The sequence below is a fragment of the Enterobacter sichuanensis genome (genome assembly GCF_002939185.1).
GTDB classification, from domain to species: Bacteria; Pseudomonadota; Gammaproteobacteria; order Enterobacterales; family Enterobacteriaceae; genus Enterobacter; species Enterobacter sichuanensis.
Window position 1 is genome coordinate 1 of sequence record NZ_POVL01000027.1, and the last position, 57,489, is coordinate 57,489.

Annotated in this window: 55 protein-coding genes (1 of these 55 only partly in view); 21 read left to right on the forward strand and 34 right to left on the reverse strand. The window is 56.3% G+C overall.

Annotated features, from left to right (window positions below; all coding sequences use genetic code 11):
* Positions 1-115 (forward strand): YobH family protein (locus tag C5687_RS24605; RefSeq protein WP_238380477.1); only part of this gene is annotated, 115 nt, incomplete at its 5' end.
* Between the two features lie 65 nt (positions 116-180).
* On the opposite strand, the gene kdgR is transcribed toward C5687_RS24605, so the two are convergent.
* Positions 181-972 carry a DNA-binding transcriptional regulator KdgR gene (gene kdgR / locus C5687_RS13245; RefSeq protein WP_025756898.1) on the reverse strand — a complete coding sequence of 264 codons (792 nt, stop codon included), beginning with the start codon at positions 970-972 and terminating at the stop codon, positions 181-183.
* 178 nt (positions 973-1,150) lie between these two features.
* Between kdgR and C5687_RS13250 the strand changes: the two genes are divergently transcribed.
* Entirely contained in the window at positions 1,151-2,524 is a 1,374-nt protein-coding gene (locus tag C5687_RS13250) for an MFS transporter (protein ID WP_104557089.1), read from the forward strand.
* Between the two features lie 49 nt (positions 2,525-2,573).
* Here C5687_RS13250 and htpX read toward each other — a convergent pair whose 3' ends face one another.
* The 4 genes from htpX to C5687_RS13270 all read right to left on the reverse strand — a co-directional run bounded on the left by htpX (position 2,574) and on the right by C5687_RS13270 (position 6,997).
* Complete coding sequence (htpX, locus tag C5687_RS13255; protein ID WP_014884290.1) at positions 2,574-3,455, reverse strand: protease HtpX; 882 nt, start codon at positions 3,453-3,455, stop codon at positions 2,574-2,576.
* 193 nt (positions 3,456-3,648) lie between these two features.
* Entirely contained in the window at positions 3,649-5,697 is a 2,049-nt protein-coding gene (gene prc / locus C5687_RS13260) for a carboxy terminal-processing peptidase (RefSeq protein WP_025756900.1), read from the reverse strand.
* A gap of 19 nt (positions 5,698-5,716) precedes the next feature.
* The gene (proQ, locus tag C5687_RS13265) at positions 5,717-6,403 is read right to left on the reverse strand and encodes an RNA chaperone ProQ (protein ID WP_104557090.1); all 687 of its coding nucleotides are present in this window, start codon (positions 6,401-6,403) and stop codon (positions 5,717-5,719) included.
* Positions 6,404-6,499: 96 nt separating this feature from the next.
* On the reverse strand, positions 6,500-6,997 hold the full coding sequence (locus tag C5687_RS13270; RefSeq protein WP_008500476.1) for a GAF domain-containing protein: 498 nt from the start codon (positions 6,995-6,997) through the stop codon (positions 6,500-6,502).
* A gap of 132 nt (positions 6,998-7,129) precedes the next feature.
* Here C5687_RS13270 and yebS point away from each other — a divergent pair, with 132 nt between their 5' ends.
* The 4 genes from yebS to C5687_RS13290 all read left to right on the forward strand — a co-directional run bounded on the left by yebS (position 7,130) and on the right by C5687_RS13290 (position 12,880).
* Positions 7,130-8,413 (forward strand): membrane integrity lipid transport subunit YebS, encoded by a 1,284-nt coding sequence (gene yebS / locus C5687_RS13275; protein WP_104557091.1) that lies wholly within the window; start codon positions 7,130-7,132, stop codon positions 8,411-8,413.
* Positions 8,382-11,015: a PqiB family protein gene (locus C5687_RS13280; RefSeq protein ID WP_059386800.1), complete on the forward strand. Its 2,634-nt coding sequence runs from the start codon at positions 8,382-8,384 to the stop codon at positions 11,013-11,015. Before yebS ends, C5687_RS13280 begins: the two co-directional genes overlap by 32 nt.
* A 77-nt stretch (positions 11,016-11,092) precedes the next feature.
* A complete protein-coding gene (rsmF, locus tag C5687_RS13285) occupies positions 11,093-12,535 on the forward strand; it encodes a 16S rRNA (cytosine(1407)-C(5))-methyltransferase RsmF (protein WP_104557092.1) in 1,443 nt (480 codons plus the stop codon).
* A 105-nt stretch (positions 12,536-12,640) separates the two neighbouring features.
* On the forward strand, positions 12,641-12,880 hold the full coding sequence (locus C5687_RS13290) for a YebV family protein (RefSeq protein WP_008500472.1): 240 nt from the start codon (positions 12,641-12,643) through the stop codon (positions 12,878-12,880).
* A 34-nt stretch (positions 12,881-12,914) separates the two neighbouring features.
* Here C5687_RS13290 and pphA read toward each other — a convergent pair whose 3' ends face one another.
* Positions 12,915-13,559: a protein-serine/threonine phosphatase gene (gene pphA / locus C5687_RS13295; protein WP_104557093.1), complete on the reverse strand. Its 645-nt coding sequence runs from the start codon at positions 13,557-13,559 to the stop codon at positions 12,915-12,917.
* Between the two features lie 167 nt (positions 13,560-13,726).
* Between pphA and C5687_RS13300 the strand changes: the two genes are divergently transcribed.
* Positions 13,727-14,668 carry a VirK/YbjX family protein gene (locus C5687_RS13300; protein ID WP_104557094.1) on the forward strand — a complete coding sequence of 314 codons (942 nt, stop codon included), beginning with the start codon at positions 13,727-13,729 and terminating at the stop codon, positions 14,666-14,668.
* A gap of 407 nt (positions 14,669-15,075) precedes the next feature.
* On the opposite strand, the gene C5687_RS13305 is transcribed toward C5687_RS13300, so the two are convergent.
* From C5687_RS13305 to yobA, 3 genes are read right to left on the reverse strand one after another with little or no spacing between them, the layout of a single operon-like run.
* Positions 15,076-15,414 (reverse strand): YebY family protein, encoded by a 339-nt coding sequence (locus C5687_RS13305; RefSeq protein ID WP_104557095.1) that lies wholly within the window; start codon positions 15,412-15,414, stop codon positions 15,076-15,078.
* 16 nt (positions 15,415-15,430) lie between these two features.
* Positions 15,431-16,300 (reverse strand): copper homeostasis membrane protein CopD, encoded by an 870-nt coding sequence (copD, locus tag C5687_RS13310; RefSeq protein ID WP_104557096.1) that lies wholly within the window; start codon positions 16,298-16,300, stop codon positions 15,431-15,433.
* A gap of 1 nt (position 16,301) precedes the next feature.
* Positions 16,302-16,673, reverse strand: a complete 372-nt coding sequence (yobA, locus tag C5687_RS13315) for a CopC domain-containing protein YobA (protein ID WP_025756909.1) — start codon at positions 16,671-16,673, stop codon at positions 16,302-16,304.
* Positions 16,674-16,810: 137 nt separating this feature from the next.
* On the opposite strand from yobA, the gene C5687_RS13320 reads away from it, so the two are divergent.
* The 3 genes from C5687_RS13320 (at position 16,811) to exoX (ending at position 18,489) form a co-directional block, all read left to right on the forward strand.
* Positions 16,811-17,041 carry a DNA polymerase III subunit theta gene (locus C5687_RS13320; protein WP_104557097.1) on the forward strand — a complete coding sequence of 77 codons (231 nt, stop codon included), beginning with the start codon at positions 16,811-16,813 and terminating at the stop codon, positions 17,039-17,041.
* A gap of 110 nt (positions 17,042-17,151) precedes the next feature.
* Positions 17,152-17,802, forward strand: a complete 651-nt coding sequence (locus tag C5687_RS13325) for a nitrilase-related carbon-nitrogen hydrolase (protein ID WP_059386794.1) — start codon at positions 17,152-17,154, stop codon at positions 17,800-17,802.
* Between the two features lie 24 nt (positions 17,803-17,826).
* The gene (gene exoX, locus C5687_RS13330) at positions 17,827-18,489 is read left to right on the forward strand and encodes an exodeoxyribonuclease X (RefSeq protein ID WP_025756911.1); all 663 of its coding nucleotides are present in this window, start codon (positions 17,827-17,829) and stop codon (positions 18,487-18,489) included.
* Here exoX and ptrB read toward each other — a convergent pair.
* Together ptrB and C5687_RS13340 are read right to left on the reverse strand one after the other, a co-directional pair.
* The gene (gene ptrB / locus C5687_RS13335; RefSeq protein WP_104557098.1) at positions 18,486-20,546 is read right to left on the reverse strand and encodes an oligopeptidase B; all 2,061 of its coding nucleotides are present in this window, start codon (positions 20,544-20,546) and stop codon (positions 18,486-18,488) included. The two genes, exoX and ptrB, sit on opposite strands and share 4 nt — an antisense overlap.
* A gap of 84 nt (positions 20,547-20,630) precedes the next feature.
* Entirely contained in the window at positions 20,631-21,281 is a 651-nt protein-coding gene (locus C5687_RS13340) for a tellurite resistance TerB family protein (protein WP_059386792.1), read from the reverse strand.
* 171 nt (positions 21,282-21,452) lie between these two features.
* Between C5687_RS13340 and purT the strand changes: the two genes are divergently transcribed.
* Entirely contained in the window at positions 21,453-22,631 is a 1,179-nt protein-coding gene (gene purT / locus C5687_RS13345; protein ID WP_104557099.1) for a formate-dependent phosphoribosylglycinamide formyltransferase, read from the forward strand.
* Between the two features lie 41 nt (positions 22,632-22,672).
* Here purT and C5687_RS13350 read toward each other — a convergent pair whose 3' ends face one another.
* The 3 genes from C5687_RS13350 to zwf form a co-directional block, all read right to left on the reverse strand.
* Complete coding sequence (locus C5687_RS13350; RefSeq protein ID WP_025756915.1) at positions 22,673-23,314, reverse strand: bifunctional 4-hydroxy-2-oxoglutarate aldolase/2-dehydro-3-deoxy-phosphogluconate aldolase; 642 nt, start codon at positions 23,312-23,314, stop codon at positions 22,673-22,675.
* Between the two features lie 39 nt (positions 23,315-23,353).
* Complete coding sequence (gene edd, locus C5687_RS13355) at positions 23,354-25,165, reverse strand: phosphogluconate dehydratase (RefSeq protein ID WP_045286373.1); 1,812 nt, start codon at positions 25,163-25,165, stop codon at positions 23,354-23,356.
* Positions 25,166-25,399: 234 nt separating this feature from the next.
* Positions 25,400-26,875: a glucose-6-phosphate dehydrogenase gene (gene zwf, locus C5687_RS13360; RefSeq protein ID WP_028013613.1), complete on the reverse strand. Its 1,476-nt coding sequence runs from the start codon at positions 26,873-26,875 to the stop codon at positions 25,400-25,402.
* 356 nt (positions 26,876-27,231) lie between these two features.
* On the opposite strand from zwf, the gene C5687_RS13365 reads away from it, so the two are divergent.
* Entirely contained in the window at positions 27,232-28,101 is an 870-nt protein-coding gene (locus tag C5687_RS13365) for a MurR/RpiR family transcriptional regulator (protein ID WP_025756918.1), read from the forward strand.
* 137 nt (positions 28,102-28,238) lie between these two features.
* Entirely contained in the window at positions 28,239-29,681 is a 1,443-nt protein-coding gene (gene pyk / locus C5687_RS13370; protein WP_020883399.1) for a pyruvate kinase, read from the forward strand.
* Between the two features lie 60 nt (positions 29,682-29,741).
* Here the strand turns inward: pyk and lpxM are convergent, their stop codons facing one another.
* The 3 genes from lpxM to znuA form a co-directional block, all read right to left on the reverse strand.
* Positions 29,742-30,713, reverse strand: a complete 972-nt coding sequence (gene lpxM / locus C5687_RS13375; protein ID WP_095441570.1) for a lauroyl-Kdo(2)-lipid IV(A) myristoyltransferase — start codon at positions 30,711-30,713, stop codon at positions 29,742-29,744.
* Positions 30,714-30,834: 121 nt separating this feature from the next.
* Positions 30,835-32,154, reverse strand: coding sequence for a murein DD-endopeptidase MepM (gene mepM, locus C5687_RS13380; RefSeq protein ID WP_025756921.1), 1,320 nt, complete (start codon positions 32,152-32,154; stop codon positions 30,835-30,837).
* A gap of 15 nt (positions 32,155-32,169) precedes the next feature.
* Complete coding sequence (gene znuA, locus C5687_RS13385) at positions 32,170-33,114, reverse strand: zinc ABC transporter substrate-binding protein ZnuA (RefSeq protein ID WP_047959829.1); 945 nt, start codon at positions 33,112-33,114, stop codon at positions 32,170-32,172.
* A 77-nt stretch (positions 33,115-33,191) separates the two neighbouring features.
* On the opposite strand from znuA, the gene znuC reads away from it, so the two are divergent.
* Complete coding sequence (gene znuC, locus C5687_RS13390; protein ID WP_047958960.1) at positions 33,192-33,947, forward strand: zinc ABC transporter ATP-binding protein ZnuC; 756 nt, start codon at positions 33,192-33,194, stop codon at positions 33,945-33,947.
* Positions 33,944-34,729 carry a zinc ABC transporter permease subunit ZnuB gene (znuB, locus tag C5687_RS13395; RefSeq protein WP_025756923.1) on the forward strand — a complete coding sequence of 262 codons (786 nt, stop codon included), beginning with the start codon at positions 33,944-33,946 and terminating at the stop codon, positions 34,727-34,729. Before znuC ends, znuB begins: the two co-directional genes overlap by 4 nt.
* Before the next feature lie 54 nt (positions 34,730-34,783).
* Here znuB and ruvB read toward each other — a convergent pair whose 3' ends face one another.
* From ruvB to aspS, 6 genes are all read right to left on the reverse strand, one after another.
* Positions 34,784-35,794: a Holliday junction branch migration DNA helicase RuvB gene (gene ruvB, locus C5687_RS13400; RefSeq protein ID WP_025756924.1), complete on the reverse strand. Its 1,011-nt coding sequence runs from the start codon at positions 35,792-35,794 to the stop codon at positions 34,784-34,786.
* An 8-nt stretch (positions 35,795-35,802) separates the two neighbouring features.
* On the reverse strand, positions 35,803-36,417 hold the full coding sequence (gene ruvA / locus C5687_RS13405) for a Holliday junction branch migration protein RuvA (RefSeq protein ID WP_025756925.1): 615 nt from the start codon (positions 36,415-36,417) through the stop codon (positions 35,803-35,805).
* A gap of 80 nt (positions 36,418-36,497) precedes the next feature.
* The gene (gene ruvC, locus C5687_RS13410; RefSeq protein ID WP_014832404.1) at positions 36,498-37,019 is read right to left on the reverse strand and encodes a crossover junction endodeoxyribonuclease RuvC; all 522 of its coding nucleotides are present in this window, start codon (positions 37,017-37,019) and stop codon (positions 36,498-36,500) included.
* A gap of 34 nt (positions 37,020-37,053) precedes the next feature.
* Complete coding sequence (locus tag C5687_RS13415) at positions 37,054-37,794, reverse strand: YebC/PmpR family DNA-binding transcriptional regulator (RefSeq protein WP_045286369.1); 741 nt, start codon at positions 37,792-37,794, stop codon at positions 37,054-37,056.
* 27 nt (positions 37,795-37,821) lie between these two features.
* A complete protein-coding gene (gene nudB / locus C5687_RS13420) occupies positions 37,822-38,265 on the reverse strand; it encodes a dihydroneopterin triphosphate diphosphatase (RefSeq protein ID WP_025756926.1) in 444 nt (147 codons plus the stop codon).
* 1 nt (position 38,266) lies between these two features.
* The gene (gene aspS, locus C5687_RS13425) at positions 38,267-40,039 is read right to left on the reverse strand and encodes an aspartate--tRNA ligase (protein WP_059386787.1); all 1,773 of its coding nucleotides are present in this window, start codon (positions 40,037-40,039) and stop codon (positions 38,267-38,269) included.
* Positions 40,040-40,302: 263 nt separating this feature from the next.
* On the opposite strand from aspS, the gene C5687_RS13435 reads away from it, so the two are divergent.
* The 5 genes from C5687_RS13435 to cmoB are packed head-to-tail and all read left to right on the forward strand — an operon-like array spanning position 40,303 to position 43,883.
* On the forward strand, positions 40,303-40,869 hold the full coding sequence (locus C5687_RS13435) for a hydrolase (protein WP_104557100.1): 567 nt from the start codon (positions 40,303-40,305) through the stop codon (positions 40,867-40,869).
* On the forward strand, positions 40,866-41,684 hold the full coding sequence (locus tag C5687_RS13440; protein WP_104557101.1) for a DUF72 domain-containing protein: 819 nt from the start codon (positions 40,866-40,868) through the stop codon (positions 41,682-41,684). The genes C5687_RS13435 and C5687_RS13440 overlap by 4 nt, the downstream gene beginning before the upstream one ends.
* A 51-nt stretch (positions 41,685-41,735) precedes the next feature.
* Positions 41,736-42,131 carry an MAPEG family protein gene (locus C5687_RS13445; protein ID WP_025756930.1) on the forward strand — a complete coding sequence of 132 codons (396 nt, stop codon included), beginning with the start codon at positions 41,736-41,738 and terminating at the stop codon, positions 42,129-42,131.
* 40 nt (positions 42,132-42,171) lie between these two features.
* Positions 42,172-42,915: a carboxy-S-adenosyl-L-methionine synthase CmoA gene (gene cmoA / locus C5687_RS13450; protein WP_025756931.1), complete on the forward strand. Its 744-nt coding sequence runs from the start codon at positions 42,172-42,174 to the stop codon at positions 42,913-42,915.
* On the forward strand, positions 42,912-43,883 hold the full coding sequence (cmoB, locus tag C5687_RS13455; RefSeq protein ID WP_104557102.1) for a tRNA 5-methoxyuridine(34)/uridine 5-oxyacetic acid(34) synthase CmoB: 972 nt from the start codon (positions 42,912-42,914) through the stop codon (positions 43,881-43,883). Before cmoA ends, cmoB begins: the two co-directional genes overlap by 4 nt.
* Before the next feature lie 189 nt (positions 43,884-44,072).
* Here cmoB and cutC read toward each other — a convergent pair whose 3' ends face one another.
* A complete protein-coding gene (gene cutC / locus C5687_RS13460; protein ID WP_094919669.1) occupies positions 44,073-44,816 on the reverse strand; it encodes a copper homeostasis protein CutC in 744 nt (247 codons plus the stop codon).
* Between the two features lie 78 nt (positions 44,817-44,894).
* Positions 44,895-45,455: a VOC family protein gene (locus C5687_RS13465; RefSeq protein ID WP_104557103.1), complete on the reverse strand. Its 561-nt coding sequence runs from the start codon at positions 45,453-45,455 to the stop codon at positions 44,895-44,897.
* A 239-nt stretch (positions 45,456-45,694) separates the two neighbouring features.
* Here C5687_RS13465 and argS point away from each other — a divergent pair, with 239 nt between their 5' ends.
* Positions 45,695-47,428 carry an arginine--tRNA ligase gene (argS, locus tag C5687_RS13475; protein WP_104557104.1) on the forward strand — a complete coding sequence of 578 codons (1,734 nt, stop codon included), beginning with the start codon at positions 45,695-45,697 and terminating at the stop codon, positions 47,426-47,428.
* A 54-nt stretch (positions 47,429-47,482) separates the two neighbouring features.
* Here argS and flhE read toward each other — a convergent pair whose 3' ends face one another.
* The 9 genes from flhE to tar form a co-directional block, all read right to left on the reverse strand.
* Complete coding sequence (gene flhE / locus C5687_RS13480; RefSeq protein ID WP_047958967.1) at positions 47,483-47,875, reverse strand: flagellar protein FlhE; 393 nt, start codon at positions 47,873-47,875, stop codon at positions 47,483-47,485.
* A complete protein-coding gene (gene flhA, locus C5687_RS13485) occupies positions 47,875-49,953 on the reverse strand; it encodes a flagellar biosynthesis protein FlhA (RefSeq protein ID WP_045285655.1) in 2,079 nt (692 codons plus the stop codon). The genes flhE and flhA overlap by 1 nt, the downstream gene beginning before the upstream one ends.
* Positions 49,946-51,094, reverse strand: coding sequence for a flagellar biosynthesis protein FlhB (flhB, locus tag C5687_RS13490; RefSeq protein WP_025756937.1), 1,149 nt, complete (start codon positions 51,092-51,094; stop codon positions 49,946-49,948). Before flhB ends, flhA begins: the two co-directional genes overlap by 8 nt.
* A gap of 147 nt (positions 51,095-51,241) precedes the next feature.
* On the reverse strand, positions 51,242-51,886 hold the full coding sequence (cheZ, locus tag C5687_RS13495) for a protein phosphatase CheZ (protein ID WP_008500432.1): 645 nt from the start codon (positions 51,884-51,886) through the stop codon (positions 51,242-51,244).
* Positions 51,887-51,896: 10 nt separating this feature from the next.
* Positions 51,897-52,286, reverse strand: coding sequence for a chemotaxis response regulator CheY (gene cheY / locus C5687_RS13500; RefSeq protein WP_008500431.1), 390 nt, complete (start codon positions 52,284-52,286; stop codon positions 51,897-51,899).
* A 17-nt stretch (positions 52,287-52,303) separates the two neighbouring features.
* The gene (locus tag C5687_RS13505; RefSeq protein ID WP_014884341.1) at positions 52,304-53,353 is read right to left on the reverse strand and encodes a protein-glutamate methylesterase/protein-glutamine glutaminase; all 1,050 of its coding nucleotides are present in this window, start codon (positions 53,351-53,353) and stop codon (positions 52,304-52,306) included.
* Entirely contained in the window at positions 53,350-54,216 is an 867-nt protein-coding gene (gene cheR, locus C5687_RS13510) for a protein-glutamate O-methyltransferase CheR (protein ID WP_008500429.1), read from the reverse strand. The genes C5687_RS13505 and cheR overlap by 4 nt, the downstream gene beginning before the upstream one ends.
* Before the next feature lie 19 nt (positions 54,217-54,235).
* Complete coding sequence (gene tap / locus C5687_RS13515; protein ID WP_104557105.1) at positions 54,236-55,837, reverse strand: methyl-accepting chemotaxis protein IV; 1,602 nt, start codon at positions 55,835-55,837, stop codon at positions 54,236-54,238.
* 44 nt (positions 55,838-55,881) lie between these two features.
* Positions 55,882-57,489: the 3' portion of a methyl-accepting chemotaxis protein II gene (tar, locus tag C5687_RS13520; RefSeq protein WP_104557106.1), read on the reverse strand. The gene runs 60 nt beyond the window's last position; the window shows 1,608 of its 1,668 coding nt (coding positions 61-1,668); its start codon lies off the right edge, out of view; the stop codon is at positions 55,882-55,884.

Consider the following 57,489-nt stretch of genomic DNA (forward strand, 5'->3'; position numbering starts at 1 on the left):
CTTAACCGCGCAAGGACTGAGCACGGCGCAATATCTGCATACTGACAGCGGGATTATTGGTTTAACCAACTGCCCTGTGCTGCGTAAAACGTCCGTTGTCATTGATAATGGCTAACCCCTCTCCTGGCCTCAGACACAAAAACGCCGCAACAGATGCGGCGTTTTTTATGCTAACAACGATTAAAACGGGTAGTCGTGATAACCCATCTGTTCAGAAATTTTACGCGCGGCCGTGTGCAGAATCGCTACGTACTCGTGCAGACGCTCTTCGGAGAAGCGCAGGGTCGGGAAAGAGATACTCAGGCCCGCAATCACCACACCAAAGCGGTCAAACACCGGCACGCCGATGCAGCGCAGCCCTTCTTCCTGTTCTTCGTTATCCTCGCCATACCCCTGCTCACGCACCTGATCGAGCACCGTTAACAGCGCATCCGTATTGGTTATGGTTCGTTCAGTGCTGCGTTTGTACTCCACGCCCTCGAGGATCTGCTTCACCTCATCGCGATCGCGCCACGCCAGCAGAACCTTACCGATAGCGGTACTGTAGAGCGGGTTGCGACGTCCAATGCGTGAATACATACGCAGGTTATACATGGAGTCGATTTTATGGATGTAAACAATGCTGTCTTCATCCAGCGCGCCGAGATGGATGGTCTCTTTGGTCAGACGCGAGATTTCACGCATCTGAATATCAGCGCTGCGGATCAGGTCAACATTTTGCAATGCACGGGCGCCCAGCTCGAACAGTTTCAGCGTCAGAGAGTATTTTTCAGACTCGCCTTCCTGGGCAACGTACCCCAGTGACTTCATGGTTTGCAAAAAGCGATAAACGGTGCTTTTCGACATCATCACACGCTGCGACAACTCTGTAATACCAATCTCACGCTCTTCCCCGAGCGCCTGTAAGATGCCAAACACCTTCAGCACGGAAGAAACAGAATCTGGCTGTTTATCCAAATCCGCAATAGCCATTTACCACCTCATAGAGAGTGTTTTATAAAAATCAGAACCGGTTTTTATTATAAGTTCCCGTCATGTCACCTGCAATCAGTCCCCGTTTACTTCGTTACAAATCTGCGACATATCGCGCCAGTAACAGTGCTAAAATAGTTACCCTGAGAATAATTTCACGCTGAGCTTTTTACTCCTGATGGAAAAGAATCTTTCCGATGGTCTGCCTTTACCCCAGCGCTATGGCGCGATAGCAACCATCATTATTGGTATCTCAATGGCCGTCCTTGACGGCGCCATTGCAAACGTTGCCCTGCCAACCATCGCCAGCGACCTGCATGCCTCCCCGGCCAGTTCGATATGGATTGTTAACGCCTACCAGATTGCGATTGTGGTTTCGCTGCTTTCGTTCTCATTCCTCGGCGATATGTTCGGTTACCGTCGGGTGTATCAGTGCGGTCTGGTGGTTTTCACTCTCACCTCATTGTTATGCGCCCTGTCGGATTCACTGCATACCCTGACGCTGGCGCGCATTGCGCAAGGTTTTGGCGGCGCGGCGCTCATGAGCGTCAACACAGCGCTGATCCGCTTAATTTATCCGCAGCGCCATCTGGGCCGCGGGATGGGGATAAACTCGTTTATTGTCGCCGTCTCTTCCGCTGCCGGGCCAACCATCGCGGCGGCGATCCTGTCCGTTGCGTCCTGGAAATGGCTGTTTGCCATAAACGTGCCTTTGGGAATGGTGGCCATCTTCTTTGCCCTGCGTTTTCTTCCCGCGAACGGCCCGAAAAGCACCATGCCGCGCTTCGACGTGGCGAGCGCGGTGATGAATGCCCTCACCTTTGGTCTGCTGATCACCGCCCTGAGCGGTTTTGCGCAGGGGCAATCGTTGATGCTTACCGGGGTGGAACTCCTCGCGCTGCTGGTGACAGGCTTCTTCTTTGTTCGCCGCCAGCTTGCTCTGCCGGTGCCTTTACTGCCGGTTGATCTGCTGCGGATCCCCCTCTTTTCACTCTCCATATGCACCTCTGTCTGTTCGTTCTGCGCGCAGATGCTGGCCCTGGTTTCGCTGCCGTTCTTCCTGCAAAGTGTGGTCGGACGTTCAGAAGTAGAGACCGGGCTGCTGTTAACCCCGTGGCCACTGGCAACAATGGTGATGGCCCCGCTGGCGGGCTATCTGATCGAACGCGTTCACGCCGGTTTGTTGGGTGCGCTGGGGCTGGCGGTGATGGCGACGGGGCTTTTCGCGCTAGCACTGCTGCCGTCGTCGCCTTCAGACCTTGATATCATCTGGCGCATGGTGCTGTGCGGAGCGGGGTTTGGCCTGTTCCAATCCCCTAACAACCACACCATAATTACTTCGGCACCGCGTCATCGCAGCGGTGGGGCCAGCGGCATGCTGGGGACCGCGCGTCTGTTGGGACAAAGCACCGGTGCGGCGCTGGTCGCCCTGATGTTTAACCTCGCTGGCCAGAACGGCAACCATGTTGCACTTCTCACCGCCGGTGTACTTGCCACCCTTGCGGCTATCGTCAGCGGCCTGCGGGTGACCCAGCCCAGGGTTCAGGCATAAAAAAAGCCGGGCGGAGTGGTCTCCTGCCCGGCTTAGTACGCTGCTTTACTTACTTCAGGTATTCCCCACTGCGCAGCGCTTCAATACGCTTATCCAGCGGCGGGTGAGACATAAACAGCTCGCTCAGCGATTTTGATTTACCGTTGATGCAGAAGGCCATCATGCTGTTCGCTTCCTGCGGCTCGTAGCTGGTTTTCAGACGCTGCAGGGCAGCAATCATCTTCTCACGACCGACCAGCTTCGCAGAGCCGGCATCCGCGTGGAATTCACGGTGACGTGAGAACCACATGGTGATGATACTGGCCAGAATACCGAATACCAGCTCCAGCACCATTGAGACGGCAAAGTAGATCAGCGGGTTACCGTTGCTCTCTTCGCCTTCGTCGCGGTTCCCCCCCATAAAACCTGCCGCAATCTGCGCCAGAATACGGGAGATGAAGATAACGAAGGTGTTCACCACGCCCTGAATCAGGGTCATGGTCACCATGTCGCCGTTGGCAATATGGCTGATCTCGTGGGCAATAACCGCTTCGGCTTCGTCACGGCTCATGTTCTGCAGCAGACCGGTGCTGACGGCAACCAGTGACGCATCACGACGGGCACCCGTGGCGAAAGCGTTAATATCCGGAGCATGGTAAATGGCGACCTGCGGCATGGCGATCCCGGCCTGACGGGATTGCTGCGCCACCGTATTCATCAGCCACTGTTCCATATCGTTACGCGGTTGCTCAATGACCTCACCGCCTACCGATTTCAGTGCCATCCACTTCGACATCAGCAGGGAAATGAAAGAGCCACCAAAACCAAACAGCAGCGCCATAATCAACAGACCCTGAACGCTGCTCGACTGAATTCCTGTCAGGCTTAGCACGAGCCCGAAAACCACCATCACCGCCAGGTTGGTGAGCAGGAAGAGCGCGATTCGCATCATAATTTTCTTTTTACCTCAGTTTAACAAAACGCACTATGCGATTACCCACATCGTATGGGTATTACGGCTATTTTCAAGCATCCGGCGGGCGTAAGTCACCAGAAAGACACAACTTTACACAATTGGAAAGCTGGCTGACGGAAGGATGCAGAACAAAAAGAAACAGGCACAATCTCTTGTGCCTGTTGGGAGATTATTTTGCCGGAGCGGGCTGCTCGGCTGGCTTCTCTTTTTCCAGATTCGCCAGGTCAAGTGCGATATGCACCGTCTCGTCCAGATACGGATCCGGCTCCTGGTAATCTTTAGGCAGATCGTCCAGTTTCTTGAGCAACGGCTTGCCTTCGCGTTTGAAGCGGTCGTTGATACGCGCCAGACGGGTTGCGTCATCCTCGTTGTTCTCTTTCTCACGCTGAGCGTAGTTCAGAGAAACAATATTCCGTTTATCCTTCATGGCATTGAAGCGAGCAATGTCCTTCATGATGTACTGGAACTCAGGATCTTTCGCGATGCGTTCGTTATGGTCTTTCAGCAATTCCGGACCAAACTGGGTCATATCACCGGCTTTGACATAGGTCGCGGCATTGATGCTGTCCCACGGCAAGGCGTTATCTTCAAACTTCTCGCCGGTTTCCGTCTCTTCCGTGCCTGTCGGCATGATGATGTCTGGCGTCACGCCTTTACGCTGCGTACTGCCGCCATTCACGCGGTAGAATTTCTGAATGGTGTACTGAACCGACCCCAGCGCTGGCCATTCCGGACGCAGCATCTGATCGTAAATACGGTTCAGGGAACGGTACTGCTGAACGGTCCCTTTACCGAACGTCGGTTCGCCCACAATCAGCGCGCGACCGTAATCCTGCATGGCAGCGGCAAAGATTTCAGACGCGGACGCACTGAAGCGGTCAACCAGGACCACCAGCGGGCCTTTGTAGTAAACCACGCCGTCGTTGTCGGCATCTTCACGGACTTTACCGTTATTATCGCGGACCTGAACCACCGGACCAGAAGGAATAAACAGTCCAGAGAGTGAAACCGCTTCCGTCAGCGCACCGCCGCCGTTACTGCGCAGGTCGATAATTACGCTGCTGACGTTCTGCTTTTCAAGCTTCTGCAGCTGCACTTTCACATCGTCGGTCAGCCCCACATAGAAGCCCGGAATATCCAGGACTCCCACCTTCTCTTTACCCACGGTTTTCACCGACATTTTCACCGCGCGGTCTTCCAGACGGATACGCTCACGGGTCAGGGTAACGATACGGGTTTTGGTACCTTTTCCGGCTGGCAGAATTTCCAGACGAACCTTGCTGCCTTTCGGGCCTTTGATCAGCGCAACCACGTCATCAAGACGCCAGCCGATCACATCAACCATGTTCTGGCCGGTTTGACCCACACCGACAATACGATCGCCGACGCTGATCGCTTTACTCTTGGATGCCGGACCACCTGCGACCATCGAATTGATCACCGTGTAATCATCATCCATCTGCAGCACCGCGCCGATACCTTCCAGAGACAGGCTCATTTCAGTATTGAACTGTTCGGTGTTGCGCGGAGAGAGATAGTTGGTGTGCGGATCGATTTCGTGCGCAAAGGCCGTCATGGCCAGCGAGAAGACGTCCTCACTGTTGGTCTGCGCCAGACGACGAATGGCAAATTTGTAACGGCGCGTCAGCGTGTCACGGATCTCTTTTTCATCTTTGCCCGTGAGCTTCAGGCTCAGTTCGTCGTATTTCACTTTGCCGTCCCACAGCGCATTCAACTCGGCTTCATCTTTCGGCCAGGGTGCTTTACTGCGGTCCAGATTAAAGGTGTCGTTGCCGGTAAAGTCCATCGGACGTTCCAGCACTTTCAGCGCGTACTGATAGCGTTCGAAGCGGCGCTTTTGCGACAGGTTGTAGAGATCGTAGAACAGATCCAGCTTGCCTGAACGCAACTCGTCACCCACCTCGGATTTACGCTTAGCGAACTGCTCGACATCACTGGCGAGCAAAACGTTATGGCTGTAATCCAGCAAGTTCAGATAGCGGTCAAAGATTTTGGCCGAGAAGGCCTGATCGAGATCGAACTGACGATAGTGCGAACGGGTAAAACGTGAGGTCACGCGCTCGCTCACCGTCGCGTGCTGCGTCTCTTCCTTGAGTACCGGAATTTGATCAACACGGGTGATATCGTCCACTGCAAAAGCATGACCTGTTATGGCAAACAGGCCCGCCAGCGCGGTGAGCTTAAAAAAAGTGTTCATGCCAGGCTTGGCCTCCGTTTCAGAACAACAAGTGTTCTGCGCGTACAATCATTGACATACCAGAAGTCAGCTGTACACGGACGCCATCTTTGGTGATTTCCAGTACGGTGGCGTCCATAGCATTGTTACCCGCTTTCACCTTCAGTGCCTGACCTACGCTCAGAGCGTTAATGTCAGAAACTGGAGTGTGGCGCGGCTCTTCACGAGGGGCGCGCGGGGCTTGAGCTGCTGGTTTGTCAGCACGCGGTTTGCGATCGTTGTTGTCGTTGCGACGTGGCGCAGGACGAGGTTTACGCTCGCGACGAGGCGCGTCTTCCTGACCATTAGCCGCTGCGGCTTCACGTTTTTTCGCTTGCTGTTCAGCACGTTGTGCCTGAACGCGTGCTTTGGCTTCTTCCAGCTGTTTACGCGCGTGCTCTACGTGCTGCTCGTCCAGCTCACCACAAGGATTGCCGTCGAGATCCACACGGGTCGCGCCCGGTTTGATACCGTACAGATAACGCCAGCTCGAAGTATAAAGACGTAAGGCGGAACGCAGCTGAGTTTTGCTGAGGTTCATTTCCCCCTCAACGCGCGCTACCAGATCCTGAAAAATACCGACTTTCAGGGGACGAGCTTCGCCTTCAGCGCTGAAGCACTGTGGGAAACGCTCGGCCAGAAATGCGATAACTTCTTTACTGCTATTCAACTTAGGTTGATTTTCCATGAAATTTCCTGATTACAACGGACGTTGCCAACAAGCGCAGGCATGAACAGGCGTCATTATAATGACGCTATCCGTAAATGCTACGTTATCCGTTGATTATCCTGCGACGCTCGCAAAGAATTTTTGATAATCGGTTGCTGCGAGTACGTTTTCCAGATTCGCCACCAGCTCGCGCAGCCCCTGTTCGTCCTCGGTTGTAAAGCGACTGAAGACCGTACTGTCGATGTCCAGAACGCCAATAATCTGATTTTTTACCACCAGCGGCAGAACGATTTCAGAATTACTGGCGGCATCACAGGCAATGTGACCGTCAAACGCATGCACATCTTCCACACGCTGTACCTGATTCTCAGCCACCGCGGTGCCGCAGACACCACGACCAACTGGAATGCGCACGCAGGCCAGTTTGCCCTGGAACGGGCCAAGCACCAGCGTTTCCCCTTCCAGGAGGTAAAAGCCAGCCCAGTTCACGTCAGAGAGACGTTCAAACAGCAATGCGCTAGTATTTGCCAGAGTGGCTAAGAAGCTGGTCTCACCCGCCATCAATGCCTTAAAATCGCGGTTCAGATCCGCGTAGAATTCTGTTTTGTTCATTATTCAATCACTTAGTTGTCTTACAAAATTACCGCATAGCCTATTAAAATAAGCATTAAATGCGCTCATGCTCAAGATGAATCCGTTCATGAGTTATTATAACTTTCAACAATACTTATTTGTGCGCAGCTGATGGCCTTAAAAACAACCAAAATTACGCCGAAAAAAAAGATAACTGTCCATACGGTAAGCCAGGCTTTGCCCCGTGCACATTATCAGCGTTGCCCTCAGTGCGATACGCTTTTTATGTTGCCGAAGATGAAATCGCACCAAAGTGCCTTTTGTCCCCGCTGCGACGCCAAAATCCGTGACGGCCGCGACTGGTCGTTAACCCGCCTCGCCGCCATGGCGGTCACCATGCTTCTGCTGATGCCGTTTGCCTGGAGCGAGCCGCTGCTCAAACTTTACCTGCTCGGCGTGCGTATCGACGCCAACGTGCTGCAGGGGATCTGGCAAATGACGCGTCAGGGCGATCCACTGACCGCGGCCATGGTGCTGTTCTGCACCGTTGGCGCACCGCTGGTGCTGGTCGCCGCCATTGCTTATCTCTGGTTTGGCAACATTCTGGGCATGAACCTGCGCCCGGTGCTGCTGATGCTGGAAAAGCTGAAAGAGTGGGTGATGCTGGATATCTACCTGGTGGGCGTGGGCGTGGCGTCAATAAAGGTACAGGATTATGCGTTTCTGCAGCCGGGCGTCGGGCTGTTTGCCTTCATTTGTCTGGTCTTGCTCAGTATCCTGACGCTGATCCATCTGAATGTGGAGCAGCTCTGGGAGCGCTTTTACCCTCAGCGCCCCGCGACCCGCCCCGATGAGAATCTTCGGGTTTGTCTGGGCTGCCACTATACCGGCTTTCCCGACGCGCGCGGCCGCTGCCCGCGGTGCCATATCCCGTTGCGGCTGCGGCGCAATAACAGTCTGCAGAAATGCTGGGCCGCGCTGATTGCCTCTCTGGTCTTCCTGATCCCGGCCAATATGCTGCCCATCTCCATCATCTATGTGAATGGCGGACGTCAGGAAGATACCATTCTCTCGGGGATCATCTCGCTTGCACACAGCAACATCGGCGTGGCGGCAATCGTCTTTATCGCCAGTATTCTGGTGCCGTTTACGAAAGTGATCGTGATGTTTACCCTGCTCATCAGTATTCATTTTAAATGTGAGCAAGGTTTGCGCACCCGTATTCTGCTTCTGCGATTCGTGACCTGGATTGGCCGCTGGTCAATGTTGGATCTGTTTGTGATTTCGCTGATGATGTCGCTCATCAATCGCGACCAGCTACTTGCTTTTACAATGGGACCCGCGGCTTTTTATTTCGGCTCTGCGGTGATATTGACTATTCTTGCTGTGGAATGGCTGGATAGCCGCTTACTTTGGGATGCACATGAGTCAGGAAACCCCCGCTTCGCCGACTGAAGCGAGAATTAAAACTAAACGCCGCATTTCGCCATTCTGGTTGCTGCCTGTCATCGCGCTGATGATTGCGGGCTGGCTTATCTGGACGAGCTATGAAGATCGCGGAAGCACTGTGACCATCGATTTCCAGACCGCTGACGGCATCGTTGCCGGGCGAACCCCTGTTCGCTTCCAGGGGGTCGAAGTCGGTACGGTTCAGGACATCTCCCTTGGAAAAGGGCTGAACAAGATCCAGGTGCGGGTCAGTATCAAATCTGACATGCAGGATGCCCTGCGCAGCGAAACGCAGTTCTGGCTGGTGACCCCGAAAGCCTCGCTGGCCGGTGTCTCCGGGCTGGATGCGCTGGTGGGCGGTAACTATATCGGCATGATGCCGGGCAAAGGTGAGCCCCAGGATCACTTTGTTGCGCTGGATACCCAGCCCAAATACCGTCTCAATAACGGCGATTTGATGATCCATCTGCAGGCGCCGGATCTCGGCTCGCTGAACAGTGGCTCCCTGGTCTATTTCCGTAAAATCCCGGTTGGCCGCGTGTACGACTACGCCATTAACCCGAACAAACAGGGCGTCACCATTGATGTGCTGATCGAACGTCGCTTCACCAACCTGGTGAAAAAAGGCAGCCGCTTCTGGAACGTCTCCGGAGTGGATGCCGATCTCAGCCTGAGCGGTGCGAAGGTGAAGCTGGAGAGTCTGGCGGCACTGGTGAATGGCGCCATTGCCTTTGATTCCCCGGAAAACTCAAGCCCGGCCACCGCCGACGACACGTTCGGGTTATACGCTGACCTGGCGCACAGCCAGCGCGGGGTGATTGTCAAACTGGCCCTGCCCGATGCGAAAGGGCTAAAAGCCGGCTCAACGCCGCTGATGTATCAGGGGCTGCAGGTGGGTCAGCTCACCAAAATGACCCTCAATCCGGGCGGCTCGGTCACCGGCGAGATGACGGTCGATCCGAGCGTGGTCGATCTCCTGCGCGAGAAGACACGTATCGAAATGCGCAGTCCGAAGCTCTCCCTGAACGACGCCAACATCAGCACCCTGCTCACCGGCAATACGTTTGAGCTGATCCCCGGTGAAGGTCAACCCAGCAACAGCTTCGTCGTTGCCCCGGCGGATAAAGCCCTGCTGCAAAAACCGGGGGTGGTGACGGTCACGCTCAATGCCCCGGAAAGTTACGGTATCGAAGCCGGACAGCCGTTGATTTTGCATGGCGTGCAGGTGGGTCAGGTGCTGGAGCGTACGCTCTCTGCGAGTGGCGTGAGCTTCTCGGTCGCCATCGATCCGCAATATAGCGACCTGGTGCACGGCGACAGTAAATTCGTGGTGAACAGTCGCGTCGACGTCAAGGTAGGTCTGGACGGCGTGGAGTTCCTCGGTGCCAGCGCCAGCGAATGGGTTAACGGCGGCATCCGCATTTTGCCGGGCGATAAAGGCCCCGTGCGCGACAGCTACCCGCTATACGCGAACCTCGAAAAAGCGATTGAGAACAGCCTGAGCGATCTTCCTACCACCACGCTGACATTAAGCGCCGAGACGCTGCCGGACGTACAGGCAGGTTCCGTTGTGCTCTACCGCAAGTTTGAAGTCGGGGAAGTGATCACCGTTCGCCCACGTGCGGACGCGTTTGATATCGAGCTGCATATCAAGCCCGAGTACCGCAAGCTGCTGACGCCAAACAGCGTCTTCTGGGCCGAAGGTGGCGCGAAAGTTCAGCTCAACGGTAATGGGCTGACCGTGCAGGCTTCCCCGCTCTCACGCGCGCTGCGCGGCGCGATTAGCTTCGATAATCTCAGCGGTGCGGGTGCCAATCTGCGTAAAGGCGATAAGCGTATTCTCTTCCCGTCGGAAACCGCCGCGCGTGCCGTGGGAGGGCAAATTACCCTGCACGCGTTTGATGCCGGTAAGCTGGCGGAAGGCATGCCAATCCGCTATCTGGGCATTGATATCGGGCAGATCCAGAAGCTGACGCTCATCACCTCGCGCAACGAGGTGCAGGCCACCGCCGTGCTGTATCCGGAATATGTGCAGACCTTTGCGCGCACGGGTTCACGCTTCTCCGTCGTCACACCGCAGATTTCGGCCGCGGGCGTGGAACATCTCGACACCATCCTGCAGCCGTATATCAACGTTGAGCCCGGCCAGGGCAATGCGCGTCGTGATTTTGAACTGCAGGAAGCCACAATCACTGACTCGCGCTACCTGGGGGGTCTGAGCATTGTGGTGGAAGTGCCGGAAGCCGGATCGCTGAGCATCGGTACGCCGGTCCTGTTCCGCGGCATTGAGGTGGGGACGGTTACGGGCCTGACGCTCGGTACACTCTCCGACCGCGTGATGGTGGCGTTACGCATCAGCGAACGTTACCAGCACCTTGTCCGCAACAACTCGGTATTCTGGCTGGCATCCGGCTATTCACTGGACTTCGGCCTGACAGGAGGGGTGGTGAAAACCGGCACCTTCAATCAGTTCATTCGCGGTGGCATTGCCTTTGCCACGCCGCCGGGAACGCCGCTGGCGCCGAAAGCGCAGCCGGGTAAACACTTCCTGCTGCTTGAAAGTGAACCAAAAGAGTGGCGTGAGTGGGGAACGGCCCTGCCGCGTTAATCTGAAAGGCTCCGGTGTCAACGCGCCGGAGCCTTTATGTTACACTGCGCACCTGAACTTTTCCCTGTGGTGTGCCCGTGGCTCAAAACTCCGTATTTCTTCCTGAACAATTCCTGGCGCAGATGCGCGAGGCGCTTCCCTCTCATCTCTCATTAGACGACTTTATTGCCGCCTGCCAGCGTCCGCTGCGCCGCAGTATCCGCGTCAACACGCTGAAAATCAGCGTCGATGATTTTCTGACGCTGGTCGCGCCCTACCGCTGGCAGCTTACGCCAGTCCCGTGGTGTGCTGAGGGGTTCTGGATCGAGCGCGATGATGAAGATGACGTGCCGCTGGGCAGTACCGCTGAACATCTGAGCGGTCTGTTCTATATTCAGGAAGCCAGTTCGATGCTGCCGGTTGCCGCCCTGTTCGCGGATGGCAAAGCACCTGAACGCGTAATGGATGTTGCCGCGGCTCCTGGCTCGAAAACCACGCAAATTGCCGCCCGTATGGGCAATCAGGGGGCGATCCTCGCCAACGAGTTTTCCGCCAGCCGGGTGAAAGTGTTGCATGCCAACATCAGCCGCTGCGGTATTCATAATGTTGCCCTCACCCACTTCGACGGACGCGTCTTTGGCGCCGCCTTACCGGAAGCTTTCGATGCCATTCTGCTGGACGCCCCCTGCTCCGGCGAAGGGGTGGTGCGTAAAGATCCTGATGCGTTAAAGAACTGGTCGGTGGAAAGCAACCTTGAGATCGCCGCCACACAGCGCGAGCTGATCGACAGCGCCTTTCACGCCCTGCGCCCGGGTGGCACACTGGTTTACTCCACCTGCACCCTCAACCGCGATGAAAACGAAGACGTCTGTCTGTGGCTGAAAGCGCAATACCCGGATGCGGTCGACTTTCTGCCGCTGAACGATCTGTTTGCCTCAGCCGGTGAAGCGGTCACCCCCGAAGGTTTTCTTCACGTCTTCCCGCAGATTTACGACTGTGAAGGGTTCTTTGTGGCGCGTCTGCGTAAAACGCAGGCGGTGGCTCCCCTCCCTGCACCTAAATTCAAGGTTGGTACTTTCCCGTTTGCGCCTCTTAAAGGTCGCGATGCCGCACTGCTTATCGCGGCCGCCAGCCAGGTTGGGCTGGTATGGGATGAAAGTCTGCACCTCTGGCAGCGCGATAAAGAAGTTTGGCTTTTCCCGGCGAATATCGAACCGCTGATTGGTAAAGTGCGTTTTTCGCGCATCGGGATCCGCCTGGCGGAAGTGCATAACAAAGGCTACCGCTGGCAGCACGAGGCCGTCATCGCACTTGCCGGGTGCGAGAATACTTTTGCCCTCACGCATCAGGAAGCCGAGGAGTGGTACCGCGGTCGCGATGTCTACCCGGCGAGCACCCCGGCAGGCGATGAAGCAATCGTGACGTATCAGGGGTACCCGCTGGGACTGGCAAAAAAGGTCGGCTCCAGACTAAAAAACAGTTATCCGCGCGAACTGGTCCGCGATGGTCGTCTGTTTACCGGTAACGATCGCACCGACTAAAAAAAGCGCACTTTTTTACTGGCGATTTTGCTCTCCTTGTCTACGATAAAAAATGGGTGACCGTACTGGTCATACCAGATTTTGACAACCGACCCGGAGAGCACTATGACGAAAACCAGCGTGCGTATTGGCGCTTTCGAAATCGACGACGCAGAACTGCGCGGCGAAGCACAAGGCGATCGAACGTTAAGTATTCCCTGCAAATCAGACCCGGATTTGTGCATGCAACTCGATGCGTGGGATGCCGACACCAGCGTCCCGGCAATACTTGATGGCGAACATTCTGTCCTTTACCGTGAGCATTACGATAGCAAAACCGATGCCTGGGTCATGCGCCTTGCCTGACCTAAAGAGAACCCGCCCGAAGGCGGGTTATTTATTACTGCAGTTGCGCCAGCGTAAAGTAACCGTCAAAAACGGCCCCCGTATCAATGTAATGAAGATTATTAAAATCATACCGTCTGTCGACGGGCGTATGGCCGAACCAGAAATGATCCGCGCCGCTGATACCCTGCCCTTTACCCACCATAAAGCCCATCAGCCGATCGCGGTCCCATAAAACGCGCTGGGCGCTGACCGGTTTTTGCCAGCGGTATTCTGCTGCCGGATAATCGGCATGGGCAATCACATTCAGGCCGTTAGCGCAGGTTATCTCAATAATATGCGGTAAATCGCGGCAGGCTTCGAGTAACGACAGCGCGAGCTGTTGCTGGTCGCGTTCAAGTTGCGCAAACCACATTCCGCCATTCATCGTCCAGAGAGAAAAATCGTTATTATCCAGACTGTCGAGAGCCATTTGCTCGTGGTTGCCACGTACGGCACGAAACCATTTTTCATTGATAAGCTGTAATGATTTAACACTGTCTGGACCACGATCAATCAAATCGCCCACAGAAATCAGTAAATCCTCAAACGGGTTAAAATGACGGCATTTGAGCTCGTCTAAAAGCCGCTGATAACAACCGTGAATATCGCTAACAACCCAGATGTGACGCCACATCCGCCCCTCTATTCGCTGGTACATAAGGCCCTCCTGTTAACAGTATAGCCGCAGCAGAAATGACCGAAGATCGCCAGGGCTCTCGCAAAATCAAACAAACGCTAAACCAAACGGAAATAAAGGTCCGCGCACTATTAATCACTTTTTACTGGCTCTTTAGAATAAGGGGAGATAAAAACGAGGGCCTTCACGTGTCTAATACAGAACTGCATAACGATGTTTTCTATCCACATCGCACACATATTATTTCTGAGCTGGTGAAAGGCAAACGGACTCCTGGGCCAATCTGGCAGAAACGCGAATATCGCCTCAAGTTCCTTCTGCGTTCGCTTCTGTTCTGGTCCTCCACCCATCGCATGCTGGAAAGCCTTGTAGGTCGCGACGATTTCGACAGACTGCTGGCCTCTCAGGTGACCTTACCGAGCAAGACCCATCGGCAGTACCTGATGCGCGGCCTGACGGCGAACGATCGCGCTGACGCTATCATTCACCACTATCACTGGATTGATAGCCTGAAAGAGAAGGGCCTGGTCCAGGCGCTGACCAGCCCGCATGAGCAAGTGATTGTCCAGTTCAGGGCCAAAAACGACGCGATCTATACCGTCAATGCCTCTTGTGCCGGAAAAGCCGAGCGCGAAGGCGAAAGCACGCTGTGGCTGCGCGATAGCGAGAATACGCTACTTGCCAGCCTCACCTTCAGCGTTGCGCGCAGCAATGGCCAGCGGGTCATCGTGATAGGTGGACTTCAGGGCCCCCGCCGCAACGTCTCGCGGGATGTCATTAAGCAGGCCACCCGCGCCTGCCACGGTCTGTTCCCAAAACGGCTGCTGATGGAGGTGATTTTCCAGCTGGCGGCACAGTCATCAGTGCGGGCAATTTTTGCCGTCAGCGATGAAGGACACGTTTTCCGCGCCTTGCGCTATCGCCTCAGTAAAGGTCGCCACTTCCACGCCAGCTATGATGAGTTCTGGGGATCGCTGGACGGTAAAAAACTTTCCTCCTTCTGCTGGCAACTCCCCCTGCAGATGGAGCGCAAATCCCTTGAGGACATTGCCAGTAAAAAGCGGGCCGAATACCGCCGTCGCTTTGAACTGCTTGATGAAATTGAGGCGTCCGTTAAATCGCGCTTTTAAGCCCGGCATTGCCATTTACTGACGCGACACGAAAATTTAACAAAACAGGCAAAAAGGGCTGGACTTCCGCATGCTGTGTTGTGTTATGTTTTAGCTGGACGTACAGGAAGTGCGCGCTGTATGAGAAAGACATTACCAGGAATATTCTTTCACTTTCATACAGATAAAAAGAGACCGAATACGATTCCTGTATTCGGTCCAGGGAAATGGCTCTTGGGAGAGAGCCGTGCGCTAAAAGTTGGCATTAATGCAGGCTAAGTCGCCTTGCCTTTTAAGAATAGATGACGACGCCAGGTTTTCCAGTCAACAGTTAAAGCGGCTGGAAAAAAAGCGTCAGAGCATCATTAAACGAAAAAAACCGCAGTGCTTTCGCAAGCATCTGCGGTTTTTTATTGGAAACCTGAACGTTAGCAGAGCTTATCCGCGCGCTCAATAAACGGTGCCAGACTCATCTTCTGCCCCGGGTGGGAAGGATCGTCAATCTGGATCACGCTGACAGGCTGCCCGCTACTCTTCCCGCTGGCCACCTGCTGCTCGGCGGTATCATTCAGCGGGTATTGCACCAGCGTACTCGGGTTGATGGCATACAGCGCATGGCCCGGACGGCAGGTCAGCATCACCTCTTCGCGATTAAACGCCCATTTGTCCTTACCCACTTCGAAACGGCTGACGGTGATAACCTGTGGTGCAGCAAGCGCGCTCCCCGCGCAGGCCAGCAATACAAGAGAAAGTACTGTCTTTTTCATATGATATTTAACCTTGTCAGAAGGGTTCCCAGGTGGCGAACAGGCTTACCGTTGCCAGTACCAGCGCCCCCAGCACCACTTCTGCCTGTGTCATCCTGATAAAAATCTGTTGTGCCCGTCCGGTTTCCGGACGGAACCGTGGCACCAGAAAATACCGATTTGCCAGCGCAATTACCACCATCAACGCCACCAGCGCACATTTGAACAACAATAACTGTACATAACCAGCCTCCCAGGGAATCTGGAGGCCGAGTATCATTAGCGCGTTAACCACCCCGGTGAGCAGCACGCCGGCGACGGCGTAATGGCCCACGCGTGAGAAGCGCATCATGGTGTAGATGGCGGCAGTCTGCCAGCGCCCTTTGGCCAGACGCATGCAGAACAGCAGCGGCAGTAATCCCCCCAGCCAGGTGGCGGCACAGATCAGGTGAACAGCATGATTAAGACGCTGCAAAGCCCCCATCGCCCCCTCCAGCATCGCCGCGTGTCCTACCCCGGCCAGCAGGATAAGCTGCCCCATTGCCAGCAGCAGCAGTCGCGACCCTTTCAGTGGCGCGAGCCATGCGGCGCCGACCGCGATCGCCGCGAGAATAATCTGCCACAGCCAGACGCTACCAAACTGCGTACCCAACACGCTTTGCCAGACCTGCGGGGCAAACACATCTCCCCAGCCGCTTCCCATCAATCCGCCCTGAAGCATAAACATGAGAAGTGCGGCCGCCAGGCTGATTAGGGAGGCCACTTTCTGCTGCGCCTGAAAACGCCGTGACATTAAACGCTGGAGAGAGGAAGGTGCAAACCAGACGCTGTAAAGCGCATTGCCAAAAACCAGCATCAGCGCCCCAAAGTGGATAAAGCGCAACCCGATGTAAATCAGCGACAGCATGCTATTTCACGCTAAAGTGATAGCTGCCTTTGGTTTTATGGCCATCAACCGAGACCACATGCCAGTCGACCTGGTAAGTCCCTGGCGTCAGCGGTTGTTCCAGCGGTACGGTAAGCTGAGTTTTATTCTTTTCGTCTCGCGTAGCGGTACCGGCCCTGATGACCTGTTTTTGCGCATCCGTTACCACTACACCGCTAAAACCGGGTTCGATACCTTCCGAAAAATTCAGCGTCAGGCTCTGCGGTGCGCTCACCTGGCTGTCTGCCGCCGGGATAGTCTGTTGAAGATGCGCATGCGCAAGCACCGAGGGAGAAATCACTGTAGAGGCGAGAAAAACCAGTGCGCATGCCGCGCGGGAAGCGGAGAAACCCATCGCAATCATTCCTTTTTGTTATGTCTGTATGCTAAAGAATAACGCTGTATAATAAACGAGTCGAGGATCATCCCGCCTCCGCTTGTCATCGTCGCGCAATCGCGGTAACGTTGCCGCCGCATAATAAGGAGAAGGTAATGAAGATCAATCTGGCCGCCCTTCCTCAGGACGAGATGGATAAAGTGAATGTCGATCTCGCTGCCGCTGGCGTCGTTTTCAAAGAGCGTTACAACATGCCCATCGTGGCGGAAGTTGTTGAACGTGAACAACCTGCCCATCTGCGGGACTGGTTCCGTGAAAGATTAATCGCCCACCGTCTCGCCTCGGTCAATCTTTCCCGTTTGCCGTACGAGCCTAAAGTTAAATAAGCTTAACGACTCGTTACACTTCCTTACGCTGAATCTGGCAGGATAAGAAAACCCTGATTAAATTAGGTGTATTCTTAAATCCCTGCGACTCAGTGTATAAGGAAGTCACGATGTCACATTGGAATATAGCGGCAGCCCAGTATGGCGGGCAGCACCAGAGTATCGATGACCATGTTACGCACCACCTTCGCTTCATTGCGGAAGCCGCGCGGCAACGGTGTGATTTGCTGGTCTTCCCTGAACTCTCATTAACGGGATCCGGGACGTCGACGCTACCTCCCCCACCCGGCGACGCGCAGCTGGATCCCCTGCTTGACGCGGCTCATTTTTACCGGATTACGGTGATTGCCGGCCTCCCCGTTGAGCGCAATGGTCTGCGCCAGAAAGGCCTCGCGCTGTTTACCCCCTCTCGCCAGCGCGTTTTGCGCTATCCGCAAGGTAGCGGTGCCAGCCTGATGCCGGGGGATAAACACCTGAGCATCATGGATGCACAAGCCGATTCGCCGAATCTCGACCCGAGGGCAACACTCTTCACCAGCTGTCAGTCGGTGCGGGATTACCGCTGGCGACAGTCCATCAGCACCCTTCAACGCTTCGCGCATAAATATGCCATAGCTGTGCTCATGGCGAATGCCGGTAGCGGCAGCGCGCTGTGGGATGATAAAGGCCAGCTGATTGTCCGCGCGGATAACGGTGAGTTACTGTTGACGGGCTCGCTCGGCAGACAGGGTTGGCAAGGCGATATCATTCCTTTAGGCTAGGCGTTTTAAGCTCAGGAGTGTTCAATGCTGCGCGTCATCGATACCGAAACTTGCGATCTTCAGGGCGGAATAGTGGAAGTGGCCTCTGTCGACGTGGTTGACGGAAAAATCGTCAACCCAATGAGCCATCTGGTGCGTCCCGATCGCCCCATCAGCCCTCAGGCGATGGCTATCCATCGTATTACCGAATCGATGGTGGCGGATAAACCGTGGATCGAAGACGTGATTCCCCACTATTACGGTAGCCCGTGGTACGTAGCGCATAACGCCAGCTTTGACCGTCGCGTGCTGCCGGAGATGCCCGGGGAATGGATTTGTACCATGAAGCTGGCGCGTCGCCTCTGGCCGGGGATCAAGTACAGTAACATGGCGCTGTACAAGTCCCGTAAGCTCAGCGTCCGCACGCCTGAGGGGCTGCATCATCACCGCGCCCTGTATGACTGCTATATCACCGCCGCGTTACTCATCGATATTATGAACACCTCCGGCTGGACGCCGGATGATATGGCGACCATTACCGGACGCCCCGCGCTGCTGACCACGTTTACCTTTGGTAAGTACCGGGGCAGAGCGGTGTCGGATATTGCCGATAAAGACCCGGGCTATTTGCGCTGGCTGTATAACAACCTCGACAAAATGAGCCCGGAACTGCGTCTGACGCTGAAACATTATCTGGGCGAAGCTTAACGCTCTGCACGGCCTGGCAGCGTCTCCTGCGCCAGGCCAATCAAAAAGGCGTACTCCAGCGCCACCCCTTCATACGATTTAAACCGTCCCGACTTCCCGCCGTGTCCGGAATCCATATCGGTACAGAGCAGCAACAGATTATCGTCGGTTTTCAGCTCCCGCAGTTTTGCCACCCATTTTGCCGGCTCCCAGTATTGCACCTGAGAGTCATGCAAACCGGTGGTCACCAGCATATGAGGGTAGGCTTTCGCCTCGACGTTATCGTACGGGCTGTACTCTTTCATATAGCGGTAGTAAATCTCATCCTGCGGATTGCCCCACTCCTCAAACTCCCCGGTGGTGAGAGGAATGGATTCATCGAGCATGGTGGTGACCACATCAACAAACGGCACCTGCGCGACGATGCCTTTGAAGCGGTCGGGACGCTGGTTGATAACCGCCCCCATCAGCATGCCGCCCGCGCTACCGCCCATGCCAAAGCAGAGCTGCGGATCGCCATAGCCCTGTTCAATCAGCGCATCGCAGACGTCAAGGTAGTCATTAAAGGTGTTTTTCTTTTTGAGGAATTTCCCGTCTTCATACCAGTGCTGCCCCAGTTCACCGCCGCCGCGAATATGGGCGATGGCGTAAACAAAGCCGCGATCGAGCAGGCTTAATCTGCTGCTGCTGAAATCGGCGTCCATGCTTGAGCCGTAGGAGCCGTAGCCGTAGACGAGGATCGGGTTTTTCCCTTTCTGAAAATGCGCTTTGTGATAGACGAGCGAGACGGGAACCTCCACGCCATCCCGGACGGTGACCCACACGTGTTCGCTTCGGTAGTTTTCAGATTCGAACCCTTTGACCTCGGTCTGTTTAATCACCTGACGCTGCCCGGTGTCCATATCCAGCTCAAACAGGGTGTCCGGTGTGGTCATGGACGAGTAGCCGTAGCGCAGCCGTGAGGATTCCGGTTCCGGGTTGAATCCAATCCACGTCACATAGGCCGGGTCATCAAACGCAATCCCCACCACTTCCCGGGTTTTACGGTTGATTTGCCGGATACTGGTCAGCCCCCGCTGGCGCTCTTCCACCACCAGCCAGTCGGTAAACAGGGTGAAGCCTTCCAGCATTACCTGATCCCGCGCGGGGATCAGCACTTCCCACTTGCGCTCATCGCGCACTTTGGTTTTATAAAGACCAAAGTTTTTGCCCTCGCGATTCGAACGCACATAAAAACTGTGCTGGAAGTGATCCAGGCTGTACTCGTGGTCCTTGCGGCGCGGCAGAAAGCAGAGCGGCTGGGCATCAGGCAGTTCGGCATCCAGCAGCAGAACTTCGGATGTCGTCGCACTGGCCAGGAAAATAATGACATAGTGGCGTGAGGAGGTTTTATGCAGGCTGACATAAAAAGTTTCGTCCTGCTCTTCATAGACCAGTTCGTCGTCAGCGGAGTCGGTTCCCACGGTGTGTCGCCAAACCTGGTAAGGCAGCAGCGTGGAGGCGTGTTTTTTGACGTAGTAAACCGTTTCGGAGTCATTTGCCCAGACAAAATCCGGGGAGACGTTTTCCAGCATTTCCGGATACCAGTTGCCGGTGTCGAGATTGCGAAAACGCAGGCCGTACTGGCGACGGGAGAGATAATCCTCCGCCAGTGCCATCACCGCGTTATCCGGTGAAATGGACATGCCGCCCAGGGTATAAAACTCGCTGTGGGCCGCGCGCTGGTTGGCGTCCAGCAGAATATCCCACTCGTCCCACTCGGCACTCAGCACCGACTGACGCTGGTAGATGGGGTACTCGTTGCCGGGCTCGTAGATATGGCGATAGCGGTAGCCGTTTTTGGTCCAGGGCGCGGAGACATCGCGCTGAGGAATACGCTGTACCATTTCATTCAGCAGCTGGTCCTGAAGCGTCTGCTGGCTGGACATGACCTTGCGGCCATAGTCGTTTTCCTCGTGCAGGTAGTCGAGTACCTCTGGCCGGGAACGCGAATCGTCCCGTAGCCAGTAATAGTTGTCTATGCGCGTATCGCCATGCGTGGTGATTGCATAAGGTATACGTCGGGCTTTCGGTGGCATGTCATCATTCTTTTTAGTTTTACACCCTATAAGGTTGGCAAAACCCACGCATGATGCAAGCGAAACCGTGACCCAGCCGAGACGTTATCCCTGTAACGCCTGTTTTTGCTCCCGGATATCCTGCTCAATGCCTTCGCGCACATCCTGAGGGATCTTCAGCGCGTCGCCAAGCGCGTTCAGGTAGCTGCGTTCCATAAAGTGATCGATATCGATAGCGGCACAGCTGAGGAAATAGAGTTCAAGCGCCTCTTCCTCATTTTTCACACTCTGCGCAAGACGCTGCGGGTCAAGCGGCTGTTCAATCGCCTGCGCTACCAGCGCTCTGCCCTTCTCTTCGACACCGGCTTCACGCAGCTGCTGCTCAATCGCCGATCGTTCTTTATCGTCGATGTGCCCGTCGCTTTTCGCGGCAAAGACCAGGGCAAGGATAAGCCGTTCGGTACGCAGATCCAGCGGCGAGGTGTGTTCACCATACTGCGGTTCATCCCTGTGCGCAGTGCGTACCCTGTCTTTGTATTTATTCCACAGAACGGTCCCCGCGATGGCCCCGCCACCGGCCAGCAGCGCGCCGGTGCCATACTTTGCCAACAGCTTGCGCGAGGACTTATTCGCCACCAGCAGGCCCGCCAGCCCGCCGAGCGCACCAGGTACCAGCAGGTTACTGAGCCCCTGCTCGCCGGACGATGCCGTTTTCTGCCCTAACAGTGATTGCAATTGATTCAGCCAGCCTGACATGGTTTCCCTCACTTAACGGTGAACATGTTCCACAGCGTAAGCGAGCAGGCGTCAGGAAATGTCTGGCCGGACTAAAGAAGCGCATATTTCTTCCTGCCGCACTGAGCCGTGCGCGAGACAGACGCAAACGTTTTCGTTTATACTGCCCGCAACTTTTTCAGGGGGATTGTTATGATTCGTTTAGGAACCGCGCTGCGGCCATCGGCGACGCGAGTGATGCTGTTGGGATCGGGCGAGCTGGGAAAAGAAGTCGCCATTGAGTGTCAACGTTTAGGCGTGGAAGTCATTGCCGTTGACCGCTACGCTGATGCACCCGCCATGCACGTCGCCCATCGTTCTTATGTGATTAACATGCTGGATGGCGATGCCCTTCGCGAACTGATTACGCGTGAAAAACCGGATTTTGTGGTGCCGGAAATTGAAGCCATCGCTACCGATACGCTGATCGCCCTTGAGCAGGAAGGCCAGCGCGTGGTGCCCTGTGCAAAAGCCGCAAAGCTGACCATGAACCGCGAAGGGATCCGTCGCCTGGCGGCGGAGGAGCTCGGGTTGCCTACGTCGGGCTACCGTTTTGCTGGCGATAAAGCCGCATTCCTGCGGGCCGTCGAGGAGATCGGCTACCCGTGCATCATTAAGCCGGTAATGAGCTCCTCCGGTAAAGGGCAGAGCTTTATCCGCGACAGCAGCACGCTGGACAAGGCGTGGGATTATGCCCAACAGGGTGGTCGCGCCGGAGCCGGTCGCGTGATCGTTGAAGGTGTGGTGAAGTTTGATTTCGAGATCACCCTGCTGACCGTCAGCGCCGTGGACGGCGTTCATTTCTGTGACCCGATTGGCCACCGTCAGGAAGATGGCGATTACCGCGAATCCTGGCAGCCGCAGCAGATGAGCCCCCTGGCGCTGGAACGCGCGCAGGCAATAGCTCGTAAGACCGTCCTGGCGTTGGGCGGCTATGGCCTGTTCGGCGTGGAGCTGTTTGTTTGCGGTGACGAGGTGATTTTCAGCGAAGTCTCCCCTCGCCCGCATGACACCGGTATGGTCACGCTCATCTCGCAGGACCTCTCCGAATTCGCCCTGCACGTGCGCGCCTTCCTCGGCCTGCCCGTCGGCGGTATCCGTCAGTACGGTCCGGCCGCCTCGGCGGTGATCCTGCCGCAATTAACCAGCCAGAACGTTACCTTTGATAACGTCGACGCGGCGGTGGGCGCAGGTCTGCAGGTGCGTTTGTTCGGCAAGCCGGAGATCGACGGCTCCCGTCGTCTTGGGGTGGTATTAGCCACCGGGAAGAACGTGGACGACGCCGTGACGAGAGCGAAAGCGGCCGCCGTAGGCGTTAAGGTAGCAGGATAAAAAAACGGGCCCCGGGGCCCGTTTTTCATGCGGCGAATAACTTACTGCTTCGCGCCTTCAACCGCTTCACGAGCCAGTCGGGTAATGCGGTCCCAGTCGCCTGCTTCCAGCGCATCCGCCGGCACCAGCCATGAGCCACCGATGCACAGCACACTTTTCAGCGCCAGGTAGTCACGGTAGTTGGCCGGAGAGATACCGCCCGTCGGGCAGAAACGCACCTGGGAGAATGGACCCGCAATGGCCTGCAGCGCTTTGGTGCCGCCGTTGGCTTCTGCCGGGAAGAATTTGAACTCTTTCAGACCGTAGTCCATGCCCAGCATCAGTTCAGATACGGTGCTGATACCCGGGATCAGTGGAATCGTGCCTTCGGTGGCGGCTTTCAGCAGCGACTCGGTCAGACCCGGGCTGATGGCGAACTGTGCACCCGCTTCGGTCACTTCAGCCAGCTGTTTTGCGTTCGTCACGGTACCCGCACCAATGATAGCGTCCGGTACTTCTTTAGCGATAGCGCGAATGGCATCCATCGCGCAGGCGGTGCGCAGGGTCACTTCCAGAACGCGAACGCCGCCCGCAACCAGCGCTTTCGCCATCGGTACAGCGTGCTCCAGCTTGTTTACCACGATAACCGGCACGACAGGGCCAGTGGTCAGGATTGCTTCTGCACTTGTTTTCCAGTTTTTCATCAGAGTCTTCTCTCGCCAGATCGTTAAAATCAAGTCGTCTTAAAACGTAATACAGGTTGCGCCCTGCTCAGCACCGGAGAGTTTCTCACGCAGCGCACCAAACATTTCGCGCCCTGTCCCCACGCGCGAGGCGCTCAGGTCAGGAATATGGGGGTTACGTGCCGCCAGCTCTGCGTCATCGACCAGCAGGGTTAACTCGCCTGTCTGTCCGTTTACGCGGATCATGTCGCCGTCACGCACTTTCGCCAGCAACCCGCCGTCATAAGCTTCCGGCGTCACGTGGATGGCGGAAGGCACTTTACCGGATGCGCCTGATAGGCGTCCATCGGTCACCAGTGCAATTTTGAAACGGCGGTCCAATAATACACCAAGTGGTGGCATAAGTTTATGTAATTCTGGCATCCCGTTGGCTTTCGGCCCCTGATGACGCACCACCACCACGCAGTCTTTGTCGAGAAGCCCGGCGTCAAAGGCAGGTAATACGTCATGCTGGCTTTCGAACACCACCGCCGGTGCTTCGATAACCTGATTCTCTTCCGGTACGGCAGAGGTTTTCATCACCGCACGCCCCAGGTTACCGCTCAGCACTTTGGTGCCACCGTGAGGAGAGAACGGTTTGTCGATGGTGGCAATCACCTGCGGGTCAAGGGAGGCGCTCGCGCCATCACGCCAGTCCAGCTCGCCGTTGTTCAGCCACGGCTCCTGGGTGTAGCGTTTCAGGCCGAAGCCCGCCACGGTGTTCACATCTTCATGCAGCAGACCGCCCTTCAGCAGCTCGCGCATCAGCAGCGGTACGCCGCCTGCGGCCTGGAAGTGGTTAATGTCCGCCGGACCGTTCGGGTACAGGCGCGCCATCAGCGGCACCACGGATGAGATCTCGGAGAAGTCATCCCAGTTAATCAGAATACCCGCCGCACGCGCCATGGCCACCAGGTGCATGGTGTGGTTAGTTGACCCCCCGGTTGCCAGCAGCGCGACGATACCGTTGACGATGACTTTTTCATCAACCATTTTGCCCATCGGCATCCATTCGTTGCCGTTTCCGGTCAGACGCGTGACCTGACGTGCCGCTGCCTCGGTCAGCGCTTTGCGCAACGGGGCATCCGGCTGGATAAAGGACGAGCCCGGAAGCTGCATCCCCATAAACTCCACCACCATCTGGTTCGTGTTCGCGGTACCGTAAAACGTACAGGTGCCCGGCGCATGGTAAGACGCGGCTTCCGCCTCCAGCAGCGCCTGGCGATCGGCTTTCCCTTCAGCATACAGCTGGCGGATACGCACTTTTTCTTTGTTAGGCAGACCGCTTGCCATCGGGCCGGATGGCACAAAGATCGCAGGCAGATGACCAAACGACAGCGCAGCCATGACCAGACCCGGGACAATCTTGTCGCATACGCCGAGATACAGCGCGCCATCAAACATGTTGTGTGACAGCCCAACCGCCGCAGACATCGCAATCACCTCACGGCTCAGCAGCGACAGCTCCATACCGTCCTGCCCCTGCGTCACGCCGTCGCACATGGCAGGCACCCCGCCCGCTACCTGACCAACGGCATTCACGCTGTGCAGCGCTTTACGGATGATGTCAGGATAGACCTCATACGGCTGGTGCGCGGAAAGCATGTCGTTATAGGAGGTGATGATGGCGATATTGTTACGCAACATGCTTTTCAGCGACGCTTTATCTTCAGGCTGGCAGGCGGCGAAGCCGTGAGCCAGGTTACCGCAGGCCAGCTGCGAGCGGTGGACGGTGTTGCTCTTTGCCTGTTCAATCCGGGCGAGGTAGGCCGAACGGGTCTCTTTCGAGCGCTCGATAATGCGTTGTGTTACGCGTAACAATGTCGGATTCATAAAAGCTCCTCTCATTTTATCTGTCCGGGCTCGGGAGTTTACAAAGTCGCTGGCAGTTGTTAACAACGCTGAAACGCTTGCTGTCCGGAGCTCAGGGGCAAAATCACTTCCGGCAGTGTAATAAAAAAAGCTCCGCGGGTGAATCCACACGGAGCTTAAAAGTCAAAAATTATGCCGCGAGCTGTGTTAGATCATGTTACCGGTAAAATAACACTTTCGGGCTAGCGGATTATCTTACTCAAACTCGTTCCAGGAGCGACCATCGCGGGTGATCATCGCCACTGACGCAACAGGTCCCCAGGTGCCTGCCTGATACGGTTTTGGCGCATCCTGATCGGCAGCCCAGGCTTCGGTAATGGAGTCGACCCATTTCCATGCCTCTTCCACTTCATCGCGACGCACGAACAGCGCCTGGATACCGCGCATGGTTTCCAGCAGCAGACGCTCGTAAGCATCCGCCAGGTGCGTCTGGTTGAAGGTTTCGGAGTAGCTCAGGTCCAGCTTGGTGGTCTGCAGGTTGTGTTTATGATCCAGGCCCGGCACTTTGTTCAGGATCTGGATATCGACCCCTTCGTCCGGCTGCAGACGAATGGTCAGCTTGTTCTGCGGCAGCTCCTGCCAGGACTCTTTGAACAGGTTCAGTTCCGGGTTTTTAAAGTAGACCACCACTTCGGAGCACTTGGTCGGCAGACGTTTACCGGTGCGCAGGTAGAACGGTACCCCCGCCCAGCGCCAGTCGTCGATGTCCACGCGGATCGCCACAAACGTCTCGGTGTTGCTGGACTTATTCGCGCCCTCTTCTTCCAGGTAGCCTGGCACTTTTTTGCCTTGCGCAAACCCGGCGGTGTACTGCCCACGCACGGTCTTCTCACGCACGTTGGAGCGGTCGATGCGGCGCAGTGATTTCAGTACTTTCACTTTGGCGTCACGAATGCTGTCCGCCGTCAGATCGGACGGTGGCGACATGGCAATCATGCACAGGATTTGCAGCAGGTGGTTCTGGATCATGTCGCGCATCTGACCGGCCTGGTCAAAGTAACCCCAGCGACCTTCAATGCCCACCTCTTCCGCCACGGTGATTTCCACGTGGTCGATGGTGCGGTTGTCCCAGTTATTGACAAACAGGGAGTTAGCAAAACGCAGCGCCAGCAGGTTCAGAACCGTCTCTTTACCGAGGTAATGGTCAATACGGTAAACCTGGCACTCTTCAAAGAACTCGCCCACCTGGTCGTTGATTTCACGCGAGGTGGCCAGTGACGTCCCCAGCGGTTTTTCCATCACGACGCGAGCCGGCTTGGCGTTCAGTTTGGCTTCGCCCAGCCCTTTGCAAATGGCGCCGAAGGTGCTTGGCGGCATGGCGAAATAGTTAATGGTGACACGGTTTTTCTGATCCAGCATCGCGCCTAAACGGCTAAACGCGCTGACGTCATTCACGTCCAGATTGCAGAAATCGAGACGGCCACTCAGGGTATCCCACAAACTTTCATCAATTTTTTCTTTCATGAAAGTTTCGAGCGCCTCGCGGACGACTTTGGTGTAAGCGTCCTTGTCCCAGTCGGCGCGCCCAACACCCAGGATACGGGTATCCGGATGAATTTGGCCCGCTTTCTCCAGTTGATACAGGGAAGGCAGCAATTTTCGGCGTGCAAGATCGCCTTTCGCGCCGAAAATGACCAGGTCACATGCCTGGGCTGTTTGCGTTACCGCCATGTCATTCTCCTCAGTTGGATCACCTGGTACTTCCGCCAGGTATCGTTGTAATTTTATTACAATGCACTGTACTGCTTTTACGTCATTCCCGAAACCATTAGCGCTTATCGTCGCGTGCGATACCGCGATTTTTCACCCTTCAGACGATTACGATGGCGTAATGACGCAACAACCGTCGATTCTTTGCGCAACAGGGCCGCAGCAAAACCCGACACCGATCAAGTTATGAAAAAAAACAACAACATTATCTTGTCGATTGTTACCCTTTCTGGAAGTCACAGGGGTAATATCGGCTAAATCGAATTACGATTTCATCAATTTATGAAATCGTTTACACCCATGAGCGTCCTGTTAACATGAACATGCTGGAAAAAATCCAGTTTCAACTGGAACACCTTAGCAAATCCGAACGTAAAGTGGCCGAGGTCATTCTGGCTTCTCCCGCGCAGGCGATCCATTCAAGCATCGCCGCTCTGGCACAGGAAGCGGGTGTGAGCGAACCGACGGTCAACCGCTTTTGCCGCAGCCTGGAAACACGCGGCTTCCCTGATTTTAAACTGCATCTGGCACAAAGTCTGGCTAATGGCACCCCCTATGTTAATCGCAATGTGGATGAAGACGACAGTGTTGATGCCTATACCGCGAAAATATTTGAATCAGCCATGGCCTCGCTTGACCACGTCCGCCAGTCTCTGGATATGAGCGCCGTGAATCGCGCGGTGGATCTCCTTACCCAGGCCAAGCGGATTGCGTTCTTTGGTCTCGGCTCGTCGGCGGCCGTGGCGCATGACGCCATGAACAAATTTTTCCGCTTTAACGTCCCGGTGATTTATTCCGATGACATTGTGCTGCAACGCATGAGCTGTATGAATTGCAGTGAAGATGACGTCGTGGTACTGATTTCGCATACCGGCCGCACCAAGAGTCAGGTCGAGCTGGCGCAGCTGGCTCGTGAAAACGATGCCATGGTTATCGCGCTTACCACGGCGGGCACACCACTGGCCCGTGAGGCGACGCTGGCGATCACGCTCGACGTACCGGAAGACACCGATATTTATATGCCGATGGTCTCCCGCCTGGCGCAGCTCACGGTGATTGACGTGCTGGCGACCGGTTTTACCTTACGTCGGGGGGCAAAATTCCGGGATAACTTGAAGCGGGTCAAGGAAGCGCTTAAGGAATCGCGTTTTGATAAAGAATTGCTTATAAAGAGCGATGTTCGATAGTTGATAACGAAGACGTAACGAATAATTACGATGTAACGATTTACGGCATTCGGTCCACTCGCTGCTGCCTTGCGGCAGATGATGGCCGATTCAATGTTCACGCAACACCAAAGTTGTTTCAGTCAACGGAGTATTACATGTCCAGAAGGCTTCGCAGAACCAAGATCGTAACCACCTTAGGCCCGGCCACCGATCGTGATAATAATCTCGAGAAAATTATCGCCGCTGGCGCCAACGTGGTGCGTATGAACTTCTCTCACGGTACGCCAGAAGACCATAAATTACGTGCCGATAAAGTGCGTGAAATCGCAGCAAAACTGGGCCGCCACGTCGCTATCCTTGGCGATTTGCAGGGTCCTAAGATTCGTGTTTCAACCTTTAAAGAGGGGAAAGTTTTCCTCAATATTGGTGATAAGTTCCTGCTTGATGCCAACCTGGGCAAAGGCGAAGGCGATAAAGAGAAAGTCGGTATCGACTATAAAGGCCTGCCAGCGGACGTGGTACCGGGCGATATCCTGCTGCTCGACGACGGTCGCGTTCAGCTGAAGGTGCTGGAAGTTCAGGGCATGAAGGTGTTCACCGAAGTCACCGTCGGCGGTCCACTCTCCAACAATAAAGGCATCAACAAACTGGGCGGTGGTCTCTCTGCGGAAGCGCTGACCGACAAAGACAAAGCGGACATCGTGACCGCGGCGCTGATTGGCGTTGACTACCTGGCGGTCTCCTTCCCGCGCTGCGGCGAAGACCTGAACTATGCGCGTCGTCTGGCACGTGATGCTGGTTGTGATGCCAAAATCGTTGCGAAAGTTGAGCGTGCGGAAGCCGTTTGCGATCAGGATGCCATGGACGATGTGATCCTCGCGTCTGACGTAGTGATGGTTGCGCGTGGCGACCTGGGTGTGGAAATCGGTGACCCTGAGCTGGTCGGGATCCAGAAAGCGCTGATCCGTCGCGCACGTCAGCTGAACCGCGCGGTGATCACCGCCACTCAGATGATGGAATCCATGATCACCAACCCGATGCCAACCCGTGCGGAAGTTATGGACGTGGCCAACGCCGTGCTGGACGGTACCGATGCGGTGATGCTCTCGGCGGAAACCGCTGCGGGTCAGTACCCTGCAGAGACCGTGGCCGCCATGGCGCGCGTCTGCCTGGGCGCTGAAAAGATCCCGAGCATCAACGTCTCTAAACACCGTCTGGACGTGCAGTTCGACAACGTGGAAGAAGCGATTGCCATGTCCGCCATGTATGCCGCGAACCACCTTAAAGGCGTAACGGCGATCATCACCATGACCGAATCCGGCCGTACTGCGCTGATGACCTCGCGTATCAGCTCCGGCCTGCCGATCTTCGCCATGTCTCGTCACGAACGTACGCTGAACCTGACGGCGCTGTACCGCGGTGTGACGCCGGTACACTTCGACAGCACCAATGACGGCGTGGCCGCGGCGCACGATGCCGTAAACCTGCTGCGCGACAAAGGTTATCTGGTCTCTGGTGATATCGTTATCGTGACCCAGGGTGATGTGATGAGCACTATCGGCTCAACCAACACCACGCGCGTACTCACAGTCGAATAATAACGGAAATGTGCGATCCCCTCTCCCCTGTGGGGAGAGGGACAGGGTGAGGGGTGTTTTTTATTTCTTTGGATACAGCTCTTTGCGTTTATACGGCTCTTTTTCACCCGGCTTACGCGTTTTGAGCAACTTCAGGATCCACGTGTACTGCTCAGCATGCGGTCCCACCAGAATCTCCACCTCTTCATTCATGCGACGGGCGATGGTGCGATCGTCCGCGGTGAGCAGATCGTCCATCGGCGGACGCACCTCAATGCTCAGGCGATGGGTATTGCCATCGTAGGTCGGGAAAAGCGGTATCACGCGGGCGCGGCACACTTTCATCAGACGGCCAATCGCGGGGAGGGTCGCCTTATAGGTTCCGAAGAAATCCACAAACTCACTGTGCTCCGGGCCGTGGTCCTGATCCGGCAAATAGTAGCCCCAGTATCCCTGACGCACAGACTGAATAAACGGTTTAATACCGTCATTTCGCGCATGCAGGCGGCCACCAAAACGACGACGTACGGTATTCCAGACGTAATCGAAGATCTTGTTGCCCTGGTTGTGGAACATTGCCGCCATCTTCTGCCCCTGAGAGGCCATCAGCATGGCAGGAATATCCACGCCCCAGCCGTGCGGAACGAGAAAAATGACTTTCTCCTCGTTGCGTCGCATCTCGTCGATAATCTCCAGCCCTTTCCAGTCAACACGCTCCATGACTTTCTCCGGCCCTTTCAGCGCCAGCTCTGCCATCATCGCCATTGCCTGCGGGGCGGTGGTATACATTGCGTCAATAATGGCCTCGCGCTCGGCATCGCTCTTTTCCGGGAAGCAGTAATAGAGGTTAATTTGCGCGCGGCGACGGGCGCTTTTGCCTAAGCGTCCGGCCAGTCGGCCTATTTTGCCCAGAACAGGATCGCGAACGGAGGCTGGCAGCATCGCGATGCCCGCAAAGGCGTAAACGCCAAGCCAGGCGCCCCAGTTGCGCGGATGACGAAAGGATTTTTCAAACTCAGGAATGTATTCAATATTGTTTTTTTGGGTTTCCATGCTGGATCCAGGGTCTGATGACGCAAAATTTAATGCAGATAGTGTAGCGAGGCAGTCGCCCACGCACAAAAGAAAAAGCCGGCGCATACTGACGCCGGCTTTTTTAACAAAAACAGGAAGCTTAGTTTAAGCTCAGCTGCGGCACCACCTCTTTTACCTGCGCCAGGTAATCAGTACGATCTTTACCTGTCAGGCCTTCGGTGCGCGGCAGTTTCGCCGTCAGCGGGTTCACAGCTTGCTGGTTGATCCACACTTCATAGTGCAGGTGCGGACCGGTGGAACGTCCGGTATTGCCGGAAATGGCGATACGGTCGCCACGCTTCACTTTCTGGCCCGGTTTGACCAGCAGCTTACGCAGGTGCATATAGCGAGTGGTGTATGTACGGCCATGACGCACCGCGACATAATAACCGGCTGCACCGCTACGTTTAGCAACCACCACTTCACCATCCCCTACCGCCAGTACCGGCGTGCCCTGCGGCATAGCGAAGTCAACGCCACGGTGCGGCGCGACGCGTCCGGTGACCGGGTTCAGGCGACGCGGGTTAAAGTTAGAGGAGACACGGAACTGTTTGGCTGTCGGGAAGCGCAGGAAACCTTTCGCAAGTCCCGTACCGGTGCGGTCATAGAACTTACCGTCTTCGGCGCGGATCGCGTAGTAATCCTTGCCCTCGGAGCGCAGACGTACCCCCAGCAGCTGGCTTTGTTCGCGCTTGCCATCCAGCATTTCGCGGGACATCAGGACGGAAAACTCATCGCCCTTCTTCAGTTTGCGGAAATCCATTTGCCACTGCATGGCTTTAATCACCGAACTGATTTCAGCGCTGGTCAATCCTGCATCGCGCGCGCTGGAGACAAAGCTCGCGCCCACGGTACCTTTCAGTACGCTGTTAACCCAGTCGCCCTTCTGCATTTCGCTGGTCATCTTGAAACCGTTTGCAGTGCGATCGTAGGTTCGGGTTTCACGGCGGGACATTTCCCAGGTCAGGCGTTGCAAATCCCCGTCCGCGGTTAATGTCCAGGAGAGCTGTTGCCCAATTTTCAGGTTGCGAAGATCTTTATCAGCAGCCGCCAGCTGGCTGATATTGCCCATGTCGATGCCGTACTGGTTCAGCACGCTGCTGAGCGTGTCCCCGGTTGAAACAACGTATTCGTGGATACCCGCTTCGTTTTCGGTTTTATCGTCCAGCTCATCCTGCGGGATGGCTTCATCTTCCTGGGCCGCCTGGTCAATCGGTTCACTGGCTTCAGGCAGCAAAGAACGGATTTCGCTCTTCTCAAGCTCTATGGTTTTGATGATAGGGGCAGAACTCGGGTGGTAAACATAGGGCCGCCAGACGGCGACCGCTAAGGTGAGAACTGTAAGCGACCCCAGCATAACGCGGTGGGGTCGAGGCAGATTGTTAAATGCCAGAGCGACAGAGCGGGCTATCTGTTGCACGTATTCACTTCCTCGTTAATCTCCTTTCAGGCAGCTCGCATACTGGTTCGCCAGTTGGCTGAGGAACTGCGAATAGCTCGCTTTGCTCAACTGGATATTCGTTCCTAGCGGGTCAAGGGTCCCCATGCGCACGGATGTCCCCCTGGCCACGGCTTCTACGACCGCTGGCCTGAACTGTGGCTCAGCAAAAACGCATGTTGCTTTTTGCTCAACCAGCTGTGTTCTGATTTCATGTAAACGCTGCGCACCAGGCTGAATTTCAGGGTTGACGGTGAAATGACCCAGCGGGGTCAGGCCGTAGTGTTTCTCGTAATAGCCGTAGGCGTCATGAAAAACGAAATACCCTTTTCCTTTCAGCGGTGCGAGCTCATTACCTACCTGCTTATCGGTTGCGGCTAATTGTGCCTCAAAATCCTTCAGGTTGGCGTCAAGTTTGGCTCGACTTTGCGGCATAAGTTCCACTAATTTGTCATGGATTGCAACCGCCGAAAGCCGCGCTATCTCTGGGGAAAGCCAAAGATGCATGTTGTACTCGCCGTGATGGTGATCCTCATCACCTTTTTCACTGTCAGCATGATGATGGTCATGTTCGTCACCGTCGTCATCCGCGCCTTTCATGAGCAGCGGTTTCACTCCGGGAAGTGTGGCAATCGCAACCTGTTTTTCGCCCGCGATCTGTTTTGCCGACTTCTGCATAAACGCTTCCATTTCTGGTCCAATCCAGACCACTAAGTCTGCGTTTTGTAAGCGTTTTACATCCGAAGGGCGCAGGGAATAGTCGTGCTCAGATGCCCCATCCGGGAGTAAAACCTCAGTCTGTGTCACCCCATCAGCAATGGCCGACGCGATGAACCCGAGCGGTTTAAGCGAAGCGACAACGGCAGCGTTAACATCTTGTGCGGTTGTACCCCAAAGGGCAGCGGATAATGCTGCGAAAAGAAGCGTATTTTTATGTAACATAATGCGACTAATCATCGTAGTGAATGCGTGAAATGTGATATTATAACATTCGTTGACTTCTTCAAGCTTAAAATGACATGACGACATTGGTTTCTCTTGAAAATATTTCGGTCTCATTTGGTCAGCGCCGCGTCCTCTCTGACGTGTCGCTGGATCTGAAGCCCGGTAAAATTCTTACGCTGCTCGGCCCCAATGGCGCAGGTAAATCGACCCTGGTGCGCGTGGTGCTGGGTCTGGTCGTCCCCGATGAAGGCGTGATCGCGCGCGAGGAAAAATTGCGAATCGGCTATGTGCCGCAAAAACTTCACCTCGATGCCACGCTGCCCCTGACGGTCAGCCGTTTCCTGCGTTTACGTCCCGGCACGCGGAAAGCGGATATTCTCCCGGCACTGAAACGCGTGCAGGCGGGTCATCTTATCGATGCGCCGCTGCAAAAACTCTCTGGCGGCGAAACGCAACGTGTTTTACTTGCCCGCGCGCTGTTGAGCAGCCCACAGCTGCTGGTCCTGGATGAGCCCACCCAAGGGGTGGATGTTAACGGCCAGGTCGCGCTGTACGACCTCATCGACCAGCTGCGCCGGGAACTGAACTGCGCGGTGCTGATGGTCTCCCACGATTTACATCTGGTGATGGCGAAAACCGATGAAGTGCTGTGCCTCAACCATCATATCTGCTGTTCCGGCACGCCTGAAGTGGTATCAATGCATCCGGAATTTATCTCCATGTTCGGCCCTCGCGGCGCTGAACAGCTGGGCATTTATCGCCATCATCATAATCATCGCCATGATTTACAGGGACGAATCGTTCTGCGTCGGGGAAATGGACACTCATGATTGAACTATTACTGCCCGGCTGGCTGGCCGGGATTATGCTTGCCTGCGCCGCGGGGCCGCTGGGCTCGTTTGTGGTGTGGCGCAGAATGTCCTATTTCGGTGATACTCTGGCGCATGCGTCTCTGTTGGGCGTTGCCTTTGGCCTGCTGCTGGATGTAAATCCCTTCTATGCGGTGATTGTCGTCACGCTGCTGCTCGCGGCCGGTCTGGTCTGGCTGGAAAAACGTCCTCACCTTGCCATCGACACGCTGCTGGGCATCATGGCGCACAGCGCCCTGTCCCTGGGTCTGGTGGTGGTCAGTCTGATGTCGAATATCCGTGTCGATCTGATGGCCTACCTGTTCGGCGACCTGCTGGCCGTGACGCCGGAGGATCTGATCGCTATCGCCATTGGCGTGATCGTGGTCCTGGGGATTTTGCTCTGGCAGTGGCGTAATCTGCTGGCGATGACCGTCAGCCCCGATCTGGCGTTTGTCGACGGCGTGAAGCTGCAGCGTGTAAAACTGCTGCTGATGCTGGTGACGGCGTTAACCATAGGCGTGGCGATGAAGTTTGTCGGTGCGCTGATTATCACCTCACTGCTGATTATTCCGGCCGCCACGGCACGTCGTTTTGCGCGTACGCCGGAACAGATGGCCGGCGTGGCGGTTATCGTCGGCATGATTGCCGTGACGGGGGGATTAACCTTCTCGGCGTTCTATGACACGCCTGCGGGGCCGTCCGTGGTGCTGAGTGCGGCGGTGTTATTTATCTTCAGTATGATGAAAAAGACCGCGCAGTAGTCAGTATGTCCCCGGTGGCGCTTCGCTTACCGGGGCTACAAAACCCTTCCCCACTCAGGGCATCGCCGGCGGCGTAATGCCGAAATGATTCCACGCCCGCACTGTTGCCATGCGTCCACGCGGGGTGCGCTGCAGGAACCCCTGCTGGATGAGATACGGCTCAAGCACATCTTCGATCGTTTCGCGCTCTTCACCGATCGCCGCCGCCAGGTTATCCAGCCCAACCGGACCGCCAAAGAACTTGTCCAGCACCGCCAGCAGCAGCTTGCGGTCCATATAGTCAAAACCTTCAGCATCAACGTTCAGCATATCCAGCGCCTGCGCGGCAATCTCGGCTGAAATCGTGCCATCATGCTTTACTTCAGCAAAGTCGCGCACTCGGCGCAGCAGACGGTTAGCGATACGCGGCGTGCCGCGGGAGCGCTTCGCCACTTCAAACGCACCTTCTTCGCTCATATCCAGCCCCATGTAGCGCGCGCTGCGTCCCACAATATGCTGCAGGTCCGGCACCTGATAAAACTCCAGGCGCTGCACGATCCCAAAGCGGTCACGCAGTGGAGAAGTTAACGACCCGGCACGGGTGGTAGCACCAATCAGGGTAAACGGCGGGAGGTCGATTTTGATGGAGCGCGCAGCCGGCCCTTCACCGATCATGATATCCAGCTGGTAATCTTCCATCGCCGGATAGAGCACCTCTTCCACCACCGGTGACAGGCGGTGGATCTCATCAATAAACAGTACATCATGCGGTTCGAGGTTGGTCAGCATCGCCGCCAGATCGCCCGCCTTCTCCAGCACCGGGCCGGAGGTGGTGCGCAGGTTGACGCCCATCTCATTGGCGACGATATTCGCCAGCGTGGTTTTCCCCAACCCCGGAGGGCCAAAGATCAGCAGGTGATCGAGCGCATCGCCGCGCAGTTTTGCCGCCTGGATGAAAATTTCCATCTGGGAACGGACCTGCGGCTGGCCGATATACTCATCAAGCAGTTTCGGGCGGATCGCGCGATCCACCACATCTTCTGCCTGAAGGGTGCCTGCCGATACCAGGCGATCTGCTTCAATCATCCTTTACCTCACAATGCAGCGCGCAGCGCTTCACGAATCAGGGTTTCACTGCTGGCATCCGGTTTGGCAATTTTGCTCACCATACGGCTGGCCTCCTGAGGTTTATAGCCCAGCGCCACCAGCGCAGCAACCGCTTCCTGCTCGGCGTCATCATCGGTCGCAGGCGCGCCAGGGGACGTCAGCACCAGATCGGCCGCCGGGGTGAAGAGATCGCCATGCAGTCCTTTAAAGCGGTCTTTCATCTCGACAATCAGGCGCTCGGCGGTTTTTTTGCCGATGCCAGGAAGTTTAATCAGCGCCGCAGGATCTTCACGCTCAACGGCATTCACAAACTGCTGGGCTGACATGCCGGAAAGAATTGCCAGCGCCAGTTTCGGCCCCACCCCATTGGTTTTAATCAACTCGCGGAACAGGGTACGCTCCTGTTTGTTATTGAAACCGTACAGCAGTTGCGCATCTTCACGCACCACAAACTGGGTAAAGACAATCGCCTCTTTGCCCGCGTCCGGCAGCTCGTAGAAACAGGTCATCGGCATATGGACTTCATAGCCCACACCACCCACTTCCAGCAGCACTAACGGGGGTTGTTTTTCAATGATGATGCCTCTGAGTCTGCCTATCACGTGACGCTCCTGCGTTCTGGAAGAAATTAACTGCCGACATAATAAAAAAAGGCTGGATAAACATCCAGCCTGATTTGTCATTATCGTAACCTGCCTCGCGCCAGATTGAGCCGCGACTCGCTCATTTGCATCGCGTTCTGGCTGACGTGGCAGTGGGTAATCGCGATAGCCAGCGCATCCGCGGCGTCGGCCTGCGGGTTCGCGGGAAGCTTCAGCAAGGTCCGCACCATGTGCTGCACCTGGCTTTTCTCCGCGCTACCAATCCCCACCACCGTCTGCTTGACCTGTCTTGCCGCGTATTCGAATACCGGCAAATCCTGGTTCACCGCCGCCACAATGGCCACCCCCCGCGCCTGACCGAGCTTTAACGCCGAATCGGCGTTTTTCGCCATAAAGACCTGCTCGATGGCGAAATAATCTGGCTGAAACTGGGTGATGATCTCCGTTACGCCTGCATAGATAAGCTTCAGGCGTGACGGCAGATCGTCCACTTTGGTGCGAATACACCCGCTGCCAAGGTAGGTTAGCTGGCGTCCTACCTGACGGATGACGCCATAACCGGTGACGCGTGAGCCAGGGTCAATCCCAAGGATAATCGACATCACGCGTCTCCTGTAACGGATTTACACGCTCTCATCAGAGAGTCGCTGCAACCTCATCAGAGATTTCACCGTTGTGATACACTTCCTGCACGTCGTCACAGTCTTCCAGCATGTCGATCAGACGCAGCAGTTTCGGCGCGGTTTCCGCATCCATGTCTGCTTTGGTAGAAGGGATCATGGAGACTTCCGCGTTGTCCGCTTTCAGACCCGCCGCTTCCAGCGCATCACGCACGGCACCCATCTCTTCCCACGCGGTGTAAACATCGATTGCGCCATCATCGTAGGTCACGACGTCTTCCGCACCGGCCTCCAGCGCCGCTTCCATGATCACATCTTCGTCGCCTTTCTCGAAGGAGATGACGCCTTTTTTGCTGAACAGGTAGGCCACGGAACCGTCAGTCCCCAGGTTACCACCGCATTTGCTGAAGGCATGACGCACTTCTGCAACGGTACGGTTACGGTTGTCAGACAGACATTCAACCATCACCGCGGTACCGCCAGGGCCGTAACCTTCATAAATGATGGTTTCCATGTTCGCGTCTTCATCACCGCCCACGCCACGTGCGATAGCACGGTTCAGGGTGTCACGCGTCATGTTGTTAGACAGCGCCTTATCCACCGCCGCGCGCAGACGCGGGTTAGAAGCCGGATCGCCGCCGCCCAGACGCGCTGCAGTCACCAGCTCGCGAATAATTTTAGTAAAGATCTTACCGCGCTTGGCATCCTGTGCCGCTTTGCGGTGTTTGGTGTTGGCCCACTTACTATGACCTGCCATAAAAAGTTCTCCAAAAATCGCGCCTTCTCAGGCTGCGTTAATTACAAATTCTTCAATCGCCTGCCGGTTGCTCCACGACTTGGTCAGTGCGGCGGCATCCGCCGCATTCACCCAGCGGTAGGTCAGGTGTTCGGTAAACACGATCTCCCGCTCATGGGGAAGCGCGAGACAGAACCACGACTCCGTATTGCGCTCGGTACCCGGCGCGTAGCGATGACGTAAATGGCTAAAAATTTCAAACTCCACCGTACGCTGACAGTCCTTCAGGGTCAGTTGCTCGCGGGCAACATCAATGGCGACCTCTTCCTTTACTTCGCGCGCGGCGGCCTGCAACGCGGTTTCCCCCTCTTCCAGACTGCCGGTAACCGACTGCCAGAAATCAGGGTCATCGCGCCGCTGCAACATCAGCACCCGCTTCGTGTCTTCTGCATAGATGACCACCAGGACCGAAACGGGAAGCTTATATGTCATATCAGTTTTTCTCTTCCTTCTTCACCACGTCAATGCCCAGCTCAGCCAGCGCGGCCGGGTTGGCAAAGCTTGGCGCTTCGGTCATCAGACACGCTGCTGCGGTGGTTTTCGGGAAGGCAATAACATCACGGATGTTATCGGTGCCGGTCAGCAGCATGGTCAGACGGTCAAGACCGAAAGCCAGACCCGCATGCGGAGGCGTACCGTATTTCAGCGCGTCCAGCAGGAAGCCGAATTTCTCGCGCTGCTCCTGCTCGTTGATGCCCAGGATACCGAACACGGTCTGCTGCATTTCACCGCTGTGAATACGCACGGAACCGCCGCCCACTTCGTAGCCGTTGATGACCATATCGTAGGCGTTAGCGACCGCATCTTCCGGCGCCGCTTTCAGCTCTGCAGCCGTCATGTCTTTCGGCGAGGTGAACGGGTGGTGCATCGCGGTCAGACCGCCTTCGCCGTCATCTTCGAACATTGGGAAGTCAATCACCCACAGCGGCGCCCATTTGGACTCGTCGGTCAGGTTCAGATCTTTACCCAGCTTCAGACGCAGCGCGCCCATCGCATCCGCTACGATTTTCTTGTTATCTGCGCCGAAGAAGATCATATCGCCATCTTGCGCGCCGGTGCGCTCAAGGATCGCTTCCACGATCTCCGCGTTCAGGAATTTCGCGACCGGGCTGGTGATCCCTTCCAGGCCTTTCGCGCGCTCGGTGACTTTAATATAAGCCAGACCTTTCGCGCCGTAGATCTTGATGAAGTTGCCGTAGTCGTCAATCTGCTTACGGCTCAGTGCCGCACCGCCCGGTACGCGCAGCGCAGCGACACGGCCTTTGGCGTCGTTAGCCGGGCCGGCAAAGACCGCAAATTCTACGGATTTTACCAGGTCCGCCACGTCCACCAGCTCCATCGGGTTACGCAGGTCCGGTTTATCAGAGCCGTAGCGACGCTCGGCTTCCGCGAAGGTCATGATCGGGAAGTCGCCCAGCTCAACGCCTTTCACGTCGTTCCACAGGCTACGCACCAGCGCTTCCATCACTTCACGCACCTGTTCGGCGGTCATGAAGGAGGTTTCCACATCGATCTGGGTAAATTCTGGCTGGCGGTCAGCACGCAGGTCTTCGTCACGGAAGCATTTCACGATCTGATAATAGCGATCGAAGCCGGACATCATCAGCAGCTGTTTGAACAGCTGTGGAGACTGTGGCAGCGCGTAGAATTTGCCTTTATGAACGCGGGATGGCACAAGGTAATCGCGCGCGCCTTCCGGCGTGGCTTTGGTCAGCATCGGGGTTTCGATGTCGAGGAAACCGTGGTCATCCATAAAACGGCGCACCAGGCTGGTGATTCTCGCACGTGTTTTCAGGCGCTGAGCCATTTCCGGGCGACGCAGATCCAGATAGCGGTATTTCAGACGCGCTTCTTCAGTGTTGACGTGGTTGGAGTCCAGCGGCAGCGCTTCAGCACGGTTGATGATCGTCAGATCGGACGCCAGCACTTCAATGGCACCGGTCGCCATGTCCGCGTTGACGTTTTTCTCGTCACGCGCACGCACGGTGCCGGTGACCTGAATGCAGAACTCATTACGCAGCTCAGAAGCCAGTTTCAACGCGTCCGCACGATCCGGATCGAAGAACACCTGAACGATACCTTCGCGGTCGCGCATATCGATGAAGATAAGGCTACCAAGATCACGACGACGGTTGACCCAACCACACAGGGTCACCTGCTGTCCGACGTGGGACTGACGCAGCTGCCCGCAATATTCTGTACGCATGAGATATCCCTTAATTAGCCGCAGGCTAAATGTCGCCTGGCGTGCAGGCTACTATGTCGCAGCTTTCTGTATGTCACAACTGGATGAAAAAAGGCGGCTATTATACTGGAAATTCCGCCGGACGATAAGAGCGAACCACGGCCAGACGGTCGTTTGCTGCACGCTTATTGTCTATTCTCACAAAAATTAACAAAATTATCCGACCGATAACAGGCCATCACGTCGTATGGTGTCTGGAAGTGGTTAATTTAACGGGAGTAACGATGTTAACATTTGATGCCAGCAAAACCGCGCTTGTGGTGATTGATTTACAGGAAGGCATACTGCCTTTTGCCGGTGGCCCGCACAGCGCGGACGACGTGGTAAGCCGCGCCGCTCGCCTGGCGGAAAAATGCCGCGCCAGCGGTGCCCCGGTGGTTATGGTCCGTGTCGGCTGGTCAGCCGATTACGCCGAAGCGTTAAAACAGCCCGTTGACGCACAGGCTCCTGCGCGTGCCCTGCCGGAAAGCTGGTGGACGTACCCGGTCTCACTCGGCAAACGCGACAGCGACATTGAAGTGACTAAACGTCAGTGGGGCGCATTTTACGGCACCGATCTCGAGCTACAGCTGCGCCGTCGCGGCATCGACACCATTATTCTGTGCGGCATTTCCACCAACATCGGCGTGGAATCTACCGCCCGTAACGCATGGGAGCTGGGCTTTAATCTGGTGATCGCCGAGGATGCCTGCAGCGCCGCCACCGCGGAACAGCACCAGGGCAGCATGACCCATATCTTCCCGCGCATTGGCCGCGTGCGCAGCACGGATGAGATTTTACGCGCGCTATGATGTATGTCGGTTTGCCCCAGTGGTCGCACCCGAAATGGGTGCGCCTTGGCATCACCAGCCTTGAGGAGTATGCCCGACACTTCAACTGTGTCGAGGGTAACACCACCCTGTATGCGCTCCCCAAAGCAGAGGTTGTTGCGCGCTGGCGGGAACAAACGACGGATGACTTCCGCTTCTGCTTCAAGTTTCCGGCCACCATTTCCCACCAGGCCGCGCTGCGCAACTGCGGAGAGTTGACCGAAGAATTTTTTACGCGCATGTCACCGCTGGCGAACCGCATTGGTCAGTACTGGCTCCAGCTTCCCGCCACGTTTGCCCCGCGCGACCTGCCTGCGCTCTGGCAGTTCCTGGATGCCCTGCCCCGTGACTTCACCTACGGCGTCGAAGTCCGACACCAGCAATTCTTTGCGAAGGGCGAAGCGGAAAAAGCCCTCAATCGCGGCCTGCTTGAGCGTTCCGTTAACCGGGTGATCCTCGACAGCCGCCCCGTCCACAGCGCCATCCCGCACAGTGAAGCGATTGTGGATGCCCAGCGCAAAAAACCGAAAGTGCCGGTTCACGCCATTGTGACCGCGCAGAACCCGATGGTCAGGTTTATCGGCAGCGATAATATGCAGCAAAACCAGGCGATGTTCGCCGTCTGGCTGCAGACATTAGCGAAGTGGGAACAGACCACCACGCCGTATCTCTTTTTGCACACGCCGGATATCGCCCAGGCACCCGAACTGGTCGATGCTCTGTGGGAGGCCTTGCAGGCTGCGGTCCCGGCCGTAGGAAGCGCCCCTTCCATTCCACAACAATCTTCTCTTTTCTGATATCACCCCCTATCATAGGGAAGTGCCATCTGCCAAAAACAGGGAGTTTGTATGGTCAGCGCGCTGTATGCGGTGTTAGGTGCATTACTGCTGATTAAGTTTTCATTTGATGTTGTGCGCCTCAGAACGCAGTACCGCGTCTCTTACGGCGACGGCGGATTTTCTGAGCTACAAAGCGCTATCCGCATTCACGGCAATGCGGTTGAATATATCCCCGCGGGATTAATCCTGTTGCTTTTTATGGAGATGAATGGCGCAGAAACCTGGATGGTACACATCTGTGGCCTGCTGCTGATTGCTGGCCGGCTAATGCATTATTATGGCTTTCACCATCGCCTGTTCCGCTGGCGTCGTTCCGGCATGAGTGCGACCTGGTGTTCACTTTTGCTGATGGTGCTGGCTAACCTGTGGTATATGCCGTGGGAGTTGGTTTTCTCCCTCCATTAGCGCACAATACGCCACTTTATTTTTCCCGGATTTTTACGTTATGTCAGATCGCGACACGCTTTTTTCCGCGCCTATCGCCAGCCTGGGCGACTGGACCTTCGATGAACGGGTAGCTGAAGTCTTCCCGGATATGATCCAGCGCTCTGTTCCCGGTTATTCCAATATTATCTCTATGATCGGCATGCTGGCTGAGCGCTTCGTTCAACCCGGCACGCAGGTCTATGACCTGGGCTGCTCGCTCGGCGCGGCAACGCTGTCGGTTCGTCGTAATGTTCACCACGAAGGCTGTCGGATCATCGCCGTCGATAATTCCCCGGCCATGGTGGAACGCTGCCGTCGCCATATTGACGCGTACAAAGCCCCTGTTCCGGTGGACGTGGTGGAAGGCGATATCCGTGATATCGAGATCAATAACGCGTCGATGGTGGTGCTGAATTTCACCCTGCAGTTCCTGGTGCCTGAAGACCGCCAGCGTCTGCTGGACAAAATTTATCAGGGGCTGAATCCTGGCGGCGCGCTGGTGCTCTCAGAGAAATTCAGCTTTGAAGATGCCGAGGTTGGCGAGCTGCTGTTCAATATGCACCACGATTTCAAGCGTGCGAACGGCTACAGCGAGCTGGAGATCAGCCAGAAACGCAGCATGCTCGAAAACGTAATGCTGACGGACTCCGTGGAAACCCACAAAGCGCGCCTGCGTCAGGCCGGTTTTGAGCACAGTGAACTGTGGTTCCAGTGCTTCAACTTTGGCTCTCTGGTGGCGCTGAAAGCGGGGAATGCGGCATGATTGAGTTCAGCAACTTTTATCAGCTGATTGCCAAAAGCCCGCTCTCCCACTGGCTGGAGACGCTGCCTGCGCAAATTGCCGCCTGGCAGCGGGACCAGCAGCACGGCCTGTTAAAACAGTGGTCGAATGCGGTGGAATACCTGCCCGAGCTGACCCCGCATCGTCTGGATCTCCTGCACAGTGTGACTGCCGAGAGCGCAGAACCGCTTCCGGCAGGTCAGGTCAACCGCATCGAAACGCTGATGCGTAACCTGATGCCGTGGCGTAAAGGGCCATTTTCCCTTTACGGCGTGAACATCAATACCGAATGGCGCTCTGACTGGAAATGGGATCGCGTTCTGCCGCATCTTTCCGACCTGACCGGGCGCACCATTCTGGACGTCGGCTGCGGCAGCGGTTACCACATGTGGCGCATGATTGGCGCAGGGGCGCATCTGGCAGTGGGTATTGACCCGATGCAGCTCTTCCTGTGCCAGTTTGAAGCGGTGCGTAAACTATTGGGTAACGACCAGCGCGCGCACCTGCTGCCGCTGGGCATTGAGCAGCTCCCGGCCCTGAAAGCCTTTGATACCGTGTTCTCCATGGGCGTGCTTTACCATCGCCGCTCTCCGCTGGAGCATTTATGGCAGCTTAAGGATCAGCTGGTCAGCGGCGGTGAACTGGTGCTGGAAACGCTGGTGGTGGAAGGTGACGAAAATACCATTCTGGTACCGGGTGATCGCTATGCGCAAATGCGCAATGTCTACTTCATCCCTTCCGCGCTGGCGCTGAAGAACTGGCTGGAGAAGTGCGGGTTTGTGGATGTACGGATTGCCGACGTCAGCGTGACCTCCATCGAGGAACAGCGCCGCACCGACTGGATGGTCACCGAATCGCTGGAGCAGTTCCTCGACCCGGCCGATCGCAGCAAAACCATTGAAGGCTATCCCGCCCCGATGCGTGCGGTGCTGATTGCCACGAAGCCGTAGTTTTCCCCTCACCCCGGCCCTCTCCCCATAGGGGCGAGGGAGAAAAACCGCACCGAGCCGTCCCCTCTCCCCTATGGGGAGAGGGTTAGGGTGAGGGGATAAAAAAAGGCCCCTGTTGAAATTGCAGGGGCCTGGTACAAGCAAGCATCATATTGGGCGACATGATGCGCGGTAAAAATCGGTACGTTGCTACACGTGATGGCGCTCAATCAGCGACTTCATTTCCGCAACCGACTCTCCCTCTACACCGTAGCGTGAGTACTCATCCGCTTCAGCATCCGTCGACATTGACAATCCTGTATTGCGATAACGCATGGGCGACGGCATCCATTTGCCTGCCGAGCTGTGCAGCTCTTCAACCCCGGCGTTTAAAAACCGTTCCAGATTGCTGGCACGGACTCCCGCACCCGCCATTATTATTGGAACACCGGAATGGGCTTTTAGTTCCGTAATTAATTGCAGTCCTTTTTCAGCAGACGCCTGCTGCCCGGATGTCAGAATGCGCGCCACACCCAGTTCGCCCAGCGTATCAAAGGCTTGCAGTGGGTTTTTACACATATCAAACGCACGATGAAACGTGACGGCCATTCCTTTCGCGGCGTCCATGACCTGACGCATACGCGGCAGATCGATCTCACCGTCTTCATTAAGCAGACCAATGACCAGACCGGGGAACCCCAAATCGCGCACGAGGGCGATATCTTCAAGCATGGCGCCGAACTCACCCGGCGTGTAACAAAAATCGCCGCCGCGAGGACGAATAATCGGGTGAACGGGAACGGTGACGGCCTCACGGGCAGACGTCAACACGCCGTACGAGGGCGTCAGCCCGCCCTCTTTGGGGGCTGCGCACAGTTCGATGCGGTCAGCTCCGTGTTTTTGCGCGGTCACGGCACACTCCACGCTGTAACAACAAATCTCCAGCAGCGCCATTTAATCCTCCTGAAATCCCACTTAACGAATCATCATGACACGCCGGCCGTTTTCAGTCCCGGCGTGAACTCACATCTCTTACGCTTCACTGGCTACAATCTGTTCAATGGTCCACGGATGAAACTTCACCGTGACCTGTCCGTCAGTGACGGCAAGCGTCGGGTTAGGTAACCGCTCGCGTTCGCCTTTGGGTGAGCTCGTTTTCACATAAATCCCCGGCTGGCTTAAGCCTTCGTCAGATAACAGCGCCAGCGCGCGCGCGTTCAGTGTTTCAGGCTCACCCGGCAGGACAATTTCGATGTGTTCCCAACCTTCGTGCGGATAGCGTTTCTCGCCCGGCCACGGCAGTTCAACCACGGTAAATTGCCAGTGCGCCACGCAGACCGGCTGGTGCAGTTTGAACAGGCAAATCGGACGGCCATTAATGATGTTCTCAGAGAGTAACTCGCCACACTGTTCGAACCCGCGACGCCAGCGCTCGGCGGTCGCATTCTGATGGCAGCGCAAAGAGATGTGATCGGCCTCAAGTGGCGCGATATCCAGACCAAGACGGGTGGCAAGTTCTGTGAACGCCTGGGTGAAGCGCGGTAAATCTGCGGAAATCTCATGCAGTTCGTCAATGGATTGCCAGTTCGCCATAAGTCAGTCTCTTATCGTATCGCAAAGCCGCTAATTTACTCTGTTGCCCTGTTTTGACCAACCGCTGAATACGGCTTTTTATGACTGCATGATTATGCACACCTTCTTAGCCTGGATTCTGAGCAATCTTCGGCCCCCGCGATGCTGACGCCAGAAGGCATTTGCAGTATACTCCCGCCCTAAATTCTTTAACTGGCGCGGGCGGTTGTAGGCCCGCATCAAAAACGTAAGGTATCCAGGTGAATATTCAGGCTCTTCTCTCCGAAAAAGTCAGTCAGGCACTGATTGCCGCAGGTGCGCCTGCGGATTGCGAACCGCAGGTTCGTCAGTCAGCAAAAGTACAGTTTGGCGACTATCAGGCTAATGGCGTGATGGCAGTGGCTAAAAAACTGGGTATGCCGCCGCGACAACTCGCTGAGCAGGTACTGACGCATCTGGATCTCGCTGGCATTGCCAGCAAAACTGAAATTGCCGGCCCGGGCTTTATTAATATCTTCCTGGATCCTGCGTTCCTGGCAAGCCACGTTGACGCGGCACTGAAATCTGACCGTCTGGGTGTTTCCCGGCCACAGGCGCAGACCGTGGTAATCGACTACTCCGCCCCGAACGTGGCGAAAGAGATGCACGTTGGCCACCTGCGCTCCACCATCATCGGTGATGCCGCGGTGCGTACGCTCGAATTCCTTGGTCACAAGGTGATTCGTGCGAACCACGTGGGCGACTGGGGTACCCAGTTCGGTATGCTGATTGCTTACCTGGAAAAACAGCAGCAGGAAAACGCGGGTGAAATGGCGCTGGCGGACCTGGAAGGGTTCTATCGCGAAGCCAAAAAACACTACGACGAAGACGAAGCCTTTGCCGAACGCGCGCGCAGCTACGTGGTAAAACTGCAGGGCGGCGATCAATACTTCCTCGAGATGTGGCGCAAGCTGGTTGACATTACCATGTCTCAGAACCAGCTCACCTATAACCGTCTTAACGTCACCCTGACCCGTGACGACGTGATGGGTGAAAGCCTGTACAACCCAATGCTGCCGGGTATTGTGGCTGATCTGAAAGCGAAAAACCTGGCGGTTGAGAGCGAAGGCGCAACGGTTGTGTTCCTTGATGAGTACAAAAACAAGGAAGGCGAACCGATGGGCGTGATCATCCAGAAAAAGGATGGCGGCTATCTCTACACCACTACCGACATCGCCTGCGCGAAATACCGTTACGAAACGCTGCACGCCGACCGCGTGCTGTACTACATCGACTCCCGTCAGCACCAGCACCTGATGCAGGCGTGGACGATTGTGCGTAAAGCCGGTTACGTACCGGATAGCGTGCCGCTGGAACACCACATGTTCGGCATGATGCTGGGTAAAGACGGCAAGCCGTTCAAAACCCGCGCGGGCGGTACCGTGAAACTCTCCGATCTGCTGGACGAAGCGCTGGAACGCGCCCGCCGTCTGGTGGCCGAGAAGAACCCGGATATGCCTGCCGATGAGCTGGAAAAACTGGCCAACGCCGTGGGTATCGGTGCGGTGAAATACGCGGATCTTTCCAAGAACCGTACCACCGACTATATCTTCGACTGGGATAACATGCTGGCCTTTGAAGGCAATACCGCGCCATACATGCAGTATGCTTACACCCGCGTGCTGTCCGTATTCCGTAAAGCCAATATTGACGAAAGCGTGCTGGCGAATGCGACGGTGACCCTCAGCGAAGATCGTGAAGCGCAGCTGGCGGCGCGTCTGCTGCAGTTCGAAGAGACGCTGACGGTTGTCGCGCGTGACGGTACACCGCACGTGATGTGTGCTTACCTGTACGATCTGGCGGGCCTGTTCTCCGGCTTCTACGAGCACTGCCCTATTCTGTCTGCGGAAAATGAAGCGGTCCGTAACAGCCGCCTGAAGCTGGCGCAGCTGACGGCGAAGACCCTGAAGCTGGGTCTGGATACTCTGGGTATCGAAACCGTAGAGCGTATGTAAAAAAAGAAACCCGGCAATCGCCGGGTTTTCTTTTATGCGCTGACGGTGCGACCGTCAGCGGTAGTTCACGATAACGGAATTACTCTGCACTTTCAGCGCCGGGATCAAACGTCCACCGCCCGGTACTTCCCAGATAAAACGTAAAGGCTCGATTGCCGGCACGCCGTTAAACGCCTGGGTCGTACCACTTTCGCCATCGATTTCCGTACAGCGCGTCTGAGAGCAGAGACGGACCTGCAGTCCGGCAGGTGTGGGGCCAATCAGCCTGTAGTTCCAGACCACCAGCCCCATCAGACCGGAAACCGCTTCAGACGGCGACAGCGGGTTAGACGACATGGCGACGCCCCGGTTGCTGAGCGTCACGCCCATGCTGCTTGCCTGCCAGGTGCCTCCCCCGGCAGCCTGTACCGCCAGTGGGAAGAACAAAATCCATAACCATTTACGCATTATTTTCCTCCAATCGTGGCTGTCATGCGGATATGACGGTTATCCGACAGTTCCAGATTCGACAGCACCACCAGCTGATTCAGGCTACGACGCAGGAAGCGCGACAGCAGCGGACGCAGCGCATGATTCACCAGCAGCACCGGTGGCGCTCCCAGCATCTCCTGACGCGCCAGCGCCTCCTGCGTTTGCGCCAGCAGACGATCCGCCAGACCCGGCTCCAGCCCGCCGCCGCCCTGCAGGGCCTGCAGCAGCAGACGCTCAAGCGGCGTATCGAGGCCAATAACCTGCACTTCCCCGGTTCCGGGGAACCACTGCTGGGTGATTGCCCGGCCCAGCGCCACACGCACCACCGCCGTCAGCTCGTGCGGATCGCTTTGTAACGGCGCATGCTCGGCCAGGGTTTCCAGAATGGTACGCATATCGCGGATCGGTACTTTTTCGTCGAGCAGATTTTGCAGCACCTTGTGCAGCGTGGTTAACGTCAGCACGCCCGGGACCAGATCTTCGGTCAGCTTCGGCATCTCCTGGGTCACGCGGTCCAGCAGCTGCTGCGCTTCCTGACGGCCAAACAGCTCCGCCGAGAATTGTCCAATCAGGTGGTTAAGATGGGTCGCCACCACGGTACTGGCTTCTACTACCGTATACCCCTGGATCTGCGCCTGCTCTTTCAGGGCGCTTTCAATCCAGATAGCGGCCAGGCCAAAGGCCGGATCGGTAGTTTGTTCCCCCGGCAGCGTGCCTGCGGCAGTGCCCGGGTTAATCGCCAGCCAGCGGCCTGGATAGGCATCGCCGCTGCCAATTTCGACACCTTTCATCAGAATGCGGTAGCGCGCAGGCGGAAGATCCATATTGTCCCGGATGTGTACCACCGGCGGCAGGAAGCCCATATCCTGGGCGAATTTTTTACGGATACTGCGAATTCGGCCAAGCAGCTCGCCATCCTGCTGGAAATCGACCATCGGGATCAGGCGATACCCCACCTCCATGCCCAGGGAATCTTCCAGCTGCACATCGTTCCAGGTGGCTTCGACGGCCTGGGTGTTCTCCGGCATCTTGACCGGAACAGGTTCCGCCGACGGTTTGGTTTCACGGCCGCGCATCCACCAGGCAAGCCCCAGCAGAGCCGCCGTAAACAGCAGGAAAACGAGGTTTGGCATCCCCGGCACCAGACCGAGTAACCCGAGAACCGCCGCAGCCAGCAGCATGACGCGCGGGTTGCTGAACAGCTGGCCCACCATTTGCTCGCCAACGTCCTGATCGGTACTCACGCGGGTGACAATCACACCCGCGGCCGTGGAGATCACCAGCGCCGGGATCTGGGCGACCAGACCATCACCAATGGTCAGCAGCGTATAGCTTTCCGCCGCGTGGCCCATGTCCATCCCGTGCTGCAGTACCCCCACCAGCAGGCCGCCGACCACGTTAATCACCATGATCAGAATGCCGGCGATGGCGTCACCGCGCACAAACTTACTCGCACCGTCCATCGAGCCGTAGAAGTCCGCCTCCTGGGTCACTTCCGCACGGCGTTTTTTGGCTTCATCTTCGGCGATAAGCCCGGCGTTCAGGTCGGCGTCGATCGCCATCTGCTTGCCCGGCATTCCGTCCAGCACGAAACGCGCGCCCACTTCCGCGATACGCCCCGCACCTTTGGTGATAACCATAAAGTTGATGATAACGAGGATAACGAACACCACGATCCCGATTGCGAAATTACCGCCCACCAGGAAGTGGCCGAACGCTTCCACCACTTTACCTGCCGCTGCCGCACCGGTATGACCTTCCATCAGGATGATACGCGTGGACGCCACGTTGAGCGCCAGGCGGAGCAAGGTGGTAAATAGCAGAATGGTCGGGAACGCGGCGAACTCCAGGGTACGCTGGGTGAACATCGCCACCAGCAGCACCATAATGGACAGCGCAATATTGAAAGTGAAAAGCAGATCGAGGATGAACGCCGGGAGAGGCAATACCATCATCGACAGAATTAGCAGGATCAAAATCGGCCCGGCAAGGATCTGCCATTGGGTCGATTTCAGGTTGCCGGGCAGGCGCAACATTGCCACCAGATTAGCCATCAGTGTCCTTCTCGTTCATAAAATCCAGCGCGGCAGGCACCGGAAGGTTCTCAGGTTTCACAGGCCGTTGACCACCGGCCAGACGCCAGCGCTTCAACTGCCATACCCAGGCCAGCACTTCCGCCACGGCGGCGTAGAGTTGTCCCGGGATCTGTTGTCCAATATCCGCATGACGGTACAGGGCACGCGCCAGCGGTGGGGCTTCGAGGATCGGCACACGGTGTTCAGTGCCAATTTCACGGATACGCAGCGCGATCAGACCCGCCCCTTTCGCCACCACTTTCGGCGCGCTCATTTTGTTTTCGTCATAGCGCAGCGCAACGGAGTAGTGTGTCGGGTTGGTGACGATGACGTCGGCCTTCGGCACGTCGTCCATCATCCGGCGACGGGCGGCGGCACGTTGCATCTGGCGGATACGCCCTTTCACGTGCGGGTCACCTTCCATCTGCTTGTATTCGTCACGGATATCCTGACGTGACATCCGCAGTTTCTTGAAGTGGCTATACAGCTGGAAAATCACGTCAAAACCCACCATCGGGATAATGCTGAGCACCACCAGTAGCGCGCAGAGTCCAACCAGGTTCAGCGCATTGCTCATCGCGGTGAGAGGCGATTCGCTGATAAGGCGCATCATTTCCGGCCAGTGGTACCAGAGGTAAAACCCCGCGGAACTGCCCATCAGTACCGATTTGAGAATGGCTTTAAGCAGCTCAGCCCCGGTTTGCGCAGAGAACATTTTCGCAATGCCCGGCAGCGGGTTCAGCTTGGAAAATTTCGGTTGCAGCGATTTGGCGCTAAAGACCAGACCGCCGAGCATGACCGGAGAGACCAGCGCAACCAGCACGACCCCGGTAATCAGCGGCAGCAACGCGACCATCGCCCCTTTTATCAGCTGAATAATCTGGCTGAGGATCAGGTTCGGGTCGTTGACCATACTGTGGTCAAAACGTAAGCCGGTTGAGAGCATTCCCGCCAGCTTGCGGGCGAGCGACTCCCCACCCCACCAGATGATGCACACCCCTACGATAAGGATCAGCAGGGACGTTAATTCTCGGGATCGGGGGATCTGCCCTTCCTCACGCGCCTTTTCTAGTCGGTGGGGTGTGGGGGCTTCCGTTTTGTCGTCGTTCTCTTCTGCCACAGTGCATGCTCAGCCCATTACGTCACGGGTATCATGCCAGCGCAGCGGAAATCCAATGGCGGGAAAAGCCCGTTTATTCGGGCTCTTTTCGGTGATTCTGGCGTAAACCGCCTCAGGCGGCGTGACCTCCTGAGGCGGAACGAACTATCAGAAGCCCAGGCTGTCCAGCAGATCGTCGACCTGATCCTGGCTTGCCACCACGCCCGCCTTGCTGGCGTCGAGCTGTGGACCATTAAGCAGGCTTTCGTTCTCGCGTTTTGGACGGGCAGCCGGTTCCGGAATGTTCTCCAGCAGCACCATCAGCAGCTGACGCTCAATCTCCTGGATCACATCCATCATGCGCTTGATCACCTGACCGGTGAGGTCCTGGAAATCCTGCGCCATCATGATGTCGAGCAACTGGGCGTTGGTGAAGCTGGTGTGGCCCGGCACATCCCCCAGGAACTGGCGGGTATCGGTCACCAGTTCGCGGGCATCCGCCAGCTCAATCGGGTTCTCAAACCACTCATCCCAGCGTTTGGTCAGCGCTTTCGCCCCCTTTTCCATCGCATCCTGGTGCGGTTGTGACGCTTCAACGCTGTTCAGCGCACGCTCCGCGGCCTGGGCGGTCATCTGAACGACGTAGTCCAGGCGGTCGCGGGCATCAGGGATCGCTTCCGCCGCTTCGGCAATTGCCTGATCCAGTCCCAGCTCACGCAGGCTGTCACGCAGCATGCGCGTCAGGCTGCCGATGCGTACGATGATGTCGCTCGGCGAGTGTTCTTCAACGGGTTTCATAGCAGGTTGCATCATGACCAACACCTCACATGCCGAGTTTCTCGAAGATCTTACCGAGCTTCTCTTCCAGGGTCGCCGCGGTGAATGGCTTCACCACGTAGCCGCTTGCGCCCGCCTGTGCAGCGGCAATGATGTTCTCTTTTTTCGCTTCTGCAGTGACCATCAGAACCGGCATAGAGGCCATTCCCGCGTCCGCACGAATGGTTTTGAGCAGTTCCAGACCGTCCATGTTTGGCATGTTCCAGTCGGAGATAACAAAACCAAACCCGCCCGCCTGCAGTTTGTTCAGCGCGTCAACGCCGTCTTCTGCTTCTTCAACGTTGTTGAAACCCAGCTCTTTCAGCAGGTTGCGCACGATGCGACGCATGGTGGAAAAGTCATCCACAACCAAAAACTTAAGCTCTTTATCCGCCATAAAATAATACTCCTGAGTCAAATACGTATTGCCTGTCCGGCACTGATTTTCGCCAGCATCTGCTGGCTTACCTGGCTAAGATCGACCACTTCGCTCACGCCACCCATATTGATGGCCTCGCGCGGCATGCCGAACACCACACAACTTGCTTCATTCTGCGCAATCGTCCAGGCGCCAGCCTGGTGCATTGCAAGCATTCCGGCGGCACCATCGTTGCCCATCCCCGTCAGGATCACCCCAACGGCGTTGCGCCCCGCATGTTTCGCCACCGAATGAAACAGCACATCCACCGACGGACGGTGCCGGTTAACCGGCGGTCCGTCATGAATTTTGATCTGATAGTTAGCGCCGCTGCGCGCCAGCTCCATATGCTTGTCGCCCGGGGCGATATACGCATGTCCCGGCAGCACGCGCTCGCCGTCTTCCGCCTCTTTCACGCTGATCTGGCACAGCTTGTTGAGACGCTCGGCGAACGAACGGGTAAAGCCTGGCGGCATATGCTGAGTGATCAGAATACCCGGACTCGACAGCGGCAATGGCTGGAGTACATGACGAATTGCCTCTGTTCCTCCGGTTGACGCGCCAATGACCAGCAATTTTTCCGAGCTGAGTAACGGACCGGCTTTTAAGGTCGCCGGTGCGGCCATCGGCTTATGCGCGGCAAGCTTCGCCCGCGACGCGGTGCGGATCTTCTCGGCAATCATTTCGCTGTACGCCAGCATCCCCTCACGAATGCCAAGCTGCGGTTTGGTGACAAAATCCACCGCCCCCAGCTCCAGCGCACGCAGGGTGATTTCCGATCCTTTCCCGGTCAGGGAAGAGACCATCACCACCGGCATTGGCCGCAGTCGCATTAATTTTTCGAGGAAATCTATGCCATCCATGCGCGGCATCTCGACATCCAGCGTGAGCACGTCGGGGTTATATTTTTTAATTAAATCCCGCGCTACCAGTGGGTCAGGCGCAGTAGCCACCATCTCCATGTCGCTGTGGCTATTGATAATTTCAGTCATGATCTGACGCATCAGCGCTGAATCATCGACAGACAATACCCTGATTTTACTCATGCTTTTTCCTTACTCAGCGCATATACCGTTTGCCCACGCAGGCTAAACTCACGCACGAGGTTGCTGAAGTTTTCCGAGTGCCCGGCAAACAGTAAACCGTCAGGCTTGAGCAACGGAACAAACCGACGCAATATGTCCTGTTGCGTCGTTTTATCAAAATAGATCATGACGTTACGGCAAAAAATGGCGTCGAACGGCCCCGGCACGTTGTACTGCTTATCCAGCAGGTTAACGGGCGCGAATTCGACGCAGTTCGCCAGCTCCTGGCGTACGCGTACCAGGCCTTCATGCGGGCCGGTGCCGCGCATGAAATACCGCTGCAGCTGCTGCGGAGAGAGTGTTTTCAGTTCATCCTGGCGATAAACCCCGTTACGCGCCTTCTCCAGCACCTCGGTATCGATATCACTGGCGTAGACTTTCCAGCGTCCGGGGGCCATTCCCAGCGTGTCGGCAAGGGTGATCGCCAGCGAATAAGGCTCTTCCCCCGTCGAAGCGGCCGCACTCCAGACGCGATACTCCCCGGTGCGACGGCGTGCGTGCTCGGCCAGTACCGGGAAGTGGTGAGCTTCGCGGAAAAACGCCGTCAGGTTAGTGGTTAAGGAGTTAATAAAAGCCTGCCACTCAGCGCTGTTCTGGTTCGCTTCAAGCATGCTCAAATAGCGACCAAAATCATCCAGCCCCAGCGTACGCAAGCGCCGCACCAGTCGGTTGTAGACCATGTCTCGCTTATGATCCGCAAGCACGATCCCCGCACGCTGGTAGATTAACTGACATATCCGACGAAAATGCGCGTCGGACAGCGCGAGGCGCTGTGTCATCTGCAACAATAATGACGTTTGCCCAGGAGGCATTGGTGATGTCATAGCGCCTTCTTAATTACATTCAGGATACAACTGGCACGGCCTGCGACCGCCCGACTTCTGTTACTGCTTCAACGTGCTCTTTGACATTAAATACTGCGACCAGCCCGGTCAGGTGATCCGCCTGACTGGCGAGCTGATCCGTTGCCGCTGCCGCTTCCTCAACTAACGAGGCGTTCTGTTGCGTCACCTGATCCATCTGGCTGACCGCCTGTGCGACCTGTTCAATGCCGCGACGCTGCTCATCCGACGCAGAGGCAATTTCGCCCATGATGTCGTTTACCCGCGTGACGGAGGTGACGATCTCATGCATGGTTTGCGCCGCCGTATCCACCAGGGCGGAGCCTTGCTGAACGCGTGACACCGACTCTTCAATCAGGCCCTTAATTTCTTTCGCCGCGTTGGCGCTGCGGCTCGCCAGGTTACGCACTTCTCCTGCCACCACCGCAAACCCGCGTCCCTGCTCACCGGCACGTGCCGCTTCCACCGCGGCATTCAGCGCCAGTATGTTGGTCTGGAAGGCGATACCGTCAATTACGCTGATGATGTCACCAATTTTCTGCGAGCTGGCGGCAATCTCCTGCATGGTGCTGGCGACATGAGAGGCCTGATCGCCGCCCTTCTTCGCCGTCATGGCCGCCTGTTTTGACAGGTCAGACGCCTGACGCGCGTTATCGGCGTTCTGGCTTACCGTCGCGGTCAGTTGCTCCATACTGGCCGCCGTCTGCGCCAGGGAGGCCGCCTGCTGCTCGGTACGGGAGGAGAGATCGTTATTGCCCGCCGCAATCTCTGAGATGCCGGTGTGCATGGCATAACTGCCCTGACGCACATCGGATACCGTTTCCCGCAGCGCGCCCTGCATCGCCTTCAGGCTGGCAAAGATCGCCGAAATTTCGTTCTTACCGAACACCGCCACCGTGCGCGCCAGGTCCCCCTTCGCAATGCTGTCGAAGTGGCTGCTGATGATCGCCAGCGGCTGCACAATCATTTTGCGCGACCAGAGCAGCGCGGCGCCGGTCAGCAACCCTGCCAGAATCACCACCACGGCAAAGATCACGCCCGACATGTGATAGCTTTTACGGCTGTCTTCGCCGGCACGCTGAACAAACTGGTTGATATCCTGCTGCCAGGCGTTAAAGCTGTTGTCAAACGCCGCCTGAGAGGCCTGGACCGGCGCGGTCATAAAGTCCGACAGCTGGTTGTTTTCAAGCCAGGTCGCCTGGTGGTCCAGATCGCTGTACCACTGTTCAAAGTTCTTCTTCATGGCGGCCTTCAGCGCTTTCGCTTTCTCGCTGTCGGCGGCCTGTGCCGTAAAGGTTTTAAACTGTGCGTCAGCCTGCTTCAGGCTGTCGCGCGCGGTGGCCATCAGCGCTTTGATATCATCCGGCGGATAACTCAGCGCGGTTAAGGTTCCCGCCTTATTCAGCGCAGTGCTTGCCTGCAACAGCACGGCACGGGTTTGTGCCAGTGCGGAGCGCTGCTGATTACTCGCCTCAACATCCTGCAAATTCTGATAGCCATCGCGAAACGCCCAAAAAGACAACCCGTTACTGCCAACCTGCAACACACCGCAAAGGATCAGAATCAAAAACAGTGTGGTCGAGATACGAATACGATTTAACATCCACGCTCCCAATAAGCGGCAAGCAGCCGCGGTTTAAATGTCAGTCAAAATGTTTCCCAGTTTTCATCTTGTCCGGTCGTTGCAGAACGCGTACGGTTTGCCGCCGATACAGCGGCGGGTGCGCGATACGTCGCCTGCGGGGTGACCGTATTTCCAGCCAGTGAAGCGAGACGAAACGCCGAGACGGCCATCTTCAGACGGCTCGCCTGGTCTTCCAGAGCAGCGGCCGCCGCAGCGGACTCCTGCACCAGCGCGGCGTTTTGTTGTGTCACGCGATCCATTTCCGATACCGCCAGGGCGACCTGGTCGATACCACGACTCTGCTCATCAGACGCAGAGGCGATTTCACCCATGATGTCCGTCACGCGGGTAACGGCATTCACGATGTCATTCATGGTCTCCCCGGCGCTCTCCACCAGCACGGAGCCGGTATCTACGCGGGAAACGGAATCTTCAATCAGCGATTTGATCTCTTTTGCCGCATTGGCGCTGCGGCTGGCCAGGTTGCGAACTTCCCCGGCCACCACGGCAAACCCGCGCCCCTGCTCGCCCGCACGCGCGGCTTCCACGGCGGCGTTCAGGGCCAGGATGTTGGTCTGGAAGGCGATACCGTCAATGACGCTGATGATGTCGGCAATTTTCTTCGAGCTGTCGGCGATTTCATGCATGGTCTTCACCACGCCGTCCACCACGCGACCGCCGCGCTGCGCGGTCTCGGAGGCACTTTCAGCCAGCTGAGACGCCTGGCGGGCGTTATCGGCGTTCTGCTTCACGGTCGCGGTGAGCTGCTCCATGCTGGCCGCCGTCTCTTCCAGCGCCGATGCCTGCTGTTCAGTGCGGGAAGAGAGGTCGTTATTCCCCATCGCAATTTCGCTGGTGCCGGTATAGATGGCATCGGTGCCGCTACGCACGTTGGCAACGGTATCGGTAAGTGAACGCTGCATATGGTCAACGCTGTTGGCCAGTTCGGTGATCTCATTGCGCCCGGACACGGTCAGCGTTTTGGTCAGGTCGCCGCCGGCAATCTCACGAATGTGAGCAATGACGCGACCGAGCGGGTTTAGCAGGATATGACGAATGCCGTACCAGACCGCGACCAGCACAATGACCAGCGCCAGCGCCATCACCGCCATCTGCCATTTTGCAAAGCGGTAGTCATTCTGGCTTTCAGTAAAGGCCGAGTGATAGAGATCCCCGCTGGCTTTGGCATACTCTCCCAGCGCCGCGCCGAGCGCGTTTTGCATCCCTTGCGTAGGCTGCGCGAAATAGGCGTCCATGTTGCCGCTCTCCAGGAACTGAATCAGCTCCGTCAGACCGGCATAGTAGGCGTTGTATTTTTCATCAATATTCTGGCTCACCTGCTCCATCGCAGGCTGCGGGGTGATCTTTTTAAAGGCGTCGTAGTGTTTAGCGGCGTCAGCAAGCGTGGCGCGGGCATTCTTTAACAGATCGGTTTTCGCGCTGCTCTGCTGATTGTTGGGATCCATCATCATGCGCGCGGACGAGCGGCTCAGGTTAATACGCGTTTGCAGCATCAGATCCCACGTGGAGGTGAGTTCACTCTGCTGCAGGCGGAGATCGTTCGAGGCCGCAAAGCTGTCCTGGTTCTGTTTTAATGACGAGAAAAAAAGCCCGCCGGAGATGAGCTGAAG

Coding starts and splice junctions, on each gene's coding strand:
- purT (WP_104557099.1), top strand. CDS start 21,453: ATGATTCGTTTAGGAACCGCGCTGCGGCCATCGGCGACGCGAGTGATG.
- C5687_RS13445 (WP_025756930.1), top strand. CDS start 41,736: ATGGTCAGCGCGCTGTATGCGGTGTTAGGTGCATTACTGCTGATTAAG.
- ruvB (WP_025756924.1), bottom strand. CDS start 35,794: ATGATTGAAGCAGATCGCCTGGTATCGGCAGGCACCCTTCAGGCAGAA.
- C5687_RS13350 (WP_025756915.1), bottom strand. CDS start 23,314: ATGAAAAACTGGAAAACAAGTGCAGAAGCAATCCTGACCACTGGCCCT.
- proQ (WP_104557090.1), bottom strand. CDS start 6,403: ATGGAAAATCAACCTAAGTTGAATAGCAGTAAAGAAGTTATCGCATTT.
- C5687_RS13440 (WP_104557101.1), top strand. CDS start 40,866: ATGATGTATGTCGGTTTGCCCCAGTGGTCGCACCCGAAATGGGTGCGC.
- znuC (WP_047958960.1), top strand. CDS start 33,192: ATGACGACATTGGTTTCTCTTGAAAATATTTCGGTCTCATTTGGTCAG.
- C5687_RS13415 (WP_045286369.1), bottom strand. CDS start 37,794: ATGGCAGGTCATAGTAAGTGGGCCAACACCAAACACCGCAAAGCGGCA.
- C5687_RS13320 (WP_104557097.1), top strand. CDS start 16,811: ATGAAGATCAATCTGGCCGCCCTTCCTCAGGACGAGATGGATAAAGTG.
- aspS (WP_059386787.1), bottom strand. CDS start 40,039: ATGCGTACAGAATATTGCGGGCAGCTGCGTCAGTCCCACGTCGGACAG.
- pyk (WP_020883399.1), top strand. CDS start 28,239: ATGTCCAGAAGGCTTCGCAGAACCAAGATCGTAACCACCTTAGGCCCG.
- ptrB (WP_104557098.1), bottom strand. CDS start 20,546: ATGCCACCGAAAGCCCGACGTATACCTTATGCAATCACCACGCATGGC.
- znuA (WP_047959829.1), bottom strand. CDS start 33,114: ATGTTACATAAAAATACGCTTCTTTTCGCAGCATTATCCGCTGCCCTT.
- C5687_RS13435 (WP_104557100.1), top strand. CDS start 40,303: ATGTTAACATTTGATGCCAGCAAAACCGCGCTTGTGGTGATTGATTTA.
- C5687_RS13290 (WP_008500472.1), top strand. CDS start 12,641: ATGACGAAAACCAGCGTGCGTATTGGCGCTTTCGAAATCGACGACGCA.
- flhA (WP_045285655.1), bottom strand. CDS start 49,953: ATGGCTAATCTGGTGGCAATGTTGCGCCTGCCCGGCAACCTGAAATCG.
- cheY (WP_008500431.1), bottom strand. CDS start 52,286: ATGGCGGATAAAGAGCTTAAGTTTTTGGTTGTGGATGACTTTTCCACC.
- C5687_RS13365 (WP_025756918.1), top strand. CDS start 27,232: ATGAACATGCTGGAAAAAATCCAGTTTCAACTGGAACACCTTAGCAAA.
- nudB (WP_025756926.1), bottom strand. CDS start 38,265: ATGACATATAAGCTTCCCGTTTCGGTCCTGGTGGTCATCTATGCAGAA.
- cmoB (WP_104557102.1), top strand. CDS start 42,912: ATGATTGAGTTCAGCAACTTTTATCAGCTGATTGCCAAAAGCCCGCTC.
- C5687_RS13270 (WP_008500476.1), bottom strand. CDS start 6,997: ATGAACAAAACAGAATTCTACGCGGATCTGAACCGCGATTTTAAGGCA.
- zwf (WP_028013613.1), bottom strand. CDS start 26,875: ATGGCGGTAACGCAAACAGCCCAGGCATGTGACCTGGTCATTTTCGGC.
- tap (WP_104557105.1), bottom strand. CDS start 55,837: ATGTTAAATCGTATTCGTATCTCGACCACACTGTTTTTGATTCTGATC.
- C5687_RS13250 (WP_104557089.1), top strand. CDS start 1,151: ATGGAAAAGAATCTTTCCGATGGTCTGCCTTTACCCCAGCGCTATGGC.
- znuB (WP_025756923.1), top strand. CDS start 33,944: ATGATTGAACTATTACTGCCCGGCTGGCTGGCCGGGATTATGCTTGCC.
- lpxM (WP_095441570.1), bottom strand. CDS start 30,713: ATGGAAACCCAAAAAAACAATATTGAATACATTCCTGAGTTTGAAAAA.
- C5687_RS13465 (WP_104557103.1), bottom strand. CDS start 45,455: ATGGCGAACTGGCAATCCATTGACGAACTGCATGAGATTTCCGCAGAT.
- yebS (WP_104557091.1), top strand. CDS start 7,130: ATGGCCTTAAAAACAACCAAAATTACGCCGAAAAAAAAGATAACTGTC.
- kdgR (WP_025756898.1), bottom strand. CDS start 972: ATGGCTATTGCGGATTTGGATAAACAGCCAGATTCTGTTTCTTCCGTG.
- prc (WP_025756900.1), bottom strand. CDS start 5,697: ATGAACACTTTTTTTAAGCTCACCGCGCTGGCGGGCCTGTTTGCCATA.
- C5687_RS13340 (WP_059386792.1), bottom strand. CDS start 21,281: ATGTCAGGCTGGCTGAATCAATTGCAATCACTGTTAGGGCAGAAAACG.
- copD (WP_104557096.1), bottom strand. CDS start 16,300: ATGCTGTCGCTGATTTACATCGGGTTGCGCTTTATCCACTTTGGGGCG.
- yobA (WP_025756909.1), bottom strand. CDS start 16,673: ATGGGTTTCTCCGCTTCCCGCGCGGCATGCGCACTGGTTTTTCTCGCC.
- htpX (WP_014884290.1), bottom strand. CDS start 3,455: ATGATGCGAATCGCGCTCTTCCTGCTCACCAACCTGGCGGTGATGGTG.
- pphA (WP_104557093.1), bottom strand. CDS start 13,559: ATGTACCAGCGAATAGAGGGGCGGATGTGGCGTCACATCTGGGTTGTT.
- ruvC (WP_014832404.1), bottom strand. CDS start 37,019: ATGTCGATTATCCTTGGGATTGACCCTGGCTCACGCGTCACCGGTTAT.
- cheR (WP_008500429.1), bottom strand. CDS start 54,216: ATGACATCACCAATGCCTCCTGGGCAAACGTCATTATTGTTGCAGATG.
- exoX (WP_025756911.1), top strand. CDS start 17,827: ATGCTGCGCGTCATCGATACCGAAACTTGCGATCTTCAGGGCGGAATA.
- C5687_RS13305 (WP_104557095.1), bottom strand. CDS start 15,414: ATGAAAAAGACAGTACTTTCTCTTGTATTGCTGGCCTGCGCGGGGAGC.
- cheZ (WP_008500432.1), bottom strand. CDS start 51,886: ATGATGCAACCTGCTATGAAACCCGTTGAAGAACACTCGCCGAGCGAC.
- C5687_RS13505 (WP_014884341.1), bottom strand. CDS start 53,353: ATGAGTAAAATCAGGGTATTGTCTGTCGATGATTCAGCGCTGATGCGT.
- C5687_RS13280 (WP_059386800.1), top strand. CDS start 8,382: ATGAGTCAGGAAACCCCCGCTTCGCCGACTGAAGCGAGAATTAAAACT.
- C5687_RS13325 (WP_059386794.1), top strand. CDS start 17,152: ATGTCACATTGGAATATAGCGGCAGCCCAGTATGGCGGGCAGCACCAG.
- cutC (WP_094919669.1), bottom strand. CDS start 44,816: ATGGCGCTGCTGGAGATTTGTTGTTACAGCGTGGAGTGTGCCGTGACC.
- flhE (WP_047958967.1), bottom strand. CDS start 47,875: ATGCGTAAATGGTTATGGATTTTGTTCTTCCCACTGGCGGTACAGGCT.
- cmoA (WP_025756931.1), top strand. CDS start 42,172: ATGTCAGATCGCGACACGCTTTTTTCCGCGCCTATCGCCAGCCTGGGC.
- edd (WP_045286373.1), bottom strand. CDS start 25,165: ATGAATCCGACATTGTTACGCGTAACACAACGCATTATCGAGCGCTCG.